Source organism: Paenibacillus sp. P13VS, assembly GCF_015143645.1.
GTDB lineage: Bacteria > Bacillota > Bacilli > Paenibacillales > Paenibacillaceae > Paenibacillus > Paenibacillus xylanilyticus_A.
On record NZ_WYEV01000003.1, the window covers coordinates 346,028 to 403,698 of the forward strand.

54 protein-coding genes and 5 pseudogenes (1 of these 59 cut by a window edge) are annotated in these 57,671 nt (G+C 42.3%); 13 read left to right on the top strand and 46 right to left on the bottom strand.

Features of this window, described 5'->3' with window-relative positions; genetic code table 11:
- Nucleotides 1-381, bottom strand: the 5' portion of a protein-coding gene (locus GUA98_RS06550; RefSeq protein WP_193722463.1) for a MerR family transcriptional regulator. It extends 375 nt beyond the left edge of the window; 381 of the gene's 756 nt are visible here — the first part of the coding sequence; it begins with the start codon at nucleotides 379-381; its stop codon lies off the left edge, out of view.
- 90 nt (nucleotides 382-471) lie between these two features.
- Here GUA98_RS06550 and GUA98_RS06555 point away from each other — a divergent pair, with 90 nt between their 5' ends.
- Nucleotides 472-1,170, top strand: coding sequence for a CPBP family intramembrane glutamic endopeptidase (locus tag GUA98_RS06555; protein WP_193722464.1), 699 nt, complete (start codon nucleotides 472-474; stop codon nucleotides 1,168-1,170).
- Between the two features lies 1 nt (nucleotide 1,171).
- Here the strand turns inward: GUA98_RS06555 and GUA98_RS06560 are convergent, their stop codons facing one another.
- Complete coding sequence (locus GUA98_RS06560; RefSeq protein ID WP_193722465.1) at nucleotides 1,172-1,354, bottom strand: hypothetical protein; 183 nt, start codon at nucleotides 1,352-1,354, stop codon at nucleotides 1,172-1,174.
- A gap of 317 nt (nucleotides 1,355-1,671) precedes the next feature.
- Nucleotides 1,672-1,806, bottom strand: coding sequence for a hypothetical protein (locus GUA98_RS29945; RefSeq protein ID WP_265333575.1), 135 nt, complete (start codon nucleotides 1,804-1,806; stop codon nucleotides 1,672-1,674).
- Nucleotides 1,807-1,961: 155 nt separating this feature from the next.
- Here GUA98_RS29945 and GUA98_RS06570 point away from each other — a divergent pair, with 155 nt between their 5' ends.
- On the top strand, nucleotides 1,962-2,213 hold the full coding sequence (locus GUA98_RS06570) for a hypothetical protein (RefSeq protein ID WP_193722466.1): 252 nt from the start codon (nucleotides 1,962-1,964) through the stop codon (nucleotides 2,211-2,213).
- 93 nt (nucleotides 2,214-2,306) lie between these two features.
- Here GUA98_RS06570 and GUA98_RS06575 read toward each other — a convergent pair.
- The 3 genes and pseudogenes from GUA98_RS06575 to GUA98_RS06585 form a co-directional block, all read right to left on the bottom strand.
- Nucleotides 2,307-2,561: pseudogene (locus tag GUA98_RS06575) on the bottom strand (IS30 family transposase); the annotation flags it as partial.
- A gap of 84 nt (nucleotides 2,562-2,645) precedes the next feature.
- The gene (locus tag GUA98_RS06580; protein WP_193722467.1) at nucleotides 2,646-3,668 is read right to left on the bottom strand and encodes a phosphotransferase enzyme family protein; all 1,023 of its coding nucleotides are present in this window, start codon (nucleotides 3,666-3,668) and stop codon (nucleotides 2,646-2,648) included.
- A gap of 125 nt (nucleotides 3,669-3,793) precedes the next feature.
- A pseudogene (locus GUA98_RS06585) lies at nucleotides 3,794-4,750 on the bottom strand (IS30 family transposase).
- 286 nt (nucleotides 4,751-5,036) lie between these two features.
- On the opposite strand from GUA98_RS06585, the pseudogene GUA98_RS29410 reads away from it, so the two are divergent.
- A pseudogene (locus GUA98_RS29410) lies at nucleotides 5,037-5,459 on the top strand (hypothetical protein).
- A gap of 82 nt (nucleotides 5,460-5,541) precedes the next feature.
- On the opposite strand, the gene GUA98_RS06590 reads toward GUA98_RS29410, so the two are convergent.
- From GUA98_RS06590 to GUA98_RS06675, 20 genes and pseudogenes are all read right to left on the bottom strand, one after another.
- Nucleotides 5,542-5,766, bottom strand: a complete 225-nt coding sequence (locus tag GUA98_RS06590) for a hypothetical protein (protein ID WP_193722468.1) — start codon at nucleotides 5,764-5,766, stop codon at nucleotides 5,542-5,544.
- Nucleotides 5,767-5,789: 23 nt separating this feature from the next.
- A complete protein-coding gene (locus GUA98_RS06595; protein WP_193722469.1) occupies nucleotides 5,790-6,158 on the bottom strand; it encodes a hypothetical protein in 369 nt (122 codons plus the stop codon).
- Between the two features lie 286 nt (nucleotides 6,159-6,444).
- Nucleotides 6,445-6,555: pseudogene (locus GUA98_RS29415) on the bottom strand (LysR family transcriptional regulator); the annotation flags it as partial.
- A gap of 347 nt (nucleotides 6,556-6,902) precedes the next feature.
- Nucleotides 6,903-7,643, bottom strand: coding sequence for an NAD(P)H-binding protein (locus tag GUA98_RS06600; protein WP_321573856.1), 741 nt, complete (start codon nucleotides 7,641-7,643; stop codon nucleotides 6,903-6,905).
- A gap of 303 nt (nucleotides 7,644-7,946) precedes the next feature.
- Nucleotides 7,947-8,555, bottom strand: a complete 609-nt coding sequence (locus GUA98_RS06605) for an NADPH-dependent F420 reductase (RefSeq protein ID WP_193722470.1) — start codon at nucleotides 8,553-8,555, stop codon at nucleotides 7,947-7,949.
- A gap of 295 nt (nucleotides 8,556-8,850) precedes the next feature.
- Nucleotides 8,851-9,237, bottom strand: a complete 387-nt coding sequence (locus tag GUA98_RS06610; RefSeq protein ID WP_227779453.1) for an antibiotic biosynthesis monooxygenase — start codon at nucleotides 9,235-9,237, stop codon at nucleotides 8,851-8,853.
- Between the two features lie 122 nt (nucleotides 9,238-9,359).
- Nucleotides 9,360-9,707: a winged helix-turn-helix transcriptional regulator gene (locus tag GUA98_RS06615; RefSeq protein WP_193722471.1), complete on the bottom strand. Its 348-nt coding sequence runs from the start codon at nucleotides 9,705-9,707 to the stop codon at nucleotides 9,360-9,362.
- Between the two features lie 679 nt (nucleotides 9,708-10,386).
- The gene (locus GUA98_RS06620; protein WP_193722472.1) at nucleotides 10,387-10,746 is read right to left on the bottom strand and encodes an Imm8 family immunity protein; all 360 of its coding nucleotides are present in this window, start codon (nucleotides 10,744-10,746) and stop codon (nucleotides 10,387-10,389) included.
- Between the two features lie 262 nt (nucleotides 10,747-11,008).
- A complete protein-coding gene (locus tag GUA98_RS06625; protein WP_227779521.1) occupies nucleotides 11,009-11,710 on the bottom strand; it encodes a formylglycine-generating enzyme family protein in 702 nt (233 codons plus the stop codon).
- Between the two features lie 78 nt (nucleotides 11,711-11,788).
- Nucleotides 11,789-13,402 (bottom strand): xylulokinase, encoded by a 1,614-nt coding sequence (locus GUA98_RS06630; RefSeq protein WP_193722474.1) that lies wholly within the window; start codon nucleotides 13,400-13,402, stop codon nucleotides 11,789-11,791.
- 421 nt (nucleotides 13,403-13,823) lie between these two features.
- On the bottom strand, nucleotides 13,824-14,135 hold the full coding sequence (locus tag GUA98_RS29420; RefSeq protein WP_227779454.1) for a hypothetical protein: 312 nt from the start codon (nucleotides 14,133-14,135) through the stop codon (nucleotides 13,824-13,826).
- Between the two features lie 501 nt (nucleotides 14,136-14,636).
- The gene (locus GUA98_RS06635; protein WP_193722475.1) at nucleotides 14,637-15,008 is read right to left on the bottom strand and encodes a VOC family protein; all 372 of its coding nucleotides are present in this window, start codon (nucleotides 15,006-15,008) and stop codon (nucleotides 14,637-14,639) included.
- A 478-nt stretch (nucleotides 15,009-15,486) separates the two neighbouring features.
- Nucleotides 15,487-16,185, bottom strand: coding sequence for an ABC transporter permease (locus tag GUA98_RS06640; RefSeq protein ID WP_193722476.1), 699 nt, complete (start codon nucleotides 16,183-16,185; stop codon nucleotides 15,487-15,489).
- A 7-nt stretch (nucleotides 16,186-16,192) separates the two neighbouring features.
- Nucleotides 16,193-17,107: an ABC transporter ATP-binding protein gene (locus tag GUA98_RS06645; protein WP_193722477.1), complete on the bottom strand. Its 915-nt coding sequence runs from the start codon at nucleotides 17,105-17,107 to the stop codon at nucleotides 16,193-16,195.
- A 179-nt stretch (nucleotides 17,108-17,286) separates the two neighbouring features.
- Nucleotides 17,287-18,225, bottom strand: coding sequence for a sensor histidine kinase (locus GUA98_RS06650; RefSeq protein WP_193722478.1), 939 nt, complete (start codon nucleotides 18,223-18,225; stop codon nucleotides 17,287-17,289).
- Nucleotides 18,226-18,228: 3 nt separating this feature from the next.
- Entirely contained in the window at nucleotides 18,229-18,927 is a 699-nt protein-coding gene (locus GUA98_RS06655; RefSeq protein WP_321573839.1) for a response regulator transcription factor, read from the bottom strand.
- Between the two features lie 522 nt (nucleotides 18,928-19,449).
- The gene (locus GUA98_RS06660) at nucleotides 19,450-21,303 is read right to left on the bottom strand and encodes an ABC transporter ATP-binding protein (protein WP_193722479.1); all 1,854 of its coding nucleotides are present in this window, start codon (nucleotides 21,301-21,303) and stop codon (nucleotides 19,450-19,452) included.
- A 12-nt stretch (nucleotides 21,304-21,315) separates the two neighbouring features.
- Nucleotides 21,316-21,837, bottom strand: coding sequence for a CDP-diacylglycerol--serine O-phosphatidyltransferase (gene pssA, locus GUA98_RS06665; protein WP_193722480.1), 522 nt, complete (start codon nucleotides 21,835-21,837; stop codon nucleotides 21,316-21,318).
- Between the two features lie 276 nt (nucleotides 21,838-22,113).
- Nucleotides 22,114-23,442: a sensor histidine kinase gene (locus GUA98_RS06670; protein ID WP_227779455.1), complete on the bottom strand. Its 1,329-nt coding sequence runs from the start codon at nucleotides 23,440-23,442 to the stop codon at nucleotides 22,114-22,116.
- A gap of 7 nt (nucleotides 23,443-23,449) precedes the next feature.
- On the bottom strand, nucleotides 23,450-24,142 hold the full coding sequence (locus GUA98_RS06675) for a response regulator transcription factor (RefSeq protein ID WP_193722482.1): 693 nt from the start codon (nucleotides 24,140-24,142) through the stop codon (nucleotides 23,450-23,452).
- A gap of 159 nt (nucleotides 24,143-24,301) precedes the next feature.
- On the opposite strand from GUA98_RS06675, the gene GUA98_RS06680 reads away from it, so the two are divergent.
- Together GUA98_RS06680 and GUA98_RS06685 are read left to right on the top strand one after the other, a co-directional pair.
- A complete protein-coding gene (locus tag GUA98_RS06680) occupies nucleotides 24,302-25,048 on the top strand; it encodes a TVP38/TMEM64 family protein (protein ID WP_193722483.1) in 747 nt (248 codons plus the stop codon).
- An 82-nt stretch (nucleotides 25,049-25,130) separates the two neighbouring features.
- Nucleotides 25,131-25,679, top strand: coding sequence for a GNAT family N-acetyltransferase (locus tag GUA98_RS06685; RefSeq protein ID WP_193722484.1), 549 nt, complete (start codon nucleotides 25,131-25,133; stop codon nucleotides 25,677-25,679).
- A gap of 490 nt (nucleotides 25,680-26,169) precedes the next feature.
- Here GUA98_RS06685 and GUA98_RS30245 read toward each other — a convergent pair.
- A pseudogene (locus GUA98_RS30245) lies at nucleotides 26,170-26,712 on the bottom strand (GNAT family N-acetyltransferase); the annotation flags it as partial.
- 215 nt (nucleotides 26,713-26,927) lie between these two features.
- On the opposite strand from GUA98_RS30245, the gene GUA98_RS06695 reads away from it, so the two are divergent.
- Nucleotides 26,928-28,403 (top strand): NAD(P)/FAD-dependent oxidoreductase, encoded by a 1,476-nt coding sequence (locus GUA98_RS06695; protein ID WP_193722485.1) that lies wholly within the window; start codon nucleotides 26,928-26,930, stop codon nucleotides 28,401-28,403.
- A 28-nt stretch (nucleotides 28,404-28,431) separates the two neighbouring features.
- Nucleotides 28,432-29,046 carry a TetR/AcrR family transcriptional regulator gene (locus GUA98_RS06700; protein ID WP_193722486.1) on the top strand — a complete coding sequence of 205 codons (615 nt, stop codon included), beginning with the start codon at nucleotides 28,432-28,434 and terminating at the stop codon, nucleotides 29,044-29,046.
- 662 nt (nucleotides 29,047-29,708) lie between these two features.
- Here GUA98_RS06700 and GUA98_RS06705 read toward each other — a convergent pair.
- The 6 genes from GUA98_RS06705 to GUA98_RS06730 all read right to left on the bottom strand — a co-directional run bounded on the left by GUA98_RS06705 (nucleotide 29,709) and on the right by GUA98_RS06730 (nucleotide 34,262).
- Entirely contained in the window at nucleotides 29,709-29,960 is a 252-nt protein-coding gene (locus tag GUA98_RS06705) for a hypothetical protein (RefSeq protein WP_193722487.1), read from the bottom strand.
- 52 nt (nucleotides 29,961-30,012) lie between these two features.
- On the bottom strand, nucleotides 30,013-30,438 hold the full coding sequence (arsC, locus tag GUA98_RS06710) for an arsenate reductase (thioredoxin) (protein ID WP_193722488.1): 426 nt from the start codon (nucleotides 30,436-30,438) through the stop codon (nucleotides 30,013-30,015).
- A 2-nt stretch (nucleotides 30,439-30,440) separates the two neighbouring features.
- Entirely contained in the window at nucleotides 30,441-31,877 is a 1,437-nt protein-coding gene (locus GUA98_RS06715) for an arsenic transporter (RefSeq protein ID WP_193722489.1), read from the bottom strand.
- Nucleotides 31,874-32,203, bottom strand: a complete 330-nt coding sequence (locus GUA98_RS06720; RefSeq protein WP_193722490.1) for an ArsR/SmtB family transcription factor — start codon at nucleotides 32,201-32,203, stop codon at nucleotides 31,874-31,876. Before GUA98_RS06720 ends, GUA98_RS06715 begins: the two co-directional genes overlap by 4 nt.
- A gap of 153 nt (nucleotides 32,204-32,356) precedes the next feature.
- Nucleotides 32,357-33,769: an NAD(P)-binding domain-containing protein gene (locus GUA98_RS06725; RefSeq protein ID WP_193722491.1), complete on the bottom strand. Its 1,413-nt coding sequence runs from the start codon at nucleotides 33,767-33,769 to the stop codon at nucleotides 32,357-32,359.
- A 64-nt stretch (nucleotides 33,770-33,833) separates the two neighbouring features.
- Nucleotides 33,834-34,262 (bottom strand): MarR family winged helix-turn-helix transcriptional regulator, encoded by a 429-nt coding sequence (locus GUA98_RS06730; protein WP_193722856.1) that lies wholly within the window; start codon nucleotides 34,260-34,262, stop codon nucleotides 33,834-33,836.
- 161 nt (nucleotides 34,263-34,423) lie between these two features.
- On the opposite strand from GUA98_RS06730, the gene GUA98_RS06735 reads away from it, so the two are divergent.
- Nucleotides 34,424-34,912, top strand: coding sequence for an arsinothricin resistance N-acetyltransferase ArsN1 family A (locus tag GUA98_RS06735; RefSeq protein WP_193722492.1), 489 nt, complete (start codon nucleotides 34,424-34,426; stop codon nucleotides 34,910-34,912).
- Nucleotides 34,913-35,565: 653 nt separating this feature from the next.
- Here GUA98_RS06735 and GUA98_RS06740 read toward each other — a convergent pair.
- The 3 genes from GUA98_RS06740 to GUA98_RS29430 form a co-directional block, all read right to left on the bottom strand.
- The gene (locus GUA98_RS06740; RefSeq protein ID WP_193722493.1) at nucleotides 35,566-36,399 is read right to left on the bottom strand and encodes an amidohydrolase family protein; all 834 of its coding nucleotides are present in this window, start codon (nucleotides 36,397-36,399) and stop codon (nucleotides 35,566-35,568) included.
- 372 nt (nucleotides 36,400-36,771) lie between these two features.
- Nucleotides 36,772-37,542, bottom strand: a complete 771-nt coding sequence (locus GUA98_RS06745; protein ID WP_321573840.1) for a glycosyltransferase — start codon at nucleotides 37,540-37,542, stop codon at nucleotides 36,772-36,774.
- Nucleotides 37,543-37,596: 54 nt separating this feature from the next.
- On the bottom strand, nucleotides 37,597-37,746 hold the full coding sequence (locus GUA98_RS29430) for a hypothetical protein (RefSeq protein ID WP_227779456.1): 150 nt from the start codon (nucleotides 37,744-37,746) through the stop codon (nucleotides 37,597-37,599).
- Nucleotides 37,747-38,074: 328 nt separating this feature from the next.
- On the opposite strand from GUA98_RS29430, the gene GUA98_RS06750 reads away from it, so the two are divergent.
- Nucleotides 38,075-38,245, top strand: coding sequence for a hypothetical protein (locus GUA98_RS06750; RefSeq protein ID WP_167301697.1), 171 nt, complete (start codon nucleotides 38,075-38,077; stop codon nucleotides 38,243-38,245).
- Between the two features lie 11 nt (nucleotides 38,246-38,256).
- Nucleotides 38,257-38,436: an H-type small acid-soluble spore protein gene (locus tag GUA98_RS06755; RefSeq protein WP_110821305.1), complete on the top strand. Its 180-nt coding sequence runs from the start codon at nucleotides 38,257-38,259 to the stop codon at nucleotides 38,434-38,436.
- Between the two features lie 416 nt (nucleotides 38,437-38,852).
- Here GUA98_RS06755 and GUA98_RS06760 read toward each other — a convergent pair whose 3' ends face one another.
- From GUA98_RS06760 to GUA98_RS06775, 4 genes are all read right to left on the bottom strand, one after another.
- The gene (locus GUA98_RS06760; RefSeq protein WP_193722494.1) at nucleotides 38,853-39,812 is read right to left on the bottom strand and encodes an L-threonine 3-dehydrogenase; all 960 of its coding nucleotides are present in this window, start codon (nucleotides 39,810-39,812) and stop codon (nucleotides 38,853-38,855) included.
- 39 nt (nucleotides 39,813-39,851) lie between these two features.
- A complete protein-coding gene (locus GUA98_RS06765; protein ID WP_193722495.1) occupies nucleotides 39,852-41,042 on the bottom strand; it encodes a glycine C-acetyltransferase in 1,191 nt (396 codons plus the stop codon).
- Nucleotides 41,043-41,607: 565 nt separating this feature from the next.
- Entirely contained in the window at nucleotides 41,608-41,976 is a 369-nt protein-coding gene (locus GUA98_RS06770) for a nuclear transport factor 2 family protein (protein WP_193722496.1), read from the bottom strand.
- Nucleotides 41,977-42,397: 421 nt separating this feature from the next.
- Nucleotides 42,398-43,279: a LysR family transcriptional regulator gene (locus GUA98_RS06775; protein WP_193722497.1), complete on the bottom strand. Its 882-nt coding sequence runs from the start codon at nucleotides 43,277-43,279 to the stop codon at nucleotides 42,398-42,400.
- A gap of 161 nt (nucleotides 43,280-43,440) precedes the next feature.
- On the opposite strand from GUA98_RS06775, the gene GUA98_RS06780 reads away from it, so the two are divergent.
- Nucleotides 43,441-44,280 carry an SDR family NAD(P)-dependent oxidoreductase gene (locus GUA98_RS06780; protein WP_193722498.1) on the top strand — a complete coding sequence of 280 codons (840 nt, stop codon included), beginning with the start codon at nucleotides 43,441-43,443 and terminating at the stop codon, nucleotides 44,278-44,280.
- 123 nt (nucleotides 44,281-44,403) lie between these two features.
- Here the strand turns inward: GUA98_RS06780 and GUA98_RS06785 are convergent, their stop codons facing one another.
- The 6 genes from GUA98_RS06785 to GUA98_RS06810 form a co-directional block, all read right to left on the bottom strand.
- Nucleotides 44,404-44,655 carry a hypothetical protein gene (locus tag GUA98_RS06785; RefSeq protein WP_227779457.1) on the bottom strand — a complete coding sequence of 84 codons (252 nt, stop codon included), beginning with the start codon at nucleotides 44,653-44,655 and terminating at the stop codon, nucleotides 44,404-44,406.
- Nucleotides 44,656-45,057: 402 nt separating this feature from the next.
- Nucleotides 45,058-50,163: an Ig-like domain-containing protein gene (locus GUA98_RS06790; RefSeq protein WP_193722500.1), complete on the bottom strand. Its 5,106-nt coding sequence runs from the start codon at nucleotides 50,161-50,163 to the stop codon at nucleotides 45,058-45,060.
- 61 nt (nucleotides 50,164-50,224) lie between these two features.
- On the bottom strand, nucleotides 50,225-52,978 hold the full coding sequence (locus tag GUA98_RS06795; protein WP_193722501.1) for an S-layer homology domain-containing protein: 2,754 nt from the start codon (nucleotides 52,976-52,978) through the stop codon (nucleotides 50,225-50,227).
- 573 nt (nucleotides 52,979-53,551) lie between these two features.
- Nucleotides 53,552-53,929, bottom strand: a complete 378-nt coding sequence (locus GUA98_RS06800; protein WP_153978595.1) for a VOC family protein — start codon at nucleotides 53,927-53,929, stop codon at nucleotides 53,552-53,554.
- A gap of 86 nt (nucleotides 53,930-54,015) precedes the next feature.
- Complete coding sequence (locus GUA98_RS06805) at nucleotides 54,016-54,834, bottom strand: helix-turn-helix transcriptional regulator (protein WP_153978596.1); 819 nt, start codon at nucleotides 54,832-54,834, stop codon at nucleotides 54,016-54,018.
- Nucleotides 54,835-54,939: 105 nt separating this feature from the next.
- Nucleotides 54,940-55,821, bottom strand: a complete 882-nt coding sequence (locus GUA98_RS06810; protein ID WP_162009937.1) for a TetR/AcrR family transcriptional regulator — start codon at nucleotides 55,819-55,821, stop codon at nucleotides 54,940-54,942.
- Nucleotides 55,822-55,952: 131 nt separating this feature from the next.
- Here GUA98_RS06810 and GUA98_RS06815 point away from each other — a divergent pair, with 131 nt between their 5' ends.
- A complete protein-coding gene (locus tag GUA98_RS06815; RefSeq protein WP_153978598.1) occupies nucleotides 55,953-56,531 on the top strand; it encodes an isochorismatase family protein in 579 nt (192 codons plus the stop codon).
- Between the two features lie 821 nt (nucleotides 56,532-57,352).
- On the top strand, nucleotides 57,353-57,529 hold the full coding sequence (locus GUA98_RS06820; protein ID WP_227779458.1) for a hypothetical protein: 177 nt from the start codon (nucleotides 57,353-57,355) through the stop codon (nucleotides 57,527-57,529).
- Nucleotides 57,530-57,671: the final 142 nt, after the last annotated feature.

The following is a 57,671-nucleotide window of genomic DNA, read 5'->3' on the forward strand; positions in this document are numbered from 1 at the left end:
TTTCTGTTCCGCTAGTATTAGTGGAATCAATTGCTTCCAATTTAAATTTCCTTCCATATGAATAATATTTAAGATGGTATTTGTAGATTTTATAGAGTTATTAAGTTCTTCCCTTTTCTGTTGTAGTGACTTTTTATGCGCATGTAGTAATTGTTCAATGGTAATTTTCGAAAGGATTTTTCCAATATCACTAAGCGATAAGTTCAGCATTTTTAAAATAGTTATTTTTTGTAGTGTTAATAAATCTTCATCTTCGTAAAACCTCTTTCCATAATTATCCTTTTGGCTTGGTGTCATTAATCCAATTTGATCATAATATCTTAATGTTCGAACAGATATATTCAACTTTTTTGCAACTTCTCCAGTAGAGTAAAATTTCATAAAAATCCCCCCCAAAAAAAATACTTGCAGATTACGTAACGTCATCTTTTACTATTAATATAGCAAAAAAGAAAGAGGAAGTGATTATTAATGGATAAAATCTTTTTCAAACGAAGTCCGTGGTCATGGAAAGAGTTAACATTACTATTAGTATTGGTGTTAGTGCTTGTTCCTTTTTTTATTGAATATTTACTGATGCTAGCCCTAACCGGTGCCTTTCAAAATGATTTGTATTCAGGAACACTAATTGGATTTATAATGTCTATCATTTTTACACTAGGGGTATACTTTATCGCAATTAAGCCGAAAAAGTTATCTTGGAAGGAAGTAGGTTTACAGCGATTCTCCAAATCCTATTGGGGACCGACAATTGGATGGACGATCGTTCTAATCATCAGCACAATTCTAATCTCTTTTGTGTTTGAATTACTATTTCAAATGGGAACTAACAACAGTAAAACAGAAAGCTTACAAACAAGATTAACTACTATCAACTTTATCATTGCATTCTTTTCAGCAGCTATTATTTCACCAATCTATGAGGAAATTTTTTATCGAGGATTTCTTTATCGTTGGATTAGAAGTAAGTACGGGCTAATCACAGGAATGTTTGTTACTTCCTTCATCTTTATGATCGTTCACATCCCAACATTCCATACGTTACCATACACTTTTTTAGCTGGATTCATTTTTGCCTGGACCTATGAAAAAACAAACTCTGTTTATCCAGCAATGATTATTCATGCATTATTTAATGGACTTTCAATTATTTTAACAGCAACATTGTAATCTATCTCCAAAGAATAGACTGAAAAAGGCCTCTTATTCCTTTTTCGTAATTTTCTGATTGATTTTTTTTAAAAGATTTTTGCTTTGAGCATAAGCAAGCTGTGTTTATTGCCTTATTGCCTTCTCTATCTTCTCTTTCAGCAATATATGGAATCGTCTTTCTAATCTGTGTAGCTAATTCCATGTATGAACCCACGTCAATGAGAAAATAAACGTAATATTTTTACCTCCTGCATAATTGAATTTATAATTAGCCCTAAGCTTTTATTTAAATATCAACTTGGAAAATACATTGAAATATATTAAAAGGCTTAAGAATGATCATTCATAAGCCTTTTTGAGACAATCTGAGACTAATTTATTCATCGGTCCTTTTATGCACAATAGCTTAGTCCAAAATCTTATTCAACTGACCTGCTCCGTTTCTACCATAAGCAAGATTTCACTTATTACTAAAATACTGCCCTATAGACTATTTAGAAAAGAACTATGTATTAGGATTTAATTGCTTAACTCTTTAAGAAGTATTATTGCATCATAAATATCTTTATGACTAATAAATTTATCAACTTCAACCGAACCATCTTCCAAAAACTCAATTTCCCAGCGTTGCCGAGGAACTGCAACCTCTATCATAATTGCTATCTTTCTAACTAATACAATTTTCCTCTAATTTATTCAGAAAGGATCTAAGATCTTTAATCTGAAGCCTCCCTTTTTTCCTTATTCTTATCCTTTTAACCTACCTGTATCTACTATTAGATTTAATTATTACAGGAATGCTGCCCATTTTGTTACAAAAGAAAAGCCGCCTGTTTTTGGCAGCTGGATCTCATAAAAAGCACGTAACCCTTTTCGATGTTGATGTTTCCTCTCCTACTGGTTCATCAACAACTGCTTTGACAGCTGCTTTTTTTTCCCTATTCTTAGTCGTTGTATCTGTGGTTATTTCTTGTGAATCTGCTTCTACATCTGTATTAGATGTATCTTCTACGTTGGTAAAACCAACCATAAAAATGATCGTTAAAATTAAGAATAAATAGTTCATTTTCTTTTTCTTTTTAGGACTCTCCTATAATTTCATACTGTTCATTCTAAAAACGACGACTTTAATATCTTTTCTTGTTGACAGATTGTCAAACCAAGTGCGACAGTTCCTCTGTGAAAGATTCGTGAGCGGTTCTCCAACCCAAGCATTTTCGTGGTCTGTGGTTTATTAGATCTAGTGAACTGGCAAGATCTTCATCCTCGACTTGAGCGAGATCGGTGCCTTTCGGGAAAAACTCTCGAAGCAATCCATTCGCATTCTCATTGGAACCGCGTTGCCAAGACGAATATGGATCAGCAAAATAAACGTGCAGGTCATGGCTGGTTTCCAGATTGGCATAGCATGTTATGAACAAACACTCTAAACAGCGACCTATTGTAAATCATCACCATAAGATATCATTATTTTAGCCCGGTATCAGTTAGTATTAATCCACATTTACAGGCTCGATCACTTCGAATAAAAATGGATTACCATTTAAATATTCTCTTATGTATGCTTGGGCATACTTTTGTTCATCGATTAAACTGGTTGTTTCTCTTGGATCAGAGGCGTGATGGCAGCAGTTCTCGATCATGAACATGACAAAAAAACATTCCAGATCCCGAATATAGTCGGTTTCCAACTTCCTAATACTCTCATAACCTTGGATAAGCATCCATCGATGCTTTGGCCAAAGCTCCAATATGGTGCCTGCCATATCGTAGAGATAATATCCGTACCCACATCTTCCAAAATCAATCGGATAGGGTTGATTATCCTCAAAAACCATATTACCGGTATGTAAATCAGCATGAATGAGCCCATAGTTATGTTCACTTGGATGCATCGTGGTAAGTTGGGATACAACCTTCTCAGCTGCATCTTGATACAGCTTCCATCCCTCTTCGGATAAAAAACGCTCATAGTAACGTTCCAACTTAGCCATTTCACGTTTAAAACTTTCTACTCCCCAAGTAGGTCTTACAAAATCAGAAGGTGGATTGAAATCCTTTGCTGCTTCATGGAGCCTGCTCATCAATACACCTATATTATATGCTTGACTATCTGTAAATTCACCTACAACTTTTTCACCCTCTATCCATCGCATCATCGTTATATAAGGGCGCCTATATCCTGTCTCTGTTTCGATGTCCAATACATAAATACTATCACAATTTGCCATCCCTTCTGGTACTTTTAGATCTTTCGATTTGTTCAGTGCTTGTAACAGTAGGAGTTCCGAACGAATTTCCTCTCTGCTTAATCGGTCCGAATGAATGCGAAGTAAATAATTGTTATCTGTACTAGTTTCAATTTTATACGTGATCGTATCGCCGGATAGTTGAATAAACTGGATGTTATCCCATTCTACGTCATACTTTCGAATTGCAGATAAAGCGACTTTCCTTGCTCTGATTAATAACGCCCGCCGTTCTTCATCAGTATCAAATCTAAAAAAATTATTCATTTGTTATCCCCCTGCAATTTTTATGAAGTAAATTAACTACTTCTCTTATATGTTATTATAACGATAGTAAAAGCTTGAAAATATGTAATAAACAATTTAATTTAAACTATACTTACGACAGATTATCAAACCAAGTGCGACAGTTCCTCTGTGAAAGATTCGTGAGCGGTTCTCCAACCCAAGCATTTTCGTGGTCTGTGGTTTATTAGATCTAGTGAACTGGCAAGATCTTCATCCTCGACTTGAGCGAGATCGGTGCCTTTCGGGAAAAACTCTCGAAGCAATCCATTCGCATTCTCATTGGAACCGCATTGCCAAGACGAATATGGATCAGCAAAATAAACGTGCAGGTCATGGCTTGTTTCCAGATTGGCATAGCATGCAAACTCCTTTCCTCGGTGAGCCGTGGCTGTGAGGAAAGTGCCTGTGGGATACTGTGAGATGGCTACACCAAGCGCAATTTCCATAGACAGAGCAGTGCGATCAGGCATGAGAATGGCGGTATATAGACGGGTTTTGCGTTCAATGAGCGTGGCTATGCATCCTTTACTTTTCCCACGACTAGATACGACGGTATCCAGTTCCCAGTGCCCAAACGTTTCACGAGAACGAACCTCTTAGGGACGATCCGAAATGGATCTGCCAATGGCAAATTTACCGCGAGTTTCTGCGGGTTTCTGACGCTTTCCTTTGTGCCGAAGAACCTGTAACGTGCCTTGAACCAGTCGACCTGCGTAGATCCAGCGATAGATCGTTTTGAAGGATACTGCTGGCAAGCCTTCGGTACGGAAGCGTTGATTGATCTGTTCCGGAGACCACGTTGCCTTCAGTTTTTCCTCCAGTGAAGCAGCTAAGGTGCTTGACCATTTACCTGAAGAAACAGAGGATTGACGACGCTTCTCATAAGCGTTCTGAGCGTGTTCTGCCTGATAGGGATACGATGAATTAGCACGATCTAGTTCGCGGCAAATCGTGGACGAAAGTCTCCCCAGTTCTTTTGCAATAGCTCTTGAGCTTTTGCCTTGTCTGTGGAGGATTTCTAGCTTGCTGCGTTCGATTATGCTAAGATGTGAATAACTCATGGACTGATTCTCCTTGTGTGAATGCTGGTGTGGTAACTTTCATTCTACACGAATCAGGCTGTGAGCCATTTTTTTATTTCAGTAGGGTGTCGCACTTCATATTACAATCCGTCGTTATATTCGCAAACATAATACATTAGTCTTAAAGCGAACCATAATATCAAACACGTTTACTGTCTTTTAATTGATAGTTGCCCTTTTTTATTTGTTAGCCACTTCATCCATGCAATGTACCTGATATAACATATATTATGCTATATCTACATCGTTTGGAGGTGAGTATCTCATGACAACTTTTTTGGATGCTCGAACATCACAAAACGCAAGTTTAGCTAACTCGATTTCTGTACCCATTCTATTGATTAACACGCCGCAGTTATTCTGACAGATTGGTCTACTGACAGCCGGTGCTGGGACAAACCCACGTGTTCAGTTTAAAGGAACGGTTTCCGTTACACTCCCGTTAGCCCTTGCTGGGATAACGATTCGAGTCGTACGAGGAACCCAGGCTACTGACCCTGCAGTCTATTCTGCCACGGCTACATTTGGGCTAAGCGTCTTAGCGCCACAAGTCATCACTTTTTCGGGTAACGACTTTAATCCACCTATTCTCCCCCAATTGACGTACACTGCATTTATTAGCTCCAACCTATTAGGCACCGTGCGCGTGGGTCCGGAAAACTTCGATGGATTTATTGTATCCGATTAATAAGAAGAATCTTTCTGTTAGTTTAAATAAAAAGCAGCCGATCACAATTGGTCAGCTGCTTTCTTATCGTATTGAGTTAATGTTACCCGTTACGCTGTACCCGTCCAGCACATCCTTCGGATACAAGAACACCGAATCGCCTATCATTTCGGACTTCTTGCCCTTGCGAGTCTACGATACTCGCTTTGAATGAATCGATGGCGAAGCCTGCAGCAGCCGAGATGATGCCACCCGAGTGTTCAACACCGAAGCGGTCAAGCGGATTATGATTCTCGTTTCCGTAAAATCCAACATCGTCTCCTTTCATGCCGTAGGCTGGTTTTTACTCCCTTATTTGTCGGCAAGATTGACGACATTATCATCTAAACGATAAAGGACATAATTACTATTCCATATTTCCGTAGAAATAACAGCTTCGTTATTGTCTTTCTTAAAGAAAAATGAAGCCCCTTCCTGCTGTTCAAACTGCCAACCTTCCCTCTTCATTCGATCTTTTAGAATTTGATTACTATTCATTCTTCGTCCAAGGTACTGCCCATCTTCATCAATCTGAACAATTGATACATCCGTTGAATTTAACTCATACATAAGCTTTATATTGTTAAAACCAACGTTGTTAATGTATGTTGCTCCTAATATGACTAAAAGAATAATTACCCCAATAAAGCTAAATAAAATAATCCTCCATTTTTTCTTCATCCGTTCCCCCTATACAATAAGATTTCCACATATTATTTAAACGGAACTGGGCATCACATAGTTACCAATAAATTCGTCCTTTTAGATGAATAAGAAATGTGAAAACAGTCTTTGATTATACTGCTATTGAGGTTTTAACTACATCGATTCTTATTTAGATATCCATCTAATCGGGAATTAGACTATGTTCTTGTCCATTCCGGCAATCAGGCAAGAACTTTTACGATAAAATAAAAAGGCCGCTAAAATAGCGACTTCAATGGGACCATGTTCTTGTCCCTCGACAACATTCAATGTCATCCCCCCTTATAGGAGGTGAGGACAAGTAAAAATCAACCTCTCCTCTATGAAGAAGCGTAACCATTTCCTGCGTGGTGAGCATTTGCACATGAAATCGCTAACCCATATCTTTATGGATTAGCGGCTAAAAAATTTCTCTCTTCATAAAAACTTCAACAGATTTTTGAAGTATCTTATATTCAATAGTTTGGACCACCGCGTTTAGGGCTTTATTGAAGGTCCGGAGTACTTTGCGGCGATTAGCTGGTAATGCGCTCCTTGTAACTCTGGCCAATACATCGCCTTTGGCGAGCTTGTAGTCAAAAGTCGTGAACTTCACATCAAGAACCTCTTGAGGATCACAGAAGAGATTCTGATGGTACTTTGCCTTTGCGGCCCATAGTATGTCTTCCTTGTAAATAACTCTAAACTTTTCATAGAGTTAAGTTAATATCATGTCAGCTTTCAATTTTCAATTATAGAAAAAGGCGATTTGATTTTAAAGAATTCTTTATACGTCATTGGTTTTCGGCCAATTAGACGTTCAAGATCCCCAGACGTCTCCGAGAATTCTCCAGTGTTGATTCCACGCACCCAACCTAATAAGAAATCAGTCATAAGAACAGGCAAGCCATTCGCTACCATAGTGTCTATATATTCTTTTTCGCTAATTGCCTCATAAGGGATATTTATCTCATTAATCTCCGAGAGGGCTTCAGCGATGTCTGCAAAAGAGCTTCCCTCGCTGCCACTTAAAGTATATGACTTATTTTCGTGCCCGTTTTGAGTAAGAACGGCTACGTTGGCTGCCGCCAAATCGTCCAGAGATACAGCGGCAACTTTACCGGAACCCGCTGGTACTCGTACGCCGACTTTAAGCGCATCTCCGAAATACGAATGCATGACTTCAAGATACGGTGGATTCCGCAGAATGGTATAGGCTAATCCGGATGCTTTAAGCGTTTGTTCAGCAAATAAGTCTGACATCGATACTTCGGGCACAATAAGATTAGAATTTTCTCTTCGTATGATCGACGTGAAAATCACTTGTTTGACACCAGCCTGTTTTGCAGCAGCGATGACATTGAAATGTTGCGTATTGCGGTCGGTAAATGCTTGCGCGGAAATAAGCATAACTTTTTCAACACCATTAAAAGCCCGCAGAAGTGAGTCATAATCAAAATAGTCGCCCTGGTGAGCTTCTATACCTTACTTTTTTAAGAATAAGCTCTAGTGTCCTGCTGCCGAGATTACCTGTTGCTCCAGTAATAAGTATTTTACCCATATGAATAACCCCTTTGTACTTTTATTAGTGCTTTAATCTTATATTAGAAACCAATCACAACTTTCCGAATCGTTCACCAGTTTTATGACCATATGATTGACTGAAAGCCCTTAACGTTAGAGGGTGCATGAATATCGGAGTCGGTGAATGTCCACAATTACGAAACATTTCAACCAATAAGATTTGGTTCACACAGCTGCTGGCACTTGCAGACTAGATTAGCGTTATCGTACACTGTATCGCTCCAACAGATTTAAATTCAATCCAGCAAGAGGACCTCCTATTTGCTGCAGCAGACCGCCCTGGCTCAAGGAGCCAAGATCAATACAGGCAAAACCAATGTTCTCCCAAATTTCTTGCAAGACTTGTTTGGTTTGGATGTCGTCACCGGACATGAATAGGACAGTCTTCGGCTTCTCATCCGTGTAATTCTTAATCCATTCCATCGGAACACTGTTAAAAGCTTTGATTACCCGAGCACCCGGAGCATATTGGGCTACGATTTCACTCGAATTCTTTCCTGATAATTCACCAACTAAAGGTTCCATATTTTCAAAGCGGTTGGTAGCATCAATAAGAACGCGGCCTGTCCAGTCAGGAACCATGGACAAAGCAATAGGCATTTGCGGCCACATTACGCTCAAAATTACAAAGTCCTGCTCAGCTGCTTCTAAAGGTGTTCCAGATTTTGCGCCAGTACCGAGCGAGCTTACCAGATCTAAGAGCGTTTCGGGACCACGGCTATTACTGAGAATAACTTCATGACCGTGAAGCAAGAGATGCTTCGCCAGCGTTTGAGCAACTATCCCAGCACCAATAAAGCCAAATTTCATTAGGCACCTCCATGAAAATATATTTGTTTAACATTTTCATCTTATTCTCCAATGAAGGTAAGTTGGCCATAATGCAACAATATCAGTTACATTTTGGCCGAAAAAAAAGGGTATTAACTTACTGTGCCTTTTTTATCATATCATCCACATCATCTTTTATAGTGAAGCTAGCGAGAACATCTTCCTTTGATTAAGTTTGGCAGTAAATCCATCACGGTGAAATATTCAGAGATTATTTGTCACAAATAGACTGGAAGCTACAGCAAGGATTGCAAGTGATAATCCTTTAAAAAACTTATCGTCTTACATTCGTCAGTGTACTCCCCCATTCACCGACTGGTTCAAGCCAGCTTACGATTCTATCATCAATAAGGTTGGTAAGTGCACCTTCATACTCAGCACGATAAGGTTTATTAAGTTCGTATTGAATCCAACTTTCTCTTGTTCCCTGCCAGATCTCATAGATGACAAGATCATCAGAATGATCAAGATCATCGGAGACGATCGCATTGACAAAGGCAGGTTCACTTTTGAAATTGCTAATCATCGCAAATAGGCTTTCACGGAAAGTTTCTTTCTTACCAGGTTTAATTTTAAAACGGATATTGAGAATTATTTGATTGTTGTTTGTTGACATCACTACACACTCCACTCCTTTTATTAATTCTTTAATTTTCTTCATTGCCACAAGTCTCATTATGTACTATGTATCACTTTTAAAATAGTACATACTTTTTGGTTATATAGTAACCAAAAAGTGATAATTGTGATGAAGTAAAGAATAAATTGATTTTTTAAATTACTCTATTCTACATTTAATCTCCGATAATCATCCTTGTTCCATGTCTTCTCTGCATAATCCTGACCCCAATCACAAAGAGCTCGCAAAGTGGGTTCAAGTGACATGCCCATTTCTGATATTGCATATTCCACTTTTGGTGGTACCTGATTGAACATTTTTCTTATAATCAAATTATTACTCTCCAACTCCCGCAACGACTGTACTAACATTTTATGAGAAATTGATGGTATGAGCCTTTTCAATTCACCGGTCCGTTTAGGACCTTTTATTAAGTAATACAGAATAAGAGGTCTCCACTTTCCGCCAATGACATCTAAGGTTATTTCCAGATCACAATAAAAAGTTTTCAATTGAGAAACACCATCCTTATTTAATTTCCATTATTATAGTACATGTGTTGATTAAATCCACCTCCCTTGCCATATATTCTGTCTGTTTTTATCAATGCTATTACATGGTCTGTTTAAATCAGATATTCTTTAAGACGATTGAACTAACGGGAAATGATTGCTCAAAATGCCTGAGTTGCTTATCCTTTTTCAAAATTCAAATGCGAACAAAAAGTGCTGGACGCGAACCTTAACTAGGAATGGATAAATCCATGCCCGTTGGCTTAATGAAATACGGTAAAATACCGATTAGATATGCGCCTAATCGGTAATAGGAACATGTTCTTGTCCCTCAACAATGACAGGATCAGCACTAAGTACGATATCGGTATATGTTTTCATTCCTCGAGCCAAAAGACACATCCAGCATCCTCTTCACTTCTTTGCTAGAGTGCTTTTACGAGTTTTTATTATCTAATTCAAAAGAGATCACAGTTTTAATTGAAGTACTTCCGATCATTGAAGCTGGTTTCTTTGACCATAAAACTGAATTCAGTGTTTCTGTGACCCATAAGAGACACAACACTTCTACTCAGATCTTCATTTAATCGAAATGCGAAAACTGTCCTATATAATGCTACTTAATGAGGTTTTAATTACATTGCTTCTCATTTAGATACCCATCTAATCGGTAATCGGACTATGTTCTTGTCCATTCCGGTAATCGGTACAAGTTCTTGTCCTTGGCTCGGGACAAGAACTTGTACCGATAAAATAAAAAAGCCGCTAAAATAGCGACTTCAATGGGAATATGTTCTTGTACCTCGACATTTCCTAAAAGTGTTTTTATTCGATACTCTACTTTTGAAATATTGTAAGCACTTCCTATTAAGTAGCCTCGTCCTAGTTCAATCTCATCTGAACTTTCTAGTGCTCTCAATAACCACTTAGGGCTGACAATATAGAATCTAAATACCTCCGATCCTTTACTTCCGACTTCACCTATAAAGGCATCTAAACAAACGTAAAATTCCTCAAGATCAACCCATTCTTCTGACATTACATGTGAACTTTAACTCTGGAACTATCAAACTTCCACCTTCTTTTTTAATTTGATTCTATCATACTGCTTTAAAACTAACCTGCCCGTTAGTTGAATAAAAGCAGCCGACCACTTGAGCGCACCCCAATTGTTAGATGTTGTCTAACAATTGGGGTGCATTTCACACATGGGTCAGTTGCTATCTTCAAAGTGTTAAGATAACTTTTCCCGCTAGCTTAAATTGATTTTTGTCAATATTGAGATAGCTGATCTCGAGTACTTAAAGTTTGGTAAGTGCAATCCTAAAACCAAGATCATCTATCTTGAAATCGGGCATACTTTTTCTTCTGCTCGTAGAACCACAGTTGTTCTCCACTTCTGCCCAACTCCCTCCTCGGAAAACTCTATAGTTCCCATATCGCTCCGTATCATATAGGTCCCAGCACCATTCCCAAACGTTTCCGATCATATCGAAGATCCCCCATGGATTAGGAAGCAGTTGTCCTACTGGATGAACTGCTCCATGGGAGTTCTTTTGATACCATGCAATTTGATCAATTTTCGCATAACGATATCCGGTGGTTCCCGCTTTGCACGCATACTGCCACTCAGCGTCAGTTAATAAACGAAAGCCATTCGCTGTTTTGTTATATCTTGTCTTCTCACTTTCATTCGTGATTGCATAGCATTCAGTCCTACCAAGCACTCTAGACAATTCGTTACAAAAATGGATTGAATCTATCCACGAAACATCCGTCATTGGCAAGTCATTTAGAATTATTTCTTCTTCTTCGTGCATGATTAAATGATACAATTGCTTTGTTATCGGATATTTCATTACATAAAATGGTTCAATCGTTTCAGTCCATGTGACTGAATTCTTAACCCTTCCAGGGTTTGATAACGTGTAATCCGAACTAAACCATTTATCCTTATTAAAATAATCACGTAATTCAATAGTTCCTCCATTAACCGGCACCATCAAATTAATTAACTCTTGTTGAAATCGTTCTCTGTCACTTTTGCACTTTGGAATATTCACCATTCCCACCTGTCCATGTCATACCTTCCAATTTTCTACGAGGTGTTCTACCGCTGCCTGCTCAATGGATAGACCTTCCGTATAACGCTCCATAAACAAGTTAAAACCATTCACATCTGCACTGTCAGGAAAAACCTCTTTTCCTTCTTTACCATTGAACACTTTAATCGTAAGGTAGTCAGCCAAGGCTTCTTGCTGCTCTTTATTAACCATATAAGATGCCAAAATCGCCATCCCCCATGCTCCGCCCTCACCAGCCGTAGGCATGACCGAAACCGGAACATTTAATGCCGCAGCGCACATTTTTTGACCAACTATCTCCGTTTTGAACAATCCACCATGTGCCAAAATACGGTCAATCTTGACCTGTTCCTTCTGCGTCAAAATATCCATCCCCATTCTTAGTGCAGCAAATGCGGTATACAGATGTGTTCTCATAAAGTTAGCCAAATTAAATCGACTTTCCGGAGAACGAACAAAGAGCGGACGTCCCTTTGCAAACCCGGTAATGTTCTCGCCTGAATAGTAGCCGTAGCTCAGCAAACCGCCACCATCAGCATCGGCTTCCAGTGCTTTGTTGAACAAAACATTGAATATCTGGTTCATATCGGCTTTCAGCCCTATCTCTTCATAAAATTCTCGAAACAAGCCGAGCCAGGCATTAATATCGCTGGAGCAGTTGTTGGCAAGAACCATGCCGACAGGGCTTCCATCAGGTGTTGCCACGATGTCAATCTCAGGGTATACCGTAGATAAATCTTCCTCCATTACAAACATAGCAAAAATCGACGTACCTGCAGAAATGTTGCCGGTGCGCTGTTTGACACTATTCGTAGCGACCATTCCGGTCCCGGCATCTCCTTCCGGAGGACATAACGGAATACCAGCCTGGAGGCAGCCTGACGGATCTAAAAGCCGAACGCCATCCTTAGAGAGACAACCAGCATGCTCACCAGCTCCATATACTGTAGGTAAAATATGTTTCAGACTCCACGGGTAGCCTTTATCAGCAATTAATGTAGCAAACTGATCGATCATATCCTTATTATATTGCCGGGTAGATTTATCAATTGGAAACATGCCAGAAGCATCTCCTAAACCAAGAGATTTACTTCCAGTCAATAGCCAATGGACGTAGCCTGACAGAGTCGTAATGTAGTCTATGTTTGCAACATGCTCTTCATCATTTAATATCGCTTGGTACAAATGCGCTATGCTCCAGCGTTGAGGGATTTTAAACTGAAATTTCTCTGTTAGTACTGATGCAGCTGTTTCCGTTGTGGCATTGCGCCATGTACGGAATGGAACCAACAGCTCTCCCTCTCGATTAAGTGCAATATAACCCTGCATCATGGCAGAGAACCCAATTGATCCAATTTTTTGCAACGCTACACTGTATCTATTCTCGACCTCTTGCTTTAATTGGAGATAGGTTTCTTGTAATCCGCTTATCACTTCATTGAGATCGTAGGTCCAATAACCGTCAATCAATTGATTTTCCCATTCATAGCTACCAGAACCGATTATTTCAAAATTACAATCAATTAGTACAGCCTTGATTCGAGTGGAGCCAAACTCAATTCCAAGAGAGGTTTCTCCATTCATTAACGCTTGCTTAATGTTTAAATCCATAAAGGTGCTCCTCCTTCCTCAAAATAAGTTTCTGAACGTACTATTAACAATTTTCGGCATAATCTTAAAGTACCCCTGCTAATCTCTTACCTGATAAAAATCTTTCTGTTGTCTTCATCTTCTACCTAACAACACTCAGCACTCTAAATAACTTGAGTCTTGCTTACCGTAAACTAAACCTAATGAAGTGCATAGGGGTACAGTTATAGTTGATGTTTACTTTTAATTTATATGCGCATCTTATTTTAGATACTAAAACTGCGCTAATCTGCCCGTTAGCTTAATAAATTGAAGGGCAAAATGCCGATTAGATACACGCCTAATCGGCAATAGGAACAAGTTCTTGTCCAATACGGTAATCGGTACAAGTTCTTGTCCTTGGCTTTGGACAAGAACTTGTACCGATAAAATAAAAAAGCCGCTAAATTAGCGACTTCAATGGGTATATGTTCTTGTCCCTCGACACTTCATCGATAATTTCGTGAATATTTTTATAAGAGTTATTTAGTTCAACGAGATCCTGACTAGTAATTGTTCTAGGAAGCACTTCATTAAATCGAGCATTTATATCTCTTATCTTTTGGAACTCCTCGGATTTATCCTCTTTTAAAGGAAATAGCGACACTTGGTAAGCATAAAAATAATCATCGATTTTATTTAAGTTGACGATGTCCTGCTCACCAAACTCTCCATTGCTAATCCCTTGTCCTAACTCATCTTTCAGCTCCTTCATCTTTTGAATATATGAGGTTCTTAAAAATCATCCCAATTCGTTGCTCTTAAATAAAACCTTAAATGATGAAAACCCGACTGATACTGATGTTCCATCATGTTTATCAAAATAGCAATTTCATAAATCAGGAGCCATTGTTTTCGACAATAGCTCCTGATTTTCTTATTTTTGAATTAGCGTGACTCCAGTGAAGTGAATGTTTCGACTTCCGGCCGCTGTTCTTCCTATATATTCACGGTGGAAATCCGGTGACAAAAGTGACGCTATCGCTCCTACAGTACCAAACTTCTCCTCCGTCTCTCTACCCATTTTCAAATTCAATCTGTATAGCTATATTTAAAAGCTCCATTTCAGTCACTTCCATATTCATTGTCTTAAGTTAACCTGCCCGTTAGTTTAATGAATTGAAGAGTCGGATGCTGATTAGATATACGCCTAATCGGCAATCGGAACATGTTCTTGTCCACTGACAAATAATAAGATGCTTTATTCATTATAATCCTACCAGTGTACTTGAAGTTTATTACCATTTGGGTCATAAAAGTGGAAAAAGGCATGACCATTATCTTCTTTTATATCCTCTACCTTAACTTGATTATCAATTAAGTGTTGATGAAATTTAGATAATTCTGGACTGGTAAAGCCTATGCTAAACTCTTGTTTATTATCAATTGTAAAATGTGCAAATGTTTCATCTTCGGTAGGAATTAAGATAAGTAAGAAAGGTCCTTCATTTACCTTTAATATTGCAAGTTCCTCAGTCTTGTTTAGTAACTGAAGCCCTAATACATCTCTATACCATTGTGCAGACAGTTCTAAATCTTTTACTGGAATTCTAATATAATGTACTTGTTCAATAAATGATTTACTCATTGTCTTCTCTCCTTTATTTACTCCGGTATACTATATAGTTCCCTTTATATATACCTTTTCCTTCCGATTATTAAATTAACTTGTCCGTTAGTTTAATGAATTGAAGGGCAAGATGACATAACATAGTCCGATTACCGATTAGATGTACAACTAAACATTGATTACATGCACTTAAAGCAATATTAAGTATCACAATACATGATAATCTTCACAATGTTATGTGACAACTGACAAGATGAGAGGTTAAACACGGTTGATAGTTAAAAAGGCGAAATACAGACTGAAAATAGCTGCTAAGGACAAAAACTTGTAATGATTATCATATTGGACAAGAACATGTTTCTATCGCCCGAGTGTATCTAAGAACCTGCCGTTAGTTGAACAAAGCAGCCGATCATATTGATCAGCTGCTTCCTTGTATCTCCATTAGGCAGCAAAACAGTTATAACTTCAATTCTCATCACGCCACATTCTTTCATTACAAATCCCCAAGTTTATTTACGAACTTTACGGATAAAATGACGCTTGCCACACCCAATACACTGAAAATGACATATAGAAAGTCCATACTTAAAGTAATCCGCAGCAGACCGAGAAAATTAGGAAACTGCATCAGGAAAACTGCACAAATGACTGCCGGGATGACCGCCCTCTTCCAAATTCCGAACAAAAATAACGGAATTAATGAGGCAAGCGCAGTGGCGATGGAGTGTATAATCATTCTGATCGCATAGTTCGTCAGGTCAGCTGCCGTTGGCGTTCCCGGAATAACATTCATAACCTGGTTGAGCGCAAAGGTTACAATACCGCTAACTCCAAAGGACACCAGGGTACTGATGAAAACCGCCAACACAATAAACAGCACCTTGGCCATAACAAGTCTTTTTCGGCTGAGTGGATATCCGAATGAAAGAGCTATCGTCTTATTCTTGTATTCTTCAATAAATACATGATTGATCAGGGACGCTCCGAACAAAATAAACCCCATCTGAATGGCTATCATCAGGTCCAGAGCCGCAGCATAACTCTCTCCAAAACGAACGTTTGGCATATCAGCAAAAACAACCTTGAGAAAAAATACCGGCAAGAACATGAGTATAAGCCAATACGTAATCGCTTCACCAATCACCTTCTTACGCTCCAGCTTCCTCCATTCCAGCTCGATTAATTTCAGCATATGGGATTCATTCCTTTCCCTGAATTTGATGATAGAAATAGTCTTCCAGTGTACTGTTAACTTTTCGGATCTCCTCGATTTCAATCTCATGCGCAATCAGCAGCTTTGTAATTTGACTAGTCGATACGTCCATATCATACACTCGGATTTGCTGATCTTGGACGATTTTGATATTGGATATTTGAAGCTCATGTTCAAGTAAAAAGGCGGATTTTTGCACATTCGAGGTCAAAAGTTCAATATAGCCGGTACGCTGACTTCGAATATCGGATAATGTGACTTCGTCGACCAATTGACCGCGTTGAATAACGCCAATTCTATGGGCCACCTGCTCAATTTCCCCTAGGATATGGCTGGACAGGACAAACGTAATCCCGTATTCCTGGTTAAGCGTTCGAATCAGGTCCCTCATGTTTTTAATACCGATCGGATCCAGCCCGTTCGTGGGTTCATCCAGCACGATCAATTCCGGTCTGGTGATGGCGGCCCTGGCAATGCCAAGACGCTGTTTCATGCCAAGCGAGAAATCCTTTACTTTTTTATCTTCAACCCCTTCCAATTTCACCAGATCCAAGGCTTGACGTATAGCTCTCTTATCGTAATAACCCAAGTATTCGCAATGAATTTGGAGATTCTCCATGGCCGTCATGTGCTCAAAAAATATTGGATATTCAATAATGCTCCCGACCCTCTTGAGGCCCTCTTTCGAGGTTTCTGAAAATTTCTTACCAAACAGCATAATCGCACCGGATGTCGGAAGAATGAGTCCCGTCAGCATTTTCATGAGGGTTGTTTTACCTGCGCCGTTAGGACCCAACAGACCATAAATCTCCCCCTTTCTTACATTTAGATTGACACGTGATACAATGGATTTCCCTTTTACGGTTTTGCTCAAATCCGTAGTTTGAATAATGAAATTCATGAGGACCACCACCTGTGTTCACAATTTGATTTCTTTTGTTATTTATCTTCATCTTAGACCAGAGAATGGACTTATTCCTTTCCCATTCCTTACATGTTTCTTAAGAATGAATTGAAAAGTGGGCGGCTGAAATAAAAAAGAGACGTTGAACAAAAGAACAACATCTCTTGGATGAATCGCTAGAAGGTTAACTTCTTGAATTTGCAAGTGAAAATGGTCTTCTGGTACGGCTCCGAGCTGCTTAGACTAATCCATCCGTTCATTTCTTCCGTTAGGCGCTTGGAAATACTGAGTCCCAGGCCGCTTCCCTGAAATTGCGGATTCCGTGCATCGTCCAAGGTATAGAGTCTTTCGAATATACGTTCCTGATGGATCTCTGCAATCCCTTTGCCCCGGTCCCACACGTCAACGACCACGTACTTCCCTTCTTCACGAACCGTCAGTCCGAACACACCGCCGTCGCTTCCATACCGAATGGAATTTGATATTAGATTGTTCAATATTCGATGCAGCGCATCCTTGTTACCATGAAAATAAAAGGGCTGCTCCGGTATGTCTATCTCGACCCGAAGGTTTCTGGAGACCAGCAGATCGTAAAACTCAAGAACACTGTTCCGGCAAACCTCGCTTAATGATATTTTGCTTAGCGGGATATCATAATCCTCTGACTCGATTTTGACAAGATCGAAAAATTGGTTGAGCAAGGTGATCAGACTGTTTACTTTTGAATTCAACCGTTGAATGACTTGCTCTTCTTCTTGCGCGGTTAACGCATTTTTATCATTCAGTTTTTCCGTGTACCCGAGAATGACCGTTAGCGGCGTCTTCAAATCGTGAGACATGTTCGAGATCATTTTCTTTTGGCTGTCCTTCGTTCTTGCATAGTCCGCAAATACCTTCTGTTTGTTATCCAGCAGACGGTTAATTTGTGTGAGCAGCTGCCTAACGGCATGGTCGCCTGTGGGTACTAACACTTTCTCGGCCGTATTCTGGTCCAAAATATGGGATATTTTATTCGTAATCTCCAGGATGCTTAGATTTCGCTTCTTTTCTCTATAAAATAGCACTCCAATAATTCCAACCAATACAGTAATAATGACGGATAATAGAAGGACCATGTACTAATCCCCCATTCTATATCCGATTCCCCAAATCGTCCGAATGTATTGCGGAGCTGATGGGTCCTCTTCGATTTTCTCCCGGAGTCTCCGGATATGTACATTAATTACGTTCTCATTCCCGTAATAATCTTCGTCCCAGATAAGTTGATAGATTTGCTCCTTAGTGAACACCCTGCTCTGATGGGTTAGGAACAGTTTTAAGATATGGAACTCCTTGGCAGTGAGCGGCATGCTTTTTTCTTTTACCTTTACAGAGAACGAATGCAAGTCCAGAATGAGATCCTTAAACGTAATAACGGAGGGCGCGGCAGGTTTGCTTTCCGTTTCCGAGTATAACGTTGCCCTCCGAATGGCCGCCTGAACCCTTGCTGTCAATTCGATCATAGAGAAAGGCTTGCTTATATAATCATCCGCGCCAAACCCAAGGCCCATGGCTTTGTCTAGGTCGCTGCCTTTCGCAGAAATAATCAAGACAGGAACTTTACTGGTCTCTCGGATATGTTTGAGTAGTTCCATACCGCTTACCTTGGGGAGCATCAAATCGAGCAAGATCAGATCGAATTTCTCTTTTTGAAAAAGCGCGAGAGCTTCCTCCCCATCGCGTGCCGCTGCAACGCTGTAATGATCCTGTTTTAGCTGTTCTTCAATCAACAGATTGATGTCGTTGTCGTCTTCAACGAGCAGAATGCGTTTTTCCATCTCCTAAGACCTCCTGAGCATGCTCTGATCCATTTCACTTCACGGTTCATTTGCGGTCCCAAAACCAACAGCCTGCTTTCGATTTTAGCACAAATTGGCATATTCTAGTAATCCATGTGGATTAAGAAATTGCAAAAAAACTCCCTCATCAAGCGATGGCTTTATTGGTGAAACAAATAAATCCGCGGATTATAATACCTTGTATGTTGACGAATTTGCTAAGCTATGGTTTATCTTTTCAGCTGGTCACGCACCTTTTTAAGCCGTTGGAACTGAGTCAACTTGAGTTATGTGAAGCTACAGCCGGCTAAGGAAAGATCATTGTTCCGTTCTGCCTGTCTTATTAAGACGACCTTGGTCCTGCACTAAACAGTCTGCTCGTTTTTGCCCACTGCCCGCAAAGCCCGCATGGTCAGCACAGCCAAATCTTGTCTGGCAATTTCCGTATCCGGACGAAAGCTGCCGTTCGAGCCCCGAAGTATGATGAATCTTAAAATTAGGGAGTAAAAGCAGCTGGTCGAATTACCAGCTGCTTCTGTATAAAGCTATTAATAGATGAAATTCCGGGAAATTCAGCGAACAAGGACTCAATTTATAGTCTGTATCCCTTGAAATTGGCTTATGAGCCCAGGCAGTATAGGAAGGATGTGTTTGAAGTAATTCCTCATGCCTTCCAACGCCTGTAACTTGACCATAATCAAACACAATAATTTGATCCGCATGAACAACTGTCGATAATCTATGTGCGATTACAATGGTTGTACGTTCTTGCATCAAATTTAGTAACGCCTTTTGCACCTCATGTTCTGAGTTACTATCCAAGCTAGCGGTTGCTTCATCTAACAGTAAGATATCCGGGTTTCGCAACAAAGCACGTGCGATAGCTATGCGCTGGCGCTGTCCGCCTGATAATTGAATTCCTCTCTCTCCTACCTCGGTTTCATACTTTCTTGGTAAAGCGTCAATGAAATCATGTGCATATGCAAGTCGTGCTACATTCATCATCTCCATTTCACTCACTTCGTCCTCCCTTCCATAGATTATATTTTCTCGAATTGAACCTGATATAAGAGAACTTTCTTGGGACACATAACCGATTTTTTTTCGCCAATCATGAAGAGAAAATGAATGAATTGGATTATCTCCCCAATATATGCTTCCCGTCTCCGGATTATAAAATCTCTCAATAAGCGAAAAAATGGTTGTCTTCCCACTTCCGCTAGGACCAACAATAGCGGTTACTTTACGCTCTGGAATAGTAAACGTTGCATTCAGCAGAATTTGTTTATCACTTTCATAACCAAAACAAACCTCGCGAAACTCTAAGTAATCATGCTTTTCAGGCATGATATACTTTGTGTTATCAGCTTCGATGGGCTGTTCCATAATTAGCTTTAACCTCTCCGTTGCCCCCATTACTTTTTTGAAATTTGAAAAAAATGATCCAAACTGTTCAAAAGGAATCATAATTTGAAATAATAGTAAAATATAAGCCACCAGTTTCCCTGCTGTAAGAGCGCCAGAGGAAACACGTACTCCACCGTATCCTATAATAACAACCAGGAGAACAATCATGATCAACGTCATCAATGGCATTAGTATTGCATTAATCCGAGCTTCCTTCATTTCCGCTTGATATAAATCATCCATGTTAACTTTGCCGTTTCTCAATTCTTTTTTCTCTGAGTTAGATGCCTTAACCAGTCTCATTTCCCCGATGATTTGGGATAGCGTCGAGGATAAAGCCGCCAAATGTTCTTGTAGACGTACGGATAATGCATACAACTTATCTCCCATGGGCATCATTACTGCTAAACTTATCGGTAATACCAACATAATGACTAAAGTCATTTTCCAATCCAAATAGAAAAGCATGATCAATGCACCAATAACTGTGATTAAATTAGAAATAAAATTGATTAAGTGATCGGTGATAAGAGATTTAATTTCATTGGTGTCGTTTACTACGCGGCTCATGAGATCCGCAGAGCGGTAGCGATCAAAAAAACGCATCGGTAGATAAAGCATCTTTCCCCAGAGCTGCTTACGCACTCCATTGACCATGCTATTCCCAACACGAGCTAACAGATAGTAGGAAAATCCACTCGATACAGCTTGCAAAATAAAGATTAGAACAAGCTGTACAATCATTATTCCGTTCAACAATTCCAAACGAAATTGATCAATCATATTTCCCGTAACTAACGGAACAATTAATCCAGAGAAAGAGCTGACAATACTTAAAATAAGGGCTATACATAAAACCAGCTTAGGAACTCCAGTTGAAAATAAAAGCTTCGCTAAATAGCGTAAGCCAGTTTTATTTAGAGGTTTTTCACTGTCTTGATTATTTGTATCATAATGTAGATTACTCATAATTACTCCTTATTATATTTTTTTGAATTTTATATTTGATATCATTAAATAGGATAGAGCTAGCAATGTAATTACGGATATAAGTGATGAACTATTCGTGCTTGGAGCGATCACTGAGCATGTGGAGAGAAGTAAACCTGCCACGGTTATCGGAATTCCACTGAAGGTACCCTCAAATTTTTTTATATTAAAAAGCGCTAACCTGTACGAACCGCTGATGATATAGATTAATAGAGCAACTATACTCACAAGCTTCATCAAGCCAAGATCAGCAAAATTGAACTTAAAATAAACAAGTAGTGCTGGAGCAATACCAAAGGAAACCAAATCGGCTAAGGAATCCAGTTCTTTACCGAATTCACTGCAAACATTTAATCGTCTTGCGATTCTTCCATCGTACCTATCTAAAAATGCTGCAATAATGATATACATGGCACTTGCAAAGTAATTTTGATTAAATACCTCGACTATTGAAAGTACTCCAAAAGACAAATTTACAAAGGTAAGCAAATTGGGAATATTCTTTATTAACATATTTTCTCCTCACTAATATTAAATTTCAGTATTGTTCATATTGTTAAATTGTTGATTTTGCTTTGTATTCTACCCTCTCCTGTTTGCTTATGATGTATAAGATTAAGTGAGATTTCTTAAGATGGGGGGTACATATATCTTAAGAATTCTTAAGTCGCATCGTATACTGCAATTTATGGGTAACTAATTCAGTAATGGTAAAACAAAAAAAAGCCGCTAATAGCGACTTTTTTTTGCGTACATCTTGGTTTCTTTGACTAGTTGGAGGCCAAAATATCATTCCAAAGCCTGTACTGTTTTATCTAAAATGACAGGTAACGTAATCTGAAGTGAAAAAGTATCCTTACGTACCGATACGGCCAATGTCCCGTTGTGCTGCTGTATTATTTTCTGGCAACTAACGAGCCCAATTTTGTTGCTATCTTCCTTTTCGGCCTCACGTAAAATCTTATTCTCGACCCAAAGTTCAACCCATTGTTGTTTGAAGGAAATCTGAATACGAACAGGATGCGTTGGATCTGCATACTTTCGAATATTTGAAAATATGTTATCGAATACGCGGCGTATAGCGACCAAATTGATTTCCAGCAAAAATTTTTCATGGTTTGGATCCGCCTGAACTTGAACATCTACATTGTCCAAAACCACCAGTTGCTCATCAATGAGTTGATCTATAAGCGCTCTGCCCTCATAAATTTCAAACTCCACTTCCTCTTCTTCAGCGGCTGAGGAGACCGTGAAATATTCGAATAGTTTGTCCGATAGGGCTTTAATTTGATAGGCCTTTTCCCGGCTATTATGGATATACTGCAGTAAATCCTCATGGGTCTTATACTTGTTAAGCTCTATGATATCCATATAGCCCAAAAGAATGGTGAGTGGAGTACGCAAATCATGTGATATTGCCGTGATTAATTCACGATTAGCCATCCTCACCCTTTCCTCACTGCCGAGTCGCTCAATAAATGATTTCCTCATCTCATCAATACTCTGTGCCAACGATGATAGTTCATCTTTTCCAGATATCGTAATTGAATAATCCAAATTTCCACCTTCAAGTATCTTGATCTCTTGTTCAAGCACGCCAATATAAGATGTCTTCTTATTAATTATCAGTAAAAAGGAAACAATGAAGGCAGCGGCTGCTAAGAAAACACTGATAACCAAAATGAGATTGTAGTATTGATACTCATAGAAGCCTACCAAGTAGATCTGGGCATCCTGATCTGCAAAATGGATGGTGGTGATGGGGATTTCCGAAGGCACGATTTGAGTTAATAGATCTTCGTTAATAACAGGATCAACCTCTGTATTTGAAGAGAAAATCAATTTTTCTTTTGCAAAAATATACAGATTCAAGTATCGTTCATGACTTATCCATGCAGATAATTGCTCATAATCACGAGTAGACACGTTTTGACTATTCACGAACTCTTCGAAATGTTTAAGTGCGTCTTGCTGCCTGTTTTCCACAAAAGCGGATTTGCTTAAATAACTATCTAACGTAGTCTCGCCTATGACTTGTAAAATAACGAAAACACTTATAGAAATAACTAAAGAAACTAATACAGCAAGAACCAGCTTAACCTTCAGCTTTTTCCCCATTAGTAATCTATTCAATTTTGTACCCCTTCCCCCAAACAGTCTTTACATATTTAGGGTTTTGTGGGTCATCTTCGAGTTTGCTTCTCAAATTACGAATATGGACCATGACCGTGTTATTACAGGTATAAAAGTAAGGTTGCCCCCAGACACTTTCATATATATTTTCAGCCGAAAATACCTTACGTCGTTTCTTAGCCAACAGCAGCAAAATCTGATATTCAATTTCAGTCAAAGCGATTTCCTTCTCCCCAACAAATACAGTTTTTGCATCCTGGTGTATCGTAAGATCTCTAATGATAATATGGTCCGTTTCCTCAGTCTTCTCCTTGCCGCGATAGACATAGTACCTCCGCAGCAAAGCCTTCACTCTCGAAACGAGTTCTGTGTAAGAAAAAGGTTTGGACAAAAAGTCATCACTTCCTGAAGAGAAGGCCAATTGTTTGTCAGAATCCTGCGATTTCGCAGTAAGGAACAGAATCGGTGCACTTGTTTTTTCACGAATCTCCAAACACGCCTTCAATCCTGATTTATTAGGCATCATCATATCTAAAATAATGAGATCCGTCTCTTCATTTACTTTATCAATCGCTTCTTGACCATCTACCGCTTCAATCACTTTATAATTCTCGCTCTCTAATAAAATTCTTACAATTTCCCGAATTTCACTGTTATCGTCAGCAATTAAGATTTGCTTGTTCATCTGATCACCCCATCTAATACCAGTATAATGAGTGTTTTGTGCAACTACCAGTAAATACAGTCTACTTAAGAATTCTTCAGAAGTTATGTAGGTAACTCTTAATGTGTCCAATCTATACTACAAACATGTAGAGATCATTGTATAAAGGAGTTTTAAGCTATGCCACAACTTTCGAAAAAAACATTCGCAAACATACTAATCGGTCTAGCTCTCATCTTGTCTATTGGTGTACTGATCTATTATTCTCCTGCGCTTATTGAGATTATGTCGTCCATGGACCATTTTAGTGCGTTTATCCATTCAACAGGTCATTGGGGTCCGATCATGTTTATATTATTCCAGATTCTTCAGATTGTAGTTGCGCCTATTCCAGGAGAAGTCGTACAAATTGCAGGCGGTTATATATACGGGGTTACACTAGGGTCCTTGTATACTACAATAGGGTTAATATTAGGCTCAGCGATTGCTTTTTATTTCACTCGTTTTATCGGCCGCGATTATATCTCAAAATTACTACAAAAGAAAAAGTATAAGTGGTTGTCGTTAATTCATGATGAGAAAAAGTTTTCTGTTTTTTTATTTATCTTTTTCGTGATTCCAGGTTTGCCAAAAGATTTGCTTGTATTTGTTGCTGCTCTTACGTCCATGAGTTCGTTCAGATTTTTCTCGATACTCATCGTTGGTCGTCTGCCGTGGATCATCGCATCTGCCGCTTTGGGATCAACCATTCAAATGCAGCAATACAGCATAGCGATTATTATATCTGTTATCGCTGTTATTGGTTTTGTACTCGGATATATCTATAAAGATAAAATGATGAAATGGTTTTCCACTGTGGAGAAAACAAAAGGGAGAACCCATTCTGCCAAACGCAAGGTAAACCACAGCCTTAATACTAGAGAATAGAGTTTGGCAAGACAAAAAGGGGAATATATTATTAATAAATGAAACGGTTATTCTTCAAAGTTCAACATTGGAGGTATTACTCATGAAAATACTTGAAACAAACCGCTTGATATTAAGAAATTTTGTCGCAACTGATGCAGCAGATTTATTTGAATACACTTCCAATCCAAGAGTGAACTGCTTTTTGGATCACAATGTCTCGACATTGGAGGACGCTGTAATAGAGATTGAGAAACGAGGCAATGCAGACGAGTATATCGCAGTCTGTCTGAGAGAGAGCAACAAGCTTATAGGAGAGCTGTTCAATATGAAGGAAGAACCGGATACGTATAGTATCGGGTGGAATTTTAATGCTAGATATGAAGGGAAAGGCTATGCAAGTGAGAGCGCGATGGCCTTCATGGAGTATCTCTATATGCAACAAGAAGCCAGAAGACTGTATGCTTACGTCGAGGATGATAACTTCCGCTCGCAGAAGCTGTGTGAGAAATTAGGCATGCGCCAGGAAGGCCTATTCAAAGAGTTTATTTCTTTTACCAAACATGAGAATGGAACTCCTAAATATGAAAATACATTTCAATATGCATTATTGAAAAAAGAATGGCTCGTGCAACGTGCAAACCAGATATGATCTTATAAGCACATTGAATGAATTGGGACAATCCCAAGAACGTCGCCTCCTCCCCTAATTAACTCTGAGAAAAAGTCGCCATTTTATATTACAGGAGTGCATTTTCTGCCAAGTTTATCCTTCATGTTTTTTGTCTTTTATCTTTACAGGTTTTTCTCCATCCTACCTAATCGGAAAAGACACAATGTTCTTGTCCTCAGCTTGGGACAAGAACTTGGTTCCTTAAAATAAAAAAACCGCTAGAATAGCGATTTTAAATGAAACAGTCTTCTTGTCCTTTGACACCTCATTAGTTCTTCCCTGCCGTGATTTGCTAAGTGTTTACTTGGATTGGTTAGAATAATATTTATAATAGCCGTTATCCATATTCATTTCCCGTTAGCTTAACGTATTATTTATGGAGTGCAAGTTTCATACCATCATGACTAGCAATAAATCCAAGGCGTTCATAGAACCTATGGGCATCTTTGCGTTGTTTATCTGTTGTTAGTTAAATCATATCACAACCCATAGTTTTTGCCTGGTTGATAGCATAGCGAAATAGCTCCTCGCCAACACCTTTGCCTCGATAATTCTTATCCACACGAACACCCTCAATCTGTCCTCGTGTTGCACCTAATCTTGATATGCCAGGAATAATCGTAAGCTGAAGACAGCCTATAACAACACCATTATCTATAGCAACAATTAAGGAGTAACCGATCTGTTGTTCAATTTTTGTGAACGCCTCAAGGTATTCTTTCGGTAGTGATTTTTCATAACGCTCTCGGGCAACACCGAATTCATCGTCCGCTAATAATTGCACAATTGCAGGAAGGTGCTCAAGGTGTTTAAATCCTTCCTTAGATAGGCCTAAGTGATCTATTGAAACAGCGGGAAGACGAATCAATGTTGCAGAAATTTCTGGTAAAGAAGTAGAGTCAATATATAATTCCACATGCCATCCTACTAACTCATATACTCGTTTTGCAAAATACTCCAAATGAGAAAGATCTTCTGAGCCTCCTCGTTTCACATTAAATCGTACAGCTCTTGCATGAATTCGTACCTAAATTAAGATCATTGACAATAAAAAGAAAATGAAGTAATTTGAGAATGAACGATTCATTCTCAAAAAGGGAGGTGTTCACACATTAAGTTAATTAACGCGTTCCATTTAATTAGTTCAGATGATTTCATTGTTAATTCGTTAATTCTTACATTGAGTTAATTTATACACAAACTCATTAATAAAGGGGAAATGACGTCATGAACACGGAACGTGCTATTGTTATTGGTGGAGGCATTGCCGGACTATTGGCAGCTAAAGTTCTGTCTAATTTTTATATTGAAGTTGTGGTTGTAGACCGAGATCACTTTTCTGAAGAACCTGAAAGTCGTTCTGGAATCCCCCAAGCCTTCCAGCCTCATCGTTTAACGCCGCGCTGTAGTTTGATCCTGAACCGTTTCTTCCCTGGACTGATGAATGAATTAATCAAAAAGGGTGCTTACTCTACTCGCGGGAAAACGACACATCTCCTCAGTCCTTATGGCAAAATGACTTCCGTCGAACAAAGTCATAACGCATCTTTCAGTAGAACCCTATTCGAATGGGTTATTCGCCAATATATACAAGACATACAAAATGTCCGTCTGCTCGGGTTGAATGAAGTCATCCACCTTCAGGCTTCTGAAGATCGTTCAAAAGTAACTGGCATTATAGTCCGAGAACGGGTTTCAGGTGAACGCAAACAATACACGATGACGGCAGATCTTATCGTCGATACCAGTGGCCAATTCTCCAAGACTGTTCAGTGGCTCTCGGAGCTAGGATACGAAGTACCGCAATCAGAGCGATTAAAAATATCTCTCGGTTACAGCACTCGGCGTTATCGTATACCGGATGGGCGCAAAGAAGAACTGGATGCGATCCGTTTAGAAGGAGATCCGCTCAAGATTACCCATGGAGCTGCATTTTCAATCATAGAAAACGATATAGCTGAAATGGTACTTTGGAACTTAAATGGTCAGTATCCCTCCAACGATCCAGCATTATTTGAACAAGGTATACGTCATCTGGGTTGTCCTTTATTAAATGAGGTCCTTGATGGATTGGAGCCTATCGGATTACCCCGTAGTTTTCGGGTGTCTGAATTGTCCAGACAACACTTTGAACAGATGCAACAATGGCCAACTGGGTTACTTGTCATGGGAGATGCCTTCTGCCAACTTGATCCTGTTTATGGTCAAGGTATGACGCTTGCCGCAATGGAAGCGGAAATTTTAGAAACAAGCCTTCGACACCATCTAATTCATCTTCAACCTAGCTTTGAGATCGAAGTCCATAAAAAGATGCAAAATTGTATTGAAGTAGCATGGTGGTTAAATGCTGTTTCAGACCTTAGATGGAAAGGTGTAGAGTATGTCGGTACAAAGCCGATTCAAGGGTTGCAGTTTGCTCAGAACTATCTCGAGCATGTCCTTCAGGTGTCCACAGAACAAACCAATTATGAGATATTTGGATTGTATTGGCTCGTTAACTCCCTATTCTTATCCCCTAGCGAACTGTTCAATGTGGAAATGGTGACAGCCTTGCTCGCTGCGGGAGGATCTGGAGAAGCTAAACAACGATTAGATCACTGGGTGAAGGAGTCAGATCAACCACTTGAGGAACGACTGGAACATTTGCTTCCCTCATTCAAGGGAGCTACCTTTGCAACCATAGATCAACTTATGTCATCATAAGTCATACTAAAAAAGGAGTGCCTAGCTGGTGACACCATTATCTAAGGAACAATTGAATACACGAAGAGAATCTCGAAAACAGCAGATCTTAGAGGCAGCCTTAAAGGTGTTTGCAGGCCATGGTTTACATGGAGCTAAGATGAGCATGATTGCTGAAGAAGCCAAGCTGAGTGCAGGGCAGCTTTACCGATTTTTCGAATCAAAGGAAGAACTATTTATCACCTTGATTCGGCAAGTAGCCGAGGAAACTACACTGGAGGTCATTTACGATATTCCTGGTTCTCCTTTTGAAAAAGTTCGAACCTTTATCGCAAGTATTTTAGAGGAGGAAAGTATACAATATCCTTTTAAGCTCATTCAACACGCCAATAATGATGAGAATGTGCCAAGTGAAGCTAAACAATTACTCCACCAATTTTCCGTGAAGACCTTTATTGATCAACTTCTCCCCCTGTTCGAAGAAGGACAACAGATCGGGGACTTTGCACCAGGAAATACACATGAGCTAATATCCGCTTTGTTGACCATGCTATCCGCATTGATCACGCTTAACATGCCAATGGATGATGATCACCATATGCCAAATGCGGATATACTGATGCGAATTGTCGCGGGTCCACGAGTCCAACAATGGTCAATGTAATACTACTGAAATATGTACTCCTAGGTTAGCAAAAGGAGAAAAGAAACATTTAACTATAGAAGTAAGGTAGCCGATCACGAAGATCGGCTGCCTTGAATTGCAGCTTAAACTAAAATAAGTATCATTTTTCAAGTTGTTCCATTTCAGAATCTAATCGACGAACATTAACGAGTTCTCTTATTTAATTTTTTGGGTTATCTGATTTGAAGTTTATAAAGCGGTTAATGTTTAGGTGGCTGAAACTGAGTGGGGCAGTCTCTTTCCATATTGTATTAAACTAACTCACCTAACTTAGGCTGATTCATTTTTTTACTACATTCATGACGAGAAATCCTAAATCGTAATTGTGGCGGATCGTTATTTGATATTTAAAAACCACCATCTACCATTCTTATATTCGCTACTTGAAACGGGTCAATGCTATAAAGACATTTTCTTTCCCCGACTTCAAGTATTGTTTTTCTTGGAGCGCAACTAGTGTCTTCCTTTGCAATTCAATAGATAGGATTAGAATGGACATCAAAATCTTTCTCATGCAATCACCTCACCATGATTTTCCCTCATCATATGGGTGAGTTTTATGTATAAAGGCATTGTTCTATCCGTTAGATGAACAAAAACAGCCGATCAGATTGATCAGCTGCTTTCTTAGTTTTATTATGTTATCGCTTCCCGTGAGCGTAACGATTACAAGCCTTGTTCCAGAATATTTTATTTAATAATTCCTTTTTGAACTGATCCTTATCAATTGCTTTTTTGAAAAGCTCGGCTTCATGCTCTTTCGTATCATCATCAAGCGGAACCTTTAACCACTTTACCTTATCTGCTGGATACGCGCACTCTGTTGCTTCTTCCCGAAGATCCACCATGACTTCAATTAAAACTATTACCTCTACATCGGCTGCTCCGCCCATATAAACTTTATCAGCAATAAGTGCATGGTATTTCTTTTCGGCATGATCTATTTTACTTACCTTCTTTCAAGAATTGTTCAATTCGAGCTCTAATTGAATCACGGACCTCAGCGAATGTAGCTGTGATTTCTTCCTCAGTACCTGCCGCCTTGGCTGGATCATCGAAGCCCCAGTGCCACCTTTCGGCTTTGTCATTACGTACAACTGGACAATTATCATTGGCATGACCACAAAGCGTGATGATGTAATCTGCTTGCTTCAAAATCTCAGGATCGATCACATCGGATGTATGATTCGAAATATCGATTCCGGCTTCTTTCATCGTTTGAACCGCACGAGGATTTAAGCCATGAGCTTCTAACCCAGCACTTCTTACCTCATATTTATCACTACCAAGTGCTTTCAAAAATCCATCAGCGATTTGGCTTCTGCAAGAGTTTCCTGTACATAAAAAGTAAACAAGTGGTTTGTTGTTCATGATTATTGATCTCCTTTATCTTTGGCTTGGCTTACTTGTACTTTCGCTTCGCCCATTTTTGAGTTAATTAACGTTTTTATGACCACAGCGATAACAACCAATGCTACTGTGATTACGGCAATCATCAACCAAACGTTAATATTGGTTGAATGAATCAAGTGTAACCATATATACAGTCCTGTTAACGTGATAAAGAGCGTGGGAATGGTGAGCACAATTCCAATTTTGAAATAACTTCCCCAAGTAATTTTTACATCTTTGGTGGACAGTACATGCAGCCACAAAAGTGTGGCGAGCGATCCAATCGGTGTGATTTTTGGACCCAAGTCACTGCCGACAATATTGGCATAAATCAGTGATTCACGAATGACACCTTGTGTGTTGGTCCCATCAATAGCAAGCGCATCAATCATCACCGTCGGCATATTGTTCATAACCGAAGACAATAATGCAGCTAGAAAGCCCATGCCAAGTGTGGAGATGTAAAGCCCCTGTTCGGCTATAGCTTGAATGACCTTACCAAGTTCATCCGTCAATCCCACATTTCGTAGTCCATAAACGACAACGTACATACCGATTGAGAAAATCACGACTGCCCATGGAGCCCCTTTAACGAGCTTCCATGTTTGAATAGCGTGACTCCGCCTTGCAGCTAAAATAAACAAGATGGCTATAACCCCAGCGATAACAGACACTGGGACTTGAATGAACTCGCTCATCAAGTACGCAATCAGTAGTACGGCTAAGATCACCCAAGATATGTTGAACAGTTTCTTATCCTTGATCGCTTCGGCTGGGTTTTTGAGCTGACTGACTTCGTAGTTCCCTGGAATACTCTTTCTAAAGAACAGGAACAGGACCAGAAGACTTGCCAATATTGAAAAGATATTCGGAACAATCATACGACTTGCATACTCCACAAAGCCAATGCCAAAGTAATCGGCAGAAACGATATTGACGAGGTTGCTCACGACGAGCGGAAGTGAAGTTGTATCTGCAATAAAACCACTTGCGATGATAAAAGGTAAAATCATCTTTTGATCAAATTTGAGCGCTCGGACCATAGCAAGCACGATGGGCGTTAGGATCAGTGCGGCACCGTCATTCGCAAAGAATGCTGCCACCCCTGCCCCAAGCAGCACAACATAAACGAACATCAGCTTGCCATTACCTCTTGCGAGCCTTGCCATGTGTAGTGCAGCCCATTCAAAAAATCCAATTTCATCTAAAATCAGCGAAATTAGAATAATGGCTACGAAAGCAAGCGTGGCGTTCCATACGATTCCTGTGACCGCACCTACATCGGATAGACTGACGACTCCAAAAAGAAGTGCAAGGATAGCTCCAGCAGACGCTGACCATCCAATATTAAGTCCCTTAGGTTGCCAAATCACAAAAGTCAGTGTCAGCAAAAAGATTAATATCGCGATGATGGTCATGCTTCCTCCTGAGGCCCGCAGCAGTTTTTCAATCCTGCTATTTTATCTTTCATGGATGGCAGATAAGGATACACACACTGCACATATGCTTCTGCATCTGGATGAAGAGAGTAGTACACCCACTGCCCTTTTTTCTTTTCATTAAGGAGACCGGCTGCCTTTAGTTTTCGAAGATGCTGACTGGCGTTTGGTTGTGACATGCCAATAATGTCTGTGATATCACATACACAAAGTGCCTGTTCCTGAAGTAACGCAATGATGGTCAAACGTGTTTTATCAGCTAATAACTTATACGCCTCAGCCATTTCCTGAATTCTTTGTTCCATATGTACACCCCCTGTGATTCATCTTGTCGGCTTCATTTAATAATATAAGCATATAACAAACTACTTATATAAGCAATGACGAATATAAGGTGTTTTGGTGCATCAAAAAAGCTACTGCATCACGATTCGGATGCAGTAGCTCTAAATTTTTGATTATCCGCAGCAGGAATTTGATCCTACTTTTTCCGTTTTCGAAGGTGAGCAGCAATCCGAAGATGCTTCCTTCACCTGAACCGGTTCACAGCAGCTGTCCGTGCTACTGGCACCTAGACTGCAAACTCCCGTCTCCGGCAGTTCCAGTTCTACTTTTTGTGCTGACTCCATATCTCCCACTAATGCAGCTACAATGGATCTGACTTGCTCAAATCCCGTTGCCATGAGGAAAGTTGGCGCTCTTCCATAACTTTTGGCACCTACGATATAAAAGTCCTTTTCTGGTTGACGGAGCTCTTTTTCGCCATGTGGTCGAACTGTTCCGCAACTGTGGATGTTGGGATCAATTAATGGCGCAAGCTCATAAACACATTCTAAGCTTGGGTCCGTTAATACCCGTACTTCTCGCACCATCGATAAGTCAGGGCGAGAACCTGTGTTACCTACAATTTCATCGATGTGATCAATAACCATCAGTTCATCTTTAATGGTTCCGGAAACCTGGATCTGTTCACCTTGTTTTTGAAGTTTATCAATATGGAATGCCGTTAGGACCTTTACGGCACCGGATTCAACCACTTTTTGAATTCGAGTACCCAGTTCACCTCTTGCCTGAAGCCCATCCAGTTCTCGTCCGCCATAAACATCCTCGATATTTGCTTTACGAACAGCCCACACAATCTCAGTTCCTGATTCTTCTTTTTGAAGCTCTACAAGTTCAAGCAACGTGTTAATAGCAGAATGCCCGCTTCCTACAACAAGCACCTTCTTGCCGCTATATCGATTTCTCTCTTTTCCTAATACAGCAGGGATACCGTATGAAATGTTACTTTTAAGTGCTTTTTCCTCTTCTGAAAATATGCCATCTGAACGAAGAGGGTTGGGATTGGACCATGTACCCGTGGCATCGATAACAGCCCGCGCTTCATAAATAAGTGAAGATCCGTTTTGTTCAACATGAATCACGAACGGGAGTTTCTCACGCCCATTTGTTTTCACTTTACTTAACCCTTTACGACTGATCGCAGTAACTTTTGTATTCAAATGCACATTTGGACTTAATTCAGGCAGCGCAGCCAAAGGTTTTAGAAAATGCTCAACAATCTCCTTACCCGTTGGGATCTTTTCGTTTTGTGGAGCAACCCAATTCGACTTTAGCAGTAACTCTTTAGCAGCTTTATCGATGTTATACTGCCATGGCGAGAACAGTCGTACATGTTCCCATTTTCGAATGTTTGCCCCCACTTCATCTCCAGCTTCAAATAACATAAACGGCTCACCTTTTGAAATGAGTTGTGCTGCTGCCGCAAGACCAACCGGTCCAGCTCCAATGATCGCAACAGGTAATTTGCCCTTCTCTTGTACTGGTGCTTCGCAGCAGCTCGCTTGGTTCACAGGGATATGTTTAATCATCTTTGTTTCCTCCTCATAATTAGTTGCATTTTGCAAGTATTATATTAAATAAATGGGATAAGCCTTATCCCATTGGTGTACAGCATACGCTGGATTTTGCCATACTTTCGTTTAGCAGTTTGACGGCATTGATGACCATATCTCGTTCGAATTCAGACATATGCGAAAAGACTTCTTTTAAATAATCATTCATCTGCTCATCAATGACCGTAGCAACAAACTTACCTTGTGTAGTCAAAGATAATATGTAAATCCGTCGATCTTCAGGTAAGGGCGTTTTTTGAACCAACCCCAACTTTACGAGACTTTGAACCTGGCGGCTAAACGTCGTGATGTCAATGGAGAGTGCATCTGCCACTTGCTGAATGGATGGATTATGCCTACGATCAATTTCATAAATGATATGACTTTGAACAAGTGAAATATCCAACCCTCCTGCGGTACAGCAGTTTTTATCCAATAATCCAAAACGCCTTGTCATGATCTGAAACATCTCTCTTACGTTGTTTTCCAATTACCTCACCTCTTATTATAGTTATACCCTAATTATTTGCAAATTGCAAATGTTTTTTTATTTATTCTATCCCCCTTCCCATTTCAAATTACATTGTGATATATAAACATATACAAAAACAAAACATAGGAGTGATCAACATGGTAATTCTTCGGCAAGCTACTGAAGTGGATTTGAGAAGCATTCTGACTATTTATAACCAAGGTATTGAAGACCGCATTGCAACGCTTGAAACACAAATAAAAGACGAAGCTTACATGTCTGAATGGTTTAACAAGCACCAGGGGCGTTACTCTGTGCTTATAGCCGAACAAAATGATCAAGTAGTCGGTTGGGCTTCTATCAATTCGTATAACGCTAGAAGCGTATATGACGGTGTCGGTGATCTCTCCATTTATATTCATCGTGACCATCGCGGTAAAGGGGTCGGAAAACAGTTACTTCAGAGATTAGAGGAAATCGGTAAGCAGAATAACTTTTATAAGTTTGTTCTTTTTACCTTTACATTTAATATGCTTGGTCAGAGCTTATATCACAAAGCCGGATACCGAGAAGTTGGTGTATTTCAGAATCAAGGCATTCTAGAAGGGGAATTTGTAGATGTGATGGCAATGGAGAAAATTTTATAAGTGCTGCAAAAGTTGTACCTTGGTTCACAAATTACCCGAATATGATACATTAAACTAACCTTCCCTTTAGTTTAATGTATTAAAGGGCAAGACGACGATTAGATATACGCCTAATCGACAATCGGACTATGTTCTTATCCAATACGGTAATCGGTACAAGTTCTTGTCATTGGCTTGGGACAAGAATTTGTACCGATAAAATAAAAAAGCCGCTAAATTAGCGACTTCAATGGGTATATGTTCTTGTTTCTCGGGAACCTCCTTCATCATAGACACAGACACAGTGATATCCGGAATCAGTCAGATTGATTTTGATCAGCTCAGATATGTTCTTCTCATCTTCCACAATAAGAATATTTATCATTTTGTAGTTCACGTTTATCCAAACACCTTTTTAGTAAAAGGGCGCCGGACCCGTGTTCCTTTCCCCCAACTTCAGCCTGGTCAGGTATATCATTGATCGTAGCTTCACAATCATTATAGTTATACTCCCGTATTGTATCATAATTGCATCATGCAGCAGCCCGCACCGGTTTAATAAAAAGACCAAGAAACCTTTTATCAAAGGTTCTCGGCTTTTCTGATAACAAGCTCTGTATTGAAATACTTAGTGGAAAATTGAATAGTAAACATAGCATTTTGTGCGATCTGAATTATCTTAATTTATAGAATGTTCTTGCATTCTCTCCAAACAGACCGGACCGGTTCTCTTCCACCCATGATTGTGGAATTGTATTATTCAAGATACCAAGAACATCATCGTAGCTTGCAGCTAGCAAACAGACCGGCCAATCCGAACCAAACATAATACGCTCCGGACCAAATATACGAATAATTTGTTCAATATACGGCTTAAAATGTTCCACATCCCAATGATCATGATCAGCTTCGGTTACCATTCCAGAAATTTTACAATAGATTTTTGGATGTTTTGCTATCTCTCCCATCAGGAATTCCCATGGCTCAAAAAGATGTTCCTTTATACGAGGCTTACCGATATGATCAATAACCCCTCTTAAGTCAGGAACCTCTTTGAGAAGTTCATTAAGTACACCCAGTTGATTTTCTCGGACAAGAATATCTATAGGGATATCCAAGGATGCATAGTATTTAAGCGCTTCCAAATATGGTTTTTCAAGCACACGGCTGACATCAACCATCTCCTGCAACATCAGGCGGAAGCCAACGAACTTCTTATGTTTACGGAAACGATCGAAATGTTCCTTATGCGATGGAGTAAATAAATCTAGCCAACCTACTACACCCAATATCGAATCCGACAGATTGGCCAATTCCAACAAATATTCGCTTTCTTCAATAGTAGGTGCGGCCTGCACAACTATTGTTCCGTCGATGTTATGCTTCTTTAAGTGAATTTCATAATCTTGTGGCAAAAAATCTCTGTATAAAATAGGTAATTCTTTATTTATCCAGCCATAATCGTTACGTGATATTGACCAATAATGCTGATGAGCATCAATTCGCATAATAAACTCACTCCCTCTCGTGGTGCTTTAATTTTACACACCTATAATGAGGATAGGAAATATCTAATTCTTGCAAGTTTATATCCAATGATGATGTTATATATCAATAACTTGTACACTATGAGGGGGGATTTACATGGATCCTTTTCGTCGGTACAAGTTCTTGTGCTCAACAGCTAGTTTCAGACCGATACTTCTCTTTTTACCCCGATAAATCTAAGTGGTTAGTTTAATGAAATAGATCAAATATTTATACTAGACAGTTTCACCTTGTTCCCAATCGTTCTCCGAAATGGAACAGAGTTTTTCCCTTCAGAGAACGATTGTAGCCTTATCCAACCACTTTAATTCTATCGATAATATAGCGCACAGTTAGAAAAAGCGGTTCAGGATCTGTTCGATGTCATTTGGCTCTGTGATCTCAGGACCGAAAGCAGCTTTAGGTTGTTTATTGTTATTCCAAGGCTCCAACGTACAAGCATCATGAACATTTGCTATTTTCCAGGTCAGTGCATTGGCAAAAGTTGTACCTGTGTTCTGTCCATGAATATGATTAATCCATATTGGTTCTTTGATATGAATGAATTCCCTGGGAACTTTAAATGCATCACGCCAGGTATAACGGGCCGCTTGTCCTCTCAAATACTCGTCTACCTTGATAATAGTTACACCGTAGCTGGGAAGCCAGAAAAAAAATTTTCCTAGCCGCTTTTGTACCGAGTCGTAGATGTAACCGTATTGCGGTATTAAGGCAACGGTATCTTTGTGAGGTTTGTAGGCGTGCAGCTTTTTGATAAAATCTTGGTGATACATATCGTCACTGGACAGATACACGCGGTACAAATACTTGAACTTTTCAATATCTCGCATAATATGAGACTGGTAATCTTTAGGTGTTACAAAGCAGATATGGGAAGGCAGGGAAGGATACTTTTTTAGTATCTCATTTATAAGCTTCTCAGACTTCGGATCATATAGCACATAGCAGGTAAAATCCTGAGAAGATTGAAGGAGTAGGCTTTTGAGTGCAAATTTCATGAATAAATTTATTCTGTATTCTATCCATCGAGTGGTCAGTCGATCCGCTGTCGCTCCCCAGTTATTAAAGAGCATTTCAACAATGAGTTTTTTTTCCTTAGACACGCGCTTGGCCCTCCTTTGATGTTCAGGAATGATCTATTCAGACCATGAATTCCCTTAATACCAGTTCAATCTCGCTTCCATGAGGATTAGGAAATCCTGAGACAGTTCAGCGTATATCTGCGAAAATGTCCATTCTCCGCTCCAACCATTCCCTGTCAGACGCTTCTGGTCAAAACCGTAGTTGTTGAAGTTAATCTCAATCACAACTTTCTTGTCATATCCGCCTCCTCTTAAAATCTTACAACCCTTCCTGTCAAACGAACTTACTGTCTTTATCCAATTCTGCCACTCTATAAGTTATGAAAAACTAAACAAGACGTAACGGACAATTGAACTGATCTTGATGAAGATATGGGGTAAATACCCCACAAGTTTAGACCCAGTGTAAAAAATAGCATGAAAACTTCCAAATTTTACAGCACTAAAATCGAATGGCAGTACATGAAAAACTTTTGCATAAGCTCCTACTGTTTGGTGCAATGTAGTGGTACAGAGATTATAAAGATCTTATTACAACCATGGAGGGATCGTTTTGACTAAGAGCAAACAGCAACAAGAGGCGCATGGAATCGGACAGATCGAACAGCAGCTGAATCATCAGATGGAGGCGGCTGCAGAAATTCAAGGACAATCGAAACTCGACCAAGAAATTAAAAAAGCCACACACCGTCATCTTGATCAATCGAACAAGCTTTCAGAATAAGGAGAATTCTCATGAACAAACAAAGAGCGATTGAAATTTCGGAATCGGCCATTATGAAAAATGTAACCTACCAGGATGCCCCTATCGTAATCCAGCATGTGAATGAGGATGAAACGGCTCGAATCTATCCGATCGGAAACTCGGAGCAGGAAATGACTGTTCCTTTGTCCAGTCTGACTGAGTATCCTTAAAATGCGACGGATTAGGAACGCGATCACCTTTCAGCACACCCTTAAATCTTATTGGTGTACAATAAAACCGGAGCATTTAAGCTCCGGTTTTCAAAACATCAGATAAATTTTTTTCATAATTAAAATGAATGTGAAGGCACCGATTTTTCCTTCTGATGTGCCAGAATCACCGTGCTTATTTCGTGTCTTAAACTGCGTGACAGCATACATACAAGTCACAGTCTTTGGCTGGGATAAGAAATTGTACCGATAAAAAAGCCGCTAAAATAGCGACTTGGATTGGAACAAGGTTGTTGTACCCCATTTGACGATTGACGTTGTTCTTCACTTCATTTTATCCGGGTAACGCCAAACCTCCCCTTGGTGCAGATTTTTTTGTATTTCTACTCGCTTTGCACAGTGAATTTATATTAACTTTAAGCTTTGCGGAGCATTTGTCTCTTGCTTAGCTGCAATAGCATATCTTTCGTCATGGCCTTCAGGTCGTAGCGGGTGTGAAATCCCCATTCTGTTTTCGCTGCCGTTGCATCAATGGAATGCGGCCAGCTATCGGCAATGGCCTGCCTCTTCGGATCAACGTCATAATCGAGGATAAAGCCGGGAATCTCTTCCCGAATCGCTGCAGCGATCGCCTCCGGATCCACGCTCATTGCGGTGACATTAAAAGAATTTCGGTGTATCAATCGGCATGAATCCGCTTCCATAAAATCAATGATAGCGTTCAGGGCATCCGGCATATACATCATGTCCATGTTTGAGTCTTTGGCAATATAAGATGTATATCTGCCAGCTGTCACGGCTGCGTAGTAAATTTCCACTGCGTAATCTGTCGTTCCTCCGCCGGGAGGCGTCATATAAGATATCAAACCAGGGAATCGCAGCCCCCTAGTATCCAGGCCGTATTTGTGAAAATAATAATCACAAAGCAGTTCGCCGGACACCTTGTTCACGCCGTACATCGTATTGGGCCTCTGGATCGTATCCTGCGGGGTGTTGTCTCTCGGAGTCGAAGGGCCAAAAGATCCAATCGAGCTTGGAGTGAAAAATTGGCAACTTAGCTCCCTGGATATTTCGAGTGCATTCATTAATCCGCCCATATTCAAATTCCAAGCAAGCAAGGGTTTCTCCTCTGCGGTAGCTGACAGCAGCGCAGCCAAATGAATGATGGTATCCACTTCGTATTGCTTGGCGATTTCGAACATCGCCTTAGCATTCGTCACGTCCATCAACTCGAATGGCCCGGATCGGGTAATTTCGTGGGATGATGACCTGAGATCCGTAGCAACGACATGATCCGCTCCATAAATTTCACGTAATTTAACGACTAACTCAGAACCGATTTGTCCCAATGCTCCGGTCACCAATATCTTCTTCATAAGACATTCCTCCCGAAAGATATACTCCCGTGAATACAGTTAAATCAACTTCATTTCCTTGCCAACTTGCTCATATGCATAGATCACCTGATCAAGCATCTCCCTGGTATGAGCAGCTGTCGGCATGTTGCGTATTCTTCCAGTTCCTTTTGGAACTGTCGGAAACACGATGGCCTTAGCGTACACGCCTTCTTCATAGAGTCGTTTGCTGAACTGTTGGGCGGTTACTTCATCACCAATGATACAAGGGGTGATCGGTGTTTCGCTTTGGCCCACATCATATCCAAGCCGGCTCAAGCCATTTTTCAAGTCATTGCTGTTCTCCCATAGCTTCTTGATCAGATCAGTGTCATTCATCAGAATGTCGACAGAAGCGCTGCAAGCAGCAATTGCAGCCGGGGGCAGCGATGTTGAGAACAGAAACGGACGACTTCTCAGCTTCAACCATTCGATCAGTTGCTTTCTACCTGCCACATAACCTCCGACAACCCCGATCGCCTTGGAGAGTGTACCAATTTGAAAGTCAATGCGGTCGGACAATCCAAAATGTTTTACAGTTCCCGCACCTGCTCCAAGAACGCCCGAACCGTGGGCATCATCTACATAAGTGATTAGGTCGAATTCTTCTGCTATTTCCACGATTTCGGGCAGTTTTGCTATATCACCATCCATGGAAAAAACCCCGTCGGTGATGACCATAATTTTATGATACTGACCGGATTCCTTGGCTTCTTTCGCCTGCCGCCTTAAATCATTCATATCCGAATGCTTAAAGCGAATCACCTTGGCTCTAGATAGGCGGCAGCCATCAATAATTGAAGCGTGGTTAAGTTCATCGGATAAAATCGCATCATGCTGATCCATTACCGCAGATATAGCAGCCATATTGCAGTTGAATCCCGATTGATACACGATAACGGCTTCCGTTTTTTTGAAACGGGCCAGTTTTTCTTCAAGCTCCATATGAAGATCCATCGTACCATTAATGGTTCTCACAGCCCCTGCCCCTGCCCCGTATGTCTGCGCCGCCTTAACTGAAGCATCAATCAGACGGTGATCTGTTGCCAAGCCCAAATAGTTATTAGAAGACAAATTGATTAAGGACTTTCCGTCAATACGAATAACAGGACCATTTGCCCCCTGCAGTGTATCGATGAAGTTATATAGACCTTTATTCTTTAGATCTTCGATGTTCGAACTTAAAAATTGGTCCAATACTTGACTTGACATTCGATTCCCTCCTCGATATACGATTGTCCTCATACAGGAGACATTTAATTCTTCGAAAAAGTGTTGTTACAAAGGGGGTTAGACTGATTTCAATGTAGCATCTTTTTCATTCTTTGTACACATATGGAGGACAAAAACCAAAAAAATACGCAAATATACATAGTGACTAATCGCCCATCCCCGGAGCAATCGCTATCATTTTTGTTTATATCTTTTGCTGTTCAGTAACTTCTTGTGCAGCATTTATTTCTTTTGTTTATTCCTTTAAATCAATCGATTTACCTTCAGTCCAAACGAGATTCTTCCGTGGCCAATGCAATGTGATGAGTCCGTACGGGAGCGCTTGCCGAAGTTAGGCTTGCCTCACCCTTAGATATCCATCTAATCCGGAAAAGGACTATATTCTTGTCCATTCCGGTAATCGGTATACGTTTTTTCCTTAACTTGGTCAAGAACTTGTACCGATAAATGTACCGATAAAATAAAAAAGCCGCTAAAATAGCGACTTTCAATGGGACAATGTTCTTGTCCCTCGACAACGTCGTTCACTGATACTTAGACACATTTAATCAATCTTACATGGTCTAAAAGTTTCATGTGTAGCTTCATACTCTTCTATTAATCGGATTTTATTTCCATCAAATCTAATCATTGATATACCATCAAATGAATAAAGTTGTTTTTCTTTTGCTTTAAAATACCATTCTACAAAAAATAAGGTTTCATTTACTTGATGAATATCTTTTATCTTCCATTCTAAGACAACTTGCTTCAGTAACATTTTTTTGATCCACAAATGGACTTCCTCTATCCCTACATACATTGCTCCATAACATTCGCGGTAGATAATATCATCAGAAAAATACGTATCTAACAACGTAAAATCTCTAGTTACCCACATAAAGAAATATTTTTTTATAATGTCTTCTTTCATAAGTGCTCCTATATTTTTTAATTAAGCGCAGTTCTTAACTAGGTTTTGAATCTATTATATCAAATGAACAAAAAAAGGATGTACAAAAGTCATACGAACGCATAAGTTTCACGTTGTCCGCATGGTAAATCAAGCGAAGTACTTACTAACATGGAAAAGGTAACGCTTGACCGAGCGATAACAGACAGAACGCATACCTTAATTACCATGATTGAAAAGTCAAGATTACAAAGGAACTTCAACCAGCGTTTGAACCTCTTACAGGAGCTTTTCTGGTGACCTCAAATGCGGTCAGTTAGATGTTACAGGCCACAAAAGATATCGGCGATTACTTATCCCTGAATTTTTGCATCATCCTAAGCTTTGGGCACTGGGACCTAAGGGCATTCGTCTATAAAGCTTCTGCCAGCAAAACATTACCTTACATTTCTTTTATAATTTCTAAGAATTGACTCACTTTCTTGGATGGATGTAATGGATATATTAAACCATATGGAACTACGAAATCTAAATCACTAGGGATCGTCACCAAGGATGGATGAATATCTGCCCACGCCTCCAACGTTAACATAACTGTATTACTTTCCTCACAGCGATTAAACACATCAAGATCATAGAGACGCGGAACATCTTTTATTTGGATTTGAGGATGTTCCGTTTTTAGGAAATCACGTAGGTCATGAATGACGGCACTATTCCCACCATTCACTACTGCCAATCTTTCCCCATACAAATCTTTGACAGAAAGTGTTTTTCTTGAAGCCAGCCTATGTTGCCGAGATACGGCAAAGCAAACGCGGTAACTCCCCAGTTCGAGTACACGGTAGTAATCTTTCAAATTATCTGTAAGAAATGGCCCCGCAATGATATCGAGTGATTGGCCAATCATGCGGTAAGTGGTTGGGAGTGTATGTGCGTCATCTTCGAAATGAACGATGTTTATACCAAATTGAGGGTAGCGGTCGCTAATCCCATTCCACAAATCAATTAAAACCTTACAGGGATTAAGCATAGAAGTACCCACGCGAACAACATGCCGATCGGCCTGTGCAGAGTGATGCATGCGAATAAGAGATTCTTGAAAATACTGCAGCATATATTCCGCATCTTTGATAAAAGCTGTTCCTGCCTTTGTGAGGCTAACACCGTGGTTGGTACGGATAAAAAGTGGGACTCCGGTTTGCTTTTCCAACAAATTCATTTGTTTCATCACAGCGGTTGAAGAGATAAAAAGCTTTTCGGCTGCCTTAGAAAAACTTCCGGACTCCGCCACTTGAACAAACGTCTTTAATTGCTCAATCATTCAGGCAGGCTCCTCCTTTTGCATAAACCATAAGTTAATACCATGCTAACTTATTTGAAATTCCGTATCAACCTGCTAAACCGTAACATTATAGAAGAACGAAAGAGAAAACAGAAGCTTTAAAAATACTACACACAAGAACTGTATTGGAGGATAATACTATGGAAAACAAAGTCTGGTTCATTACAGGAGCCTCTCGCGGATTAGGGCGCATTTGGGCGGAGGCTGCACTCTCTCGCGGGGATAAGGTTGCCGCGACTGCTCGAACACCCGAAAATATCGCCGACCTTAAGGAACGTTTTGGAGACACTGTTCTCACCCTAGCGCTCGATGTAACAGATTCCCAGCAGGTCGAGCATGTCGTTCAGCAGGCTCATGCGCATTTCGGCAGGCTGGATGTGGTCTTAAACAACGCCGGTTACACCCTGGTTGGCACGACTGAAGAGGCTGACGAATCCGACGTACGCGAACTATTTGACACCAATTACTTCGGTACGCTTCATGTGATCCAAGCGGCCCTGCCTCTGCTTCGACTACAGGGCAGCGGGCACATTCTCGGCGTCTCAAGTGCCATGGGGATTGTTGCAGCTCCGCTCATCGGCTTCTATTGCGCGTCCAAGTGGGCAGTCGAAGCATTGCACGATAGCCTCGCTCAGGAGGTTAAAAGCTTCGGCATTAAGGTCACTTTGCTCGAGCCGGGTGCCTTTGCAACTGACTTTGGAAGCCCCCTTTCCATGAAGACATCACAGGGATTGGAAGTTTACGCTGAACTTCGAAATCAGGTGTCCCTTCGTTTATCGACAGAAGAACGAGGCGATCCGAATGCGACGGCCGATGCGATTCTTCGAATCATAGACGCCGAGGAGCCACCTCTGCGCTTTGCGGTCGGCGCTGGGGTCTTGCCTTTGGTGCGCGGAGTCTATGCTGATCGTTTAGCTACTTGGGAGACATGGGAAACTGTTTCGAACGGAGCACAAGGAACACCGAAAAGCCACCGTTAGATTTGTAATTAGCAAAAGGTAAAGAGACAAGGGGCAGCTGCCGACAAAGCAGTCTGTCCCTTGTTTCTTTACGATACTTCCAAGTGAGCCGATACGTATACTTAAATTGAACTAAACTACCCGTTAGTTTAATGAATTGAAGGGCAAGATGACGATTAGATACACGCCTAATCGGCAATAGGAACATGTTTCCATCTCATTGCTCCTTTCCCTTTTGATTTGTTCTTCTCGAACTTTGTCAAACAATTCATGTTCTGCTCTTGCTTCTTCTAATGCACTTGTTTGTTCCTCCGCTTCATCCGATTGCTTTTGTTTACTTACCTGTTTCACTTGAGTAATTTTATTTATTGATTTCTTGGTATTTTCTTTACTCAAGAGATAGTCAGTGTACACGAAGACAGGATCGTCCCAAATTGTATAATGGATTAGCTTTCGCTGAACTAATGAATTGATCGCACGTCTCGTTTGCAAGGAATGTGGAGTAAAGTGACCATCTGCTACAAGCAGTTAAATAACCGAATTTGCTGCCGGCAGGAAGATAAGCCTTTAAGGTACGCAGGTCATCAACATTTACATGTTCTCAGCTAAAGTTTTAAAATATCTCTCAATAACTCCTCTTCTCAAAGGTGTTGGCTGTGCAGTGGGATTGTACTGGCCTATTGTCATTGTGTGCCACCTTTATGCTCACCGAACAAGCAGGAATCCGATTTGCAAGAAAAAAAGGGCATTTCCATAAGGAAAGCCCTCTTTTTTCATTTAACTACGTTTTACGTGAAATTACGGTGTGTGTTTGTTGACATTATCTAGCGTGAAAGGAAGAAGGTCCCATTCACCGTTCAGGCTGAACGCGTTCGAGCCGGTAGCGACCCCTTTTTTCCGGATCAGCGTGCCGCTCGTCGGCAGTGGTTCGGAGCCCGAAGCCGGCGTCCAGTTCTTGTCTCCGAGCACGTCGATAACCTGGCCGTTTCGAACCAATTCAAACGCGCAGACGACATAGCCTTCGAATTTGTAATTCGAATCCAAGTTCATGACGAGTTCGTCGTGGTAGCCCGGAACCTGGGTCCGATCCATAAACTCATAGAATACGTTATTAATCACGAGACCGATATTCCCTTTAGAAATATTCATCACCTTCGCATAAAGATTCGGTTGGTAGTCTCGATCAAGCATTCTCTCCATCTGTTGGGTGTTCAAATTGTACCGGTATCCGATTATTTGATAGTTGATTGCATCTTCATTCAAATTGTACATTTCAAGCACGATATTCATGGCATTTTCCCGCGTATATTCTGAGAAGAACGCAGCGGCGCCTTGCTGCTGCTGTACGTTCAGTTGAACGGATGCGGCTTTGCCGTCCGCGGAAATCACGAAGTAAGAGACCGTGCCGGCGGAATTGCCCGGATTCATGTTCAATACGCTGCCGCTCAGCAGTTGCGAGCCTTCTTTGATTAATGTGCCGTTTTCCGCGCGATAGACCGTAAATGGCTGCTGTGCCGAGAAGTAAGGAGCCAGATCGTAAGAGACGTTCGCAAGGCCGACTTTGGTCGCAATAGTCTTCTGATGCACGATTTCGACCGCGGTTACCTGGATCGTCGTGCTTACCTTTCCGCCCCGTCCGTCGTCGGCCGTTACCGTTACTAGCGTTTTGCCGCTGCTTGTTCCGGAGTCCAGCTTCAGCACATTTCCGCTGACGCTCGGAACGACCATCCCGCCGGCGGCCGCTTCCGCGCTATACGTCAGGGAATCGCCGTCGCTGTCTTGGAACAGCGAGTCAACCGCGACTTGTGTCGAGAATCCCGGCACGACCATTTGTTCCGGAACGGAACCGACAACTTTCGGCGCTTCGTTCGACGATACATCGACCTGGAACGAAGTGTCGACCTTGTTTCCTACGACGTCCGTCGCGGTCACGGTGATTGTAGCCGTTCCGTCTGAAATGCCGCTTACGGTCAACCGATCGCCCGCGACCGAGACGGAAGCAAGTGCAGTATCGGAGGATACGGCTGCATAAGTCAGATCATCTTCATCCGGATCGTCGAACACGCCCTCAAGATCAACCTCAATGTCTTTGCCCGGTTGAACGATTTGTCCGGCGATGGTTTGCTTCACGACCGGCGCTCTGTTCGGCCTTACTTCGACTGCGATCGTCTTCGAAGCCGTGCCGCCGCGCGAATCGGATGCGGTAACGGTCACGTTCGTGGTACCAAGCGACACTGCCGTCAGCGTCAACTGCTTGCCGTCCAACATGGCATCCACAATCGAAGAATCGGCAGAAATCGCGACGAGCGACAAGGTGTCCCCGTCCGCATCCGTAAATACGCCGCTCAAGTCGATCTTTTGATCCGCGCTTCCGAGCGACAGCGTACGACCGGCCAGATCCCCCGCCAGCGGAGCCTGGTTGACCTCGACCTTGAAGGTCTGATCTTTCTTACCGCCACGGCCGTCTTCCGCCTGGATGCGGATCGAAGCCGATCCTCCGGCAATCGGACGAAGCGCAAGCTCTTTGGAAGCAGCGTTCAGCGAAACGGATACCCGGTCTTCGGAGAGCGAAGAAGCGGTCAGCGTCAGCAGGTCGCCGTCTTCGTCGCGGAACGCCTGGCTCAGATCGAGAGTGACGTCTCCCGCTCCGAGCGTAATCAGCTGATCCGATACGGCTTGATCGACGATCGGAGCACGGTTGACGGTCACGTCGAACGTTTTGCTCGCTTCGCCATCATATCCATCATTCGCCGTTACCGTAATCGTGGTTGTTCCGGCAGTCAGCGGATCGACCGTGATTTCGCCGTTCGAGACGGATACCGCAGCAATGGAAGGATCGGCTGCTGTCGCTTTGTACGTCAGGACATCGCCGTCATCGTCAGAAAATGCGCTGGTCAAGTCAATTTTTGCCGCTCCGCTACCGATTGTCAGCAGCTGATCGGCAAGAGAACCTGCCGTCTGTGGAACCCGATTGACCCGCACGGCAAAGCTGTCACTGACCTGGCCACCGCGGCCGTCGTCCGCCGTTACTTTCACGGTCGAACTGCCCGCGGCGACTGGGGTCAGCGTCAATTGTGTCCCGCTTACGCCGACCGTAAAGATCGCCGGATCGCCGGATTCCGCCACCAACGTAAGACTGTCGGCGTTTACGTCCTGGAAGACATTCGCAAGATCGACCGCCACATCTCCGCCCGTCAATTGGATAGAGCGGTCTCTGGCCGGCTGCTTAACCGTCGGTTCCTCATTGACCTTAATATCGAAGGTTCCACTCGCCGTTCCTCCCCGGCCATCGTTTGCTGTAACGGTTACGACTGTATCGCCGCCCGAAACTGGAGACAAGCGAATCCGGTTATTCGAGTCAAGCTCTGCGGTTGCAACGGCTGACGACGCCGACTGAACCTCATAGGTCAGCGGGTCGCCGTCCACATCACTGAACATGCCGTCCAATTCTACGAAGACATCGCCTTTTCCTACCATCGATTCCTGCACACCCGGGGAACGGTCAAGTTTGGGGCTGTGGTTCACGTAGATGGTGAACGTTTGGCTCGCCGTTCCGCCTTTGCCGTCTTTGGCCGTGACGGTGACAGACACTGGGCCTTCCGCAAGAGGTGTGACTGTCAGAGCGCTGCCGCTTGCGACCGCGGCTGCCGAAGACACGTTTTGCGAAGAAGCTTCAAAAGTCAGGGCGTCTCCATCTGGATCTTGGAAAGCGTCCGAGAGGTCGACCTGTACATCCGTTCCGATCGAAGCTTTGCGATCCGGAAGGGGGTTCAGGGTCTGCGGCGAACGATTGACACGAACAACGATATCCTTGGTGACCGTACCGCCTTTACCGTCTTCGGCCGTCACAGTAACCTTCGTTTGTCCCAGTGCAATTGCCTCCATCTGCAGCAGCTTGCCGGATATGGAAGCGGCAATGACATTTTCGTCGCTTGATACAACTTTGTAAGACAGCGCATCCCCGTCCGGATCCGTAAAGTATGCGCTCAGGTCCAATGTGCTTGCTGCTGCATCGAGCGTTGCTACCTGCTCAGGAACATCCGACGCGACCGGATTCCTGTTCACCGTTACCGTGAAATCGTGGTTAATGCGGGCATTATTAGAATCATAAGCCTGCGTACGTACCGTGATTTTGCCCGCGAGTTTCGCTTCGAGCGTCAAATTGTTGCCGTCTATCGTTACCTTGACCAGTTCGGGCGCAGAAGCCGCTTTGACCAGCAGAGCTTTATAGTACGACAGGTTGCCGTCGACATCGTCAAACACTTGAGAGAGATCGATCGTCTTCTTTTCGCCGATGGTCATTGTAAAGTCCTTGATCGGATTTCGAACGATCGGTGCACTGTTGACAGGAGCCGCATTGATAGCTGCCGCGCCGCCTGTACTGCCGATCTGCGATTGAACGGTGGAATAATTGCTGATCACCGAGCCTGCTGCAACGCCCGACGGCGTCGTAAGGCTGCTTATCGTCAGGTTCGACCCGACGGTAATTGCCGCCGAAGATTGGGTGACGTTAAGTTTAGCGATGGTTCCCGTCGTGTTTAACGTAACAGGAACAGCCGTCTGGACCGTCATCTGACCAATATTTACAGATCCGGTAATCGTGGAACCGGTACTTACGGTGACCGAATCGATCGATCCCTGCAGGTTAACCTGCTGGGCCGCTCCCTTCACGTTGATCTGGTCGATTGCGGCTGTGGAAGACCCGACGATCGTCGAATCGACGTTCACGTTCATCGCCTGCATGAAAGTTTGGCCGAGTGCCTCAACTCTCACATTCGTTTTATTGACATCAACGGAAGCTAGGTTCGAGCCTTCGAAGACGACTGTATTCGCGTCGCCTCCGTTGACAATCGTATTTCCTTGCACTTCAATCCCACTGCCGTAAAAGTCGTTTTCCAGCTCTTTGCCAATCTCGAGGTTGCCCGCAATCTTCAGGTTTGCCAGAGAAATATAGTCGTCAGCGACTTTAACGTCACCGTCGACAATGCCCTGTTTACCATCCAGCAGAGAATTTGCGCTGAATTCTTTAGCGCCTTTCGAAGCGGCCGATCCTCCGTGTCGCAGTTCCAGGTACGTAATCTTGTCCAGATTGCGTCCCGACGCTTCGAACCGGATCTTCGCCCCCTGCAAAATCGCGCTGTTTGACTGACTCAGAATTCCTTTCGTCCGTTCCGAGACGGCGTACGTGTAACCATTAATCGTCACGCCCTGCTCGGAAACGTTCTGAACTGTCCGAGTGACACCAGACAGTTTGTCAGGATAAAAAGCTTCCATGAAAACACTTGCAATCTCCTGCCGCTTCACGGCCTGCTTGGGAAGGAAAGAACCGTTCTGCGTCTCCATCCATCCGTTCCCCAGCACGGATTGCACGGCGTTTTTCGCCCATGCACCGACGGCTTTCTCATCCTGAAGCACCATTTTATCGTTCGTTTTGGTTTGGGCGCTCTTGGCGGCTTGAACCAGCACGGCGGCCAGCTCCTGCCGTGTGACAGGCGCATCAGCGCGAAAATACTTCTGCGCGTCTCCTTTCATCAGACCGGCTTTAGCAGCTGCCTCAATATAGTTGCGTCCCCATGTTTTAGACGTAACATCTTTGAAAGAAGAACGGCTCGTTTCTTTCACTTCGAGCTTAAGGATTCTCGTCAGCACGACAGCCAGTTCCTGCCGAGTCAGCGTGGATTGGGGGCGAAAACGCCCGTCCGATCCACCGGTCAGAAAGCCAAGCCCGGCTGCTTCGAGAATAGCCTGACGCTGCGCAGCCGGAACCTGCGCGAGGTCGAGGAAAACCGGTTCCAAACTCGATGCTTTATTTTCTTTTTCCGCAAAAGCAAATTCTGCGTTCGGTCCGATCGCAGTGGCCAAGACGCTGGTCGCGACCAGCAATTTGAGTAAACGACTCTTCACTTGTATATCCCCTTTTACTTATATTTCTCAGCTGCCGTATGAAAGAGTTCGTTTGCATGCTTTATTTGTCCGTGTACGTGCCCAAATCCTGCAGAGATGAATCGTAAGACTGCGTGTTCCATTCGGTAGAGTCGTAGGTGCTGCTTCCCGCCAATCTGCCGCCTTTGCGGAACGCGGATACGTTCGGCGCAAAGACAATACTGTCCACGACGACACCATTCACGATAAGCTTAACGTCAATCGGGTCCGAATAATCGTAATATATATTGAACATGTACTGCAGCTGCGGGTCCTGCAAATCGGAAAGACTATCCGAGATCGTAATCACACTGCCTGCGGACAGATCGATTATGCCGCTGACGCCGGGATCCGCATCCGAAAGGGTCATGCTTCCTGAATCGCCCCATTCGATGACAATCTGATCCAGGCCGATCGAGCTGTTCGTCGGATTATAGATTTCAAAATATTGATTCGATTCGCTGCCCCAATCGACTTCGGAGAAGAACGGAGTTTTTGCATAAGCAGGAGCTACGCTGACCTCGAACTCTTCTGTGCCCTTCCCGCCTGCGGAGTCCACTGCAGTAATCACGATCTTTACAGATCCGACAGATACCGGAGTAATGATCAGCTGACTGCCGTCGTCGGACTTTCTGACCGCGGCGACATTTGGATCTTCCGATACGGCGGAGACGTTCAATTCATCTCCGTCCTCGTCCTCGAAGATGCCGGACAAATTGATCGTTACGTCGCCTTCTTCCAACCTTGCGTTTTGATCGGCTACGGCATTGACTGTATATGGCGCACGGTTTACGTTGAGCATGAAGGTTGCGGTCTGCGTACCACCTTTACCATCATTCGCCGTAACGGTTATGGTGGTAGATCCGCCGGCAAGCGGCGTAATTTGCAGTTTGTTTTCCGGTGAGACGCTGACCGTCGCCACGTTGTTGTTCGAAGATTCAGCCGACAGCGTCAAAGAATCGCCGTCCTCGTCCGCGAATACGGGGCTCAGATCAATATCTTCCGCCAATTGTCCAGCCTGAACCGTCATGTCGCCGATCGGATTCACAACCGTAGGCGCATGATTCGGCTCCGGTGTGCCCGGATCTGGTGTTGGGTCCTGCGGCGCCGGTGTGCCCGGATCTGGTGTCGGGTCCTGCGGCGTCGATGTGCCCGGATCTGGTGTTGGGTCCTGCGGCGTCGGTGTGCCCGGATCTGGTGTTGGGTCCTGCGGCGCCGGTGTGCCCGGATTCGGCGTTGGGTTCTGCGGTGCCGGTGTACCCGGATTCGGCGTTGGGTTCTGCGGCGCCGCCGGCGAAGGTTGAACCGTCGGAGAAGCAGGCTTCGTGCCGTTCACGTTCCCGATCTGGCTCCGAACTTGCTCGTAATTCGAAACAATTGCAGAAATATCGACATTAGCCGGCAGTTTGATATCGGCTACGTTCACACCCGGTTGAATCTTCAATTTGGCCGCTCGATTGGTAACTTCTATCTGTTGAATGCGGCTGCCCGTCGCCAGATTTATGTTTGCGCTTGAACCTACGATCAGGGAATTGATCGAAGCCGAGATGTCCACTTTTTCAGCGCCGTCCTTTAACGTAACGCGTTCGACAGTCGAATCTGCTTCTCCAATCAGCGTCGTACTGGAATAAATCAGAAAATCCTTGACCGTCGTAGTGCCGGCTGCATCCACCCGCACTTCCTTTTTATTAATGTCGACGGTTTGCAGCTTGGCATTTTCAAAAACAACGGTATGGGCATCGCCGCCATTGATGACCGTATTGCCCAGTACCGTGACGTCATAGCCGTAAAAATCATGATACAAAGACTGCGAAATCTCGAAGTCGCCATCGACCGTCAAATTTCTTACGGAAACGAAATCACCAGCGATTACGACGCTACCTTCGATCCGGTCTCCTTGAGCGTCAAGCACGATGTTTCGCGAAAATTCCGCTTCGCCGTCAGCCGGGTTTTCTCCGCTTTGAACGATCTCCAGGAAATCAATTCGATTCAATGTGCCGCCTGACGCGGCAAAACGAACTTTTGCTCCTTTAAGGATGGCGTTATTTTCGATACGCAGCAGCCCTTTCAGCGAATCGCCGATCAGATACGTTTTGCCGCCGATCGAAATACGCTGCCCGTCGGTCCAATCCAATGCAGCTGCCTGCTTGCCGGGTTGGAAGGCTTGCACAAGCGATGCAGCGGCTTCTTGACGCTGTACATCCTGCTTCGGAGCAAAATGTCCGTCTTTTAAATCCATCATGCCGAGCGTCAACACGTCTTGGACGGCCTGTTTGGCCCACGAACTGACCTGTGAACGGTCCTCGAACGGGGCCGGATCAGCTTCGGCAGTCGTCATATCACGTCGAACGCTTTTCATGAGAGTTGCGGCCAGTTCCTCACGGGTGACGCGGGCGCCGGGACGGAAATTTTTGCCATCCCCCTGCATGATTCCCGCCGCCTTTACGGCTTCAATATACGGATGCGCCCAAGCGCTAGCCGAAACGTCATGAAAAGAAGAGGATTTTGCCTTCAAGGGGTTAATATGCAAAGACCTCGCCAGTAGAACCGCGAGCTCCTGTCTTGTAAGCGTATCTAAGGGTCGGAACTTACCTGAAGGATCGCCACTTATCAAGCCTAACTCCGAGGCTTGTTTAACGGCTTCCCGAAGAGATGGATTAGTCTGCCCCCAATCGCTGAACAATGCCTCCGATGTCTTCGCAAGATTCGGGGATGCAAATATCGAGCCGGACGGCGCCATAGCTGCCGCAGCTACACTGGTTGCAATCAACCATGTTGTAAATGTCTTTTTTGTCATCTGTCTTTTCCCCTCTAAAAAACTGTATCGAAGTCTATTGAATAAGCAATTTTACATTAACTATATCGGACGGGAGACGGTGACTTTGAATACACAAAAGGCCATTTTGCAAAATTTGTTGCTTCATGTCCGTTTTTGTCGAATATAAAACGAATCGAAAAATAAACGCATCCGTAATCACCATCGCGGTAGCCACGCTTTTTGCTGGAGGAGCCTAAAGGCTGGCATGTAAATTTATAGGTGCATATTGTGTTCACCGTATCATTCAAACAGCGAAGTTTACGCCCCCCCTCTGGCTAAGGCCTGTTCAAACAACAATGCATCCGAATCACTTTTATTCAAAGGCATTCCTACGTGTTCCTAAGTGAATCATAGTCAAACATAGATTCAAGTTAGTTTTCGTTTCCCGTTAGTTATATGAAAAAGAGCAGGCCACAGCGGCCTGCTCCCTGTTACGGTTGAAATATAGCAACCATTCGCTCAATTCATTCGGTAATATTCATTTGGTGAAGATACACTGGCGACAGTGTGCTTCCTATTTCTTTGTTGTTTAATCCACATTCCTTCTCTTCGCTAAGAGACGAGACTGATTAAATTGTTATCGGGATCCTTTATGATCGCATATCGCTCTCCCCACGGAGTATCTCGCGGTTCGAGGAAGACGTCATACCCAAGTGTCATCAACTGTTGGTACACGTCATCCAACGCTTCGTTGCTGGAGAACTGAAAGGCGAGCTCAGTCCGGTAGCCGATCGGATCTTCCCAGCCTTCAAAAACGCTCTTTACCGATTCAACCATGTCGAATGCAAAAATTATTCCTTCTTGCTCCACATCTACGTGATGCGCTTCGTCGGCGCCGTCTGGAATTGCCAGACCCAGCACGCGATAAAAATCCAACGCCCTCTTCATCTCCTCTACGTAAATCCCGACTCGTTTCAACTTTACCGTCATACTTTGCAACTCCCCTCATCTTGCTTGATTTTCACTCCTATTATAGGAATTGACCTGCATTGCAAAATAGTAAAAAACGGACTTCCTCACTCCAGCTTGGTCAGCTGTTTAAGTGGAAGTCCGTAATATCGCTTGAAAACGCTCGAGAAGTGCGACTGATCGTAGTACCCGTGTTGAAGCGCCAAATCAGTTAAACTGGAATAGTCTCCGCTGTACAATTCCCCCAGCACGCTTTGAAAGCGGACGATGCCGAGCATCTCCTTCGGGCTGAGGCCAAGTTCCAGTTCAAAGGCTCTTCTTAGATGCCTCTCGCTGAAGTTCACTTTATCCGCTAATTCCGTTACGGAAAGATTACCTTTGACCTCGTATATATACTGTAAGCTCTGATAGACCAAAGTGGGAGCAGGCGACTCGGTCGCAGCCAGTATTTGGCTCAATTGCTGCTCGACGACTTCGATCCTGTCTGGTATCGATTGGGCAGTCAGCAACTTTTCTACCCAATCTAGAGCCTCTTGCCCCCAGAACTCCTCCAAAAACATACGATTTGTCTTTAATGTCGATATTGGAGCCTTCAGGATCGTGCGGGCCGACTCCGAATACAACCGGATGCCCCATACCGAGCGAGCTTTAACAAATTGCAAAACCTCGACTTGCGTCGTTAGTCCAACGACATAAGCGGCTTGCCTGCTTGATGAAGCGAACAGGTCCACTATAATATCGACACAACCATCGGGGATGACTCGATTCCCCGGATTTCCCGGTACCGGCAGAAAATCGACCGTCCAATAGGCTGCTACATGCGACGCTAGGCGACGGCTCGGCGCAAACTCCCGGAAGCAATGTGAGGGGAGATGCAACTGCGGCTGCAAATGTGGAGCATGCAAGGGGTGGTAAGGATGGGGCATCTGCGCTTCTTCCTCCTAACTAAAATGATAAACCTCTTGTTTAACGTCTTTCCCTTAGCATATTACATATTTCTTAGCTAGCGCCAATCCACCAACATCCCTAACCTACGAAAGGAGGGTTTGCTTTAACTGAATAACTGTACTTCTTAGTTCTTTCTCTTGTTCCAAATAAGCGCAGAGCGCTTGAATAACCGACCTCTTTGACTCAGTCTGATCAATCTCGCTATTCAACAATTGAACAATCTCTTGCAATTCTTTACGGCGCTCTGCCCCACCCTTCCATGCTTCAATGATAGCAATCACTCTGCCGAGCAACTCTTCGGTAATCCGTTCTTTTTCACCATCCCAGTTGTTTGAGCCTGAATGAATAAATGTTTCATATGCGCTTTTCCCAAGCAGTCCGTTCGAACCTGACTTGGACATGTGGTTGACTAGCGCATCTATCTTATCAACGATAAACCAAGCTGTATCCTCAACGGACAATAGATTCTCTTCGGAGATGACGCGCTGCAGATAATCTTTTAGAATTGCCCGGTAAATAAAGATCAAATCCCAGAGATACGGTTCGATTCTATGACCATAGACTTCTACAAGCCATGATCTGTGCCACTCCATCATTCGCTCACGAACGTGGTTCCTCAATTTGCGAAAAGTTTCGTATTGCGTAATCGGTAGTTCAATGAAATCCACCATAATATGACGATATTCCATGAAATACTGAAAACGAAATATGATCTGATCCACAAGTCGCTCCTGAGGGCTTCCCGTTCCGATATCTTTCAAACGTTCAGCCTGATCAAAATAGGCCAATTGGCATTGGTCGAAAACCACGCACAACAAATCCTCTTTAGAAGGGAAAAATTTGTACACGGTGCCCTTTGCTATGGAACAGTCCTGGGCTATTTCCTGAATGGATGTTGCCAGATAACCTTTTTCTTTAAACATCTTAGAAGCCGAATAAATGATATCTTGCTTCGTTACGCTCATGCTCATGCATCTCCTCTTGACAACGTTAAACCCATAGTACAAAATTATGAACATAGAGTCAAAGAACTCTATGTTCATAATTTTGTACTAACAGTCAATAATGGACAAACTGAAACTGGAGTGTGATTAATATGAATGAGCATTTATATCAATTTTCTAAAACAGCCTTAATCGTAATCGACTTACAGAAATGGATCGGAAACCAATACGCCCCTCATTCGGCAGAACAAGTTGTCGAACGTGCCTCTGCCATGGTTCAAACTTTCCGTGAGGCAGGTGCTTTCGTTGGACTCGTACGCGTTTCTTCGAAAGATTTCAAAGACATGCCTCGTCCCCTGCTGGATCAAGAACCTCCAGCGATCAAACTGGTGCCTGGTTGGGATGAAATTGTGCCTGAAATTGGAGTTACTGCTAACGACCATCTAATTACTAAGCGTCAGTGGGGTGCATTTTACGGGACGGATCTGGATCAACAATTGCGCCGGAGAGGCATTACTACGATCGTACTCTGCGGAATTGCTTCAGGGATCGGAGTTGATACAACGGCGCGAGAAGCATTTGCTCATGGGTACCAGATAATTTTTGCGATCGACGCCATGACTGGATTCAGCGAGGCAGAACATGAGCACGTTAGCAAAGTCATCTTCCCACGTATCGGCCGAATCCGCACGACCGAAGAGATTCTCGCTTGTGCAGCACTTCAATCATAGATACCCATCAAAGGACTTAATCGCTGAGAGGTATTTTAACAATCACGCATCTGAAATGATACCATGTTATTTTTCTACGACACTGGTCTCTTCAAGTTAAAGCAAGGGCACGCAACAAACAAAGTGACTTTGCTTTAACTTTTCTAAACTATTGGCTCTTAAATCACTACCTAATCTTAGTTGGTGCACTAGTTCATGCCATGACTTATACACTGTTATATCTTTTAAACTTAACAAAAGCAGCCTTGATTCTTAATTAACATCCATTGTTGCAATGAGCCAAGCTCCGTTATCCTCATCCCCTGTTGTGCAGCAATTATTTCTTTTGTTTATTCCTTTAAATCAATCGATTTACCCTCACTTCTTCCGTGGCCAACGCAATGAGATGAGTCCGTACGAGGATGTTTGCCGAAGTTAGGCTTGCCTCACCCTTAGATATTCATCTAATCGGAAAGGGGACTGTGTTCTTGTCTCTCGACAATATATTTCCAACTAAATTGCCGTTTACTTTCCCCTTTCCTTTCATAAATTATCCTGTCCGGGTTAACACAAAAAACCGTCAATCTTTTCAGATGAACTGCTTCAAAAATTCAATTTTTTAACATCAACGATACTGCATGCTTTAATTCCACTGCTTCGTTTGCACAAGCAAAAGGCGGATCTAAGTACCTCTGTACTATCTCAAGGTGTACTTGAGATTTATATCAAGTCCGGTATGTATGACCACCATGCCAAGCAAATGAAAGACATATACTATCACCGAATGATTCAGTTAAGAGAATCTGTACGAAGTTGACTCCCTGTAGAATATCGCTGTTCAATTGAATTTGCTGGAGGGGTATTTGTGGCAATTTCTCTTTCGGATTTCAATACTGCGTCTTGGCATCGTGCGCACATCGGAACAAGAAATTGAAGAAGGTATTGGAATTATAGCCAAAGAATTAGAACATGCCAAACAACAAGTAAAAAGTACTACAACAACATTAATTTGGGTTTAAAGCAATACGAAACTTACCTGCCCGTTAGCTTAATGATTGTTAACAAAGATATGACCTGAATTAGTGTACTGCCCTGCAGTCGTATCTTTGTTAATTGCTATTCAGACTTACCGTTAGTTCCACGTTACGCTTTACCACTACT

Excerpts from the sequence above, each read along its gene's own strand:
- GUA98_RS06590 (WP_193722468.1), bottom strand. The coding sequence starts at position 5,766 with ATGAAAGGAGACGATGTTGGATTTTACGGAAACGAGAATCATAATCCG.
- GUA98_RS06580 (WP_193722467.1), bottom strand. The coding sequence starts at position 3,668 with ATGAATAATTTTTTTAGATTTGATACTGATGAAGAACGGCGGGCGTTA.
- GUA98_RS06760 (WP_193722494.1), bottom strand. The coding sequence starts at position 39,812 with ATGAAGAAGATATTGGTGACCGGAGCATTGGGACAAATCGGTTCTGAG.
- GUA98_RS06685 (WP_193722484.1), top strand. The coding sequence starts at position 25,131 with ATGAAAATACTTGAAACAAACCGCTTGATATTAAGAAATTTTGTCGCA.
- GUA98_RS06705 (WP_193722487.1), bottom strand. The coding sequence starts at position 29,960 with ATGGGCGGAGCAGCCGATGTAGAGGTAATAGTTTTAATTGAAGTCATG.
- GUA98_RS06740 (WP_193722493.1), bottom strand. The coding sequence starts at position 36,399 with ATGCGAATTGATGCTCATCAGCATTATTGGTCAATATCACGTAACGAT.
- GUA98_RS06765 (WP_193722495.1), bottom strand. The coding sequence starts at position 41,042 with ATGTCAAGTCAAGTATTGGACCAATTTTTAAGTTCGAACATCGAAGAT.
- GUA98_RS06595 (WP_193722469.1), bottom strand. The coding sequence starts at position 6,158 with ATGAAGAAAAAATGGAGGATTATTTTATTTAGCTTTATTGGGGTAATT.
- GUA98_RS06695 (WP_193722485.1), top strand. The coding sequence starts at position 26,928 with ATGAACACGGAACGTGCTATTGTTATTGGTGGAGGCATTGCCGGACTA.
- GUA98_RS06815 (WP_153978598.1), top strand. The coding sequence starts at position 55,953 with ATGAATGAGCATTTATATCAATTTTCTAAAACAGCCTTAATCGTAATC.
- GUA98_RS06715 (WP_193722489.1), bottom strand. The coding sequence starts at position 31,877 with ATGACCATCATCGCGATATTAATCTTTTTGCTGACACTGACTTTTGTG.
- GUA98_RS06650 (WP_193722478.1), bottom strand. The coding sequence starts at position 18,225 with ATGGTCCTTCTATTATCCGTCATTATTACTGTATTGGTTGGAATTATT.
- GUA98_RS06560 (WP_193722465.1), bottom strand. The coding sequence starts at position 1,354 with ATGGAATTAGCTACACAGATTAGAAAGACGATTCCATATATTGCTGAA.
- GUA98_RS29420 (WP_227779454.1), bottom strand. The coding sequence starts at position 14,135 with ATGAAGGAGCTGAAAGATGAGTTAGGACAAGGGATTAGCAATGGAGAG.
- pssA (WP_193722480.1), bottom strand. The coding sequence starts at position 21,837 with ATGTTAATAAAGAATATTCCCAATTTGCTTACCTTTGTAAATTTGTCT.
- GUA98_RS06800 (WP_153978595.1), bottom strand. The coding sequence starts at position 53,929 with ATGACGGTAAAGTTGAAACGAGTCGGGATTTACGTAGAGGAGATGAAG.
- GUA98_RS06810 (WP_162009937.1), bottom strand. The coding sequence starts at position 55,821 with ATGAGCGTAACGAAGCAAGATATCATTTATTCGGCTTCTAAGATGTTT.
- GUA98_RS06625 (WP_227779521.1), bottom strand. The coding sequence starts at position 11,710 with ATGGTGCCGGTTAATGGAGGAACTATTGAATTACGTGATTATTTTAAT.
- GUA98_RS06795 (WP_193722501.1), bottom strand. The coding sequence starts at position 52,978 with ATGACAAAAAAGACATTTACAACATGGTTGATTGCAACCAGTGTAGCT.
- GUA98_RS29945 (WP_265333575.1), bottom strand. The coding sequence starts at position 1,806 with ATGATAGAGGTTGCAGTTCCTCGGCAACGCTGGGAAATTGAGTTTTTG.
- GUA98_RS06640 (WP_193722476.1), bottom strand. The coding sequence starts at position 16,185 with ATGCTGAAATTAATCGAGCTGGAATGGAGGAAGCTGGAGCGTAAGAAG.
- GUA98_RS06605 (WP_193722470.1), bottom strand. The coding sequence starts at position 8,555 with ATGAAATTTGGCTTTATTGGTGCTGGGATAGTTGCTCAAACGCTGGCG.
- GUA98_RS06780 (WP_193722498.1), top strand. The coding sequence starts at position 43,441 with ATGGAAAACAAAGTCTGGTTCATTACAGGAGCCTCTCGCGGATTAGGG.
- GUA98_RS06555 (WP_193722464.1), top strand. The coding sequence starts at position 472 with ATGGATAAAATCTTTTTCAAACGAAGTCCGTGGTCATGGAAAGAGTTA.
- GUA98_RS06660 (WP_193722479.1), bottom strand. The coding sequence starts at position 21,303 with ATGAGTAATCTACATTATGATACAAATAATCAAGACAGTGAAAAACCT.
- GUA98_RS06775 (WP_193722497.1), bottom strand. The coding sequence starts at position 43,279 with ATGATTGAGCAATTAAAGACGTTTGTTCAAGTGGCGGAGTCCGGAAGT.
- GUA98_RS06670 (WP_227779455.1), bottom strand. The coding sequence starts at position 23,442 with ATGGGGAAAAAGCTGAAGGTTAAGCTGGTTCTTGCTGTATTAGTTTCT.
- GUA98_RS06770 (WP_193722496.1), bottom strand. The coding sequence starts at position 41,976 with ATGAAAGAAGACATTATAAAAAAATATTTCTTTATGTGGGTAACTAGA.
- GUA98_RS06725 (WP_193722491.1), bottom strand. The coding sequence starts at position 33,769 with ATGATTAAACATATCCCTGTGAACCAAGCGAGCTGCTGCGAAGCACCA.
- GUA98_RS06620 (WP_193722472.1), bottom strand. The coding sequence starts at position 10,746 with ATGTCAGAAGAATGGGTTGATCTTGAGGAATTTTACGTTTGTTTAGAT.
- GUA98_RS06630 (WP_193722474.1), bottom strand. The coding sequence starts at position 13,402 with ATGGATTTAAACATTAAGCAAGCGTTAATGAATGGAGAAACCTCTCTT.
- GUA98_RS06805 (WP_153978596.1), bottom strand. The coding sequence starts at position 54,834 with ATGCCCCATCCTTACCACCCCTTGCATGCTCCACATTTGCAGCCGCAG.
- GUA98_RS06755 (WP_110821305.1), top strand. The coding sequence starts at position 38,257 with ATGAACAAACAAAGAGCGATTGAAATTTCGGAATCGGCCATTATGAAA.
- GUA98_RS06655 (WP_321573839.1), bottom strand. The coding sequence starts at position 18,927 with ATGGAAAAACGCATTCTGCTCGTTGAAGACGACAACGACATCAATCTG.
- GUA98_RS06635 (WP_193722475.1), bottom strand. The coding sequence starts at position 15,008 with ATGAGTAAATCATTTATTGAACAAGTACATTATATTAGAATTCCAGTA.
- GUA98_RS06610 (WP_227779453.1), bottom strand. The coding sequence starts at position 9,237 with ATGAAGAAAATTAAAGAATTAATAAAAGGAGTGGAGTGTGTAGTGATG.
- GUA98_RS06645 (WP_193722477.1), bottom strand. The coding sequence starts at position 17,107 with ATGAATTTCATTATTCAAACTACGGATTTGAGCAAAACCGTAAAAGGG.
- GUA98_RS06720 (WP_193722490.1), bottom strand. The coding sequence starts at position 32,203 with ATGGAACAAAGAATTCAGGAAATGGCTGAGGCGTATAAGTTATTAGCT.
- GUA98_RS06735 (WP_193722492.1), top strand. The coding sequence starts at position 34,424 with ATGGTAATTCTTCGGCAAGCTACTGAAGTGGATTTGAGAAGCATTCTG.
- GUA98_RS06675 (WP_193722482.1), bottom strand. The coding sequence starts at position 24,142 with ATGAACAAGCAAATCTTAATTGCTGACGATAACAGTGAAATTCGGGAA.
- GUA98_RS06680 (WP_193722483.1), top strand. The coding sequence starts at position 24,302 with ATGCCACAACTTTCGAAAAAAACATTCGCAAACATACTAATCGGTCTA.
- GUA98_RS06730 (WP_193722856.1), bottom strand. The coding sequence starts at position 34,262 with ATGTTTCAGATCATGACAAGGCGTTTTGGATTATTGGATAAAAACTGC.
- arsC (WP_193722488.1), bottom strand. The coding sequence starts at position 30,438 with ATGAACAACAAACCACTTGTTTACTTTTTATGTACAGGAAACTCTTGC.